Here is a 53,913-nt window from a genome sequence, read left to right as displayed (position 1 = left end):
CCTCGTCGAGGTCGCCTCGCGGCGTCATCAGCGGTCGCCGGGCAGGGTACAGACGTGACCGTCCGCGTCGACGGGGGTGCCGCACCGGGGACAAATCGGTCGGCCGGCCCCCACGACCTCGCGGGTACGCGTTGCGAATGCCTGGGCCGTGCCCACCGGGATGCGCACCAGCAGCATCTCTGCCCGCTGCCTGCTGACCGGATCGGGCGCATCGGGGTCGTTCTCGTCTTCGCTGTCGGCCCCGTCATCGATGAGCGGAAAGGCCTCGATCACGACCTGCGCCGTGCGCGGGTCCCAGCCCAGGGTCATCGTTCCGGTTCGAAACTGCTCATCGACCGGCTGCGCCAGTGGATCGTTGTCGACCAGTTCGATGGGCGTTGTGGCGGGCACGCTGAAGGGGTTGCCCTCCTGCGTCATGAGCTGCTTCAACATTTCGTCGATTTTTTCAGCGAGCAGCGCAGATTGTTGTTTCTCCAGGGCGATGCTGACGATTTGAGCGCCCGAGCGCACCTGTAGGTAGAACGTGCGTGATCCAGGCAGGCCGACCGTGCCGATGACAACACGATCGGGCCAGTCAAATTCGTGGACGATGGTGGGCATACGTATATTTTAGGAGCGCATTGTCTAAGGCGCTTCAGAACCCGCCCCACCGCCCACCGGCGCGTCGGCCGGGATCGTCTTGATGAGGTCACCGTGACTGACCGCCATCCCACGGCGTCAGGCCCATATTCCGATTCCCAGTGAGCGTCGTGGCGGCGAATGGCGCGACCGACCGGGCCGGCATTGTTGCCATCGCCTCGCCGCCGGGAAAAACGACGGCTGAAGGTTTCGTCTGCACGAGCCGGGCAGCACTAAAATTCACTCCACGGACTCCGCTAGCCTCGCACTAAGCCGATGTGCGGCGAAGGTGGGGGCGCATGAAACTCAAGCTGACTCTGGGGCTGCCAGACGGAGAAACCGATGTGATCCTCACTGTGGACGTTCTCGCCTCCATCGGGGAGATCTCACGAAACCTGGTGGTCGGAGTTCCCGGTTCGTCGCAACATCGGGAGGCGGCGAGGAACAACAGCGCAGCGCTGACCCTGCGGGTCCAGTACCCCAATACTTCCACCTATAAAATTCTCGATCCACTTGCCTCCGTCCTCACCTCGGGGCTGTGCTCCGGATGCTGGGTCGAGGTGATCCAGCCGAGCCAGGCCCGTCCGTCGGACGTGATGCTGTACCAGCGTTCTGCGATGGCCACCGTGCTGACGGGACCCCAGTGTGGCCTCGAGTTCGCGCTTGTCCCCGGATCAAACACTGTCGGCCGCGGCCGCGGCTGCCGGATACTGCTGGTGGACGGAGCCGTCTCGCGCCGGCACGCCGTGATCGAAGTCGGCACGAGCATCACAATCACCGACCAAAGCTCCGGAAACGGCGTCTATGTCGATGACCGCCTGGTTGCCGCTGCACAGCTCAGTCCCGACACCATCGTCGCCGTCGGTGACACCACCTTCTCCGTCAGGCCGGTACAGGTTCAAACACCCCCGTCGCCGGCCAGCTCACCGCTTGCAATCGTGGAATTCGCTCGATCGCCCCGCGTCGACCAACGCTACCTCGACCGAAAATTCTCCGCTCCGGTGCCACCCCGCCGTGGCGAACCGCAAAAGTTTCCCTTTCTCGCCGTGATCGCACCGCTCGTGATGGGAGGAGTGCTGTTCGCCGTCACCCGATCCCCATTGAGCCTCGTGTTTGTCGCTCTCTCCCCGCTTATCATGCTGGGCACGTACCTCGATAACATCTTCACGGAGCGCCGCAAGAAGAAGAGCTCAACTGCCGAGTTCGAATCTGCCCTGGACCTACTCCGCGACCGGCTGTCCACCGAACGGGAACGGGAGACCGCGGTGAGAAAGGGTGAATCGCCGAGCACAATGGACGTGTGCACGGCGATGCTGTCACGCACCGCCTTACTCTGGACCCGCAGACCCGAGCACCAGACATTCCTTGAGGTGCGCCTCGGCCTCGGCGGCCAACGGAGCCGCATCGAGATCGAACTCCCAAACCGGAACGAATCGGAGGAGCGATTCTGGACAACTCTCGAGAACCTCAAAGAGGAGAATACGAACGTTCTCGGGGTTCCCGTGCTCGAGAAGTTCGAGCGGGCGGGCAGCATCGGTGTCGCCGGAAGCTCGCTGTGGTCGGAGGGTGTGCTGCGCTCCATTATCGTGCAGCTGTGCGGGCTGCACTCTCCGTCCGACCTCGTTCTGGCGTGTTTCGCGGGCCCCGGCAGCCAGCACGAGTGGCAGTGGCTCAAGTGGCTACCCCACGTGGGGAGCGTCTACAGTCCGATCACGACCAGCCACCTCGCCGCCGATGAGACCACGAGTGGCCACTTACTCGCACAGCTGGAAGAGGTGCTCGCCCAGCGCAAGGCCGAGCACTCTGCCGCGGGCGGCAACATCCGCTCACACCTCGACGAGACTGCGAGTATCGACGAACTGCATGGCCAGGCGGTGCGGGCGCTCCCGATGACGCCCGTTATTGTCGCCGTCGTGCTGAGCGACAGCCAGGCCGATCGCGGCAGGCTCGTCACGCTCGCGGAGGAGGGCCCCGACTACAGCGTGCATCTGCTGTGGCACGCTGCGAGCGTCGCCGACCTGCCGGCGGCGTGCCGCACCTACGTCGATGTTGCCGCTGACGGCACCGGCGTCGTTGGGTTCGTGCGCTCGGCCAGCACGGTCGTCGTGAGCCCGCTCGAGACTGTGGGAGGGGCGGATGCCGCGGTGGCCGCCCGCCTGCTGTCTCCCGTTCAGGACAGCGGAGCCAGGCAACTCGACGAGAGCGACCTGCCCGTCAGCGTGTCGTACCACGATTTGCAGCCGGAAAACGTGATCTCCTCCGCCGCGGCAGTCGCGGCTCTGTGGGAGCGCAGCCACAGTCTGACTGCACAGTGGCGCGAGAATCCCCCGCACGAGGCGGGCACCCTCAGTGGCATCGTCGGTCAGGGCGCGACCGGCGTGCTGCGACTCGACCTGCGCGAGCACGGCCCACACGCGCTCGTCGGGGGTACAACCGGTTCGGGCAAGAGCGAGTTCTTGCAGACCTGGATCATGAGCCTCGCAAGCGAGTACAGCCCCGACCGGCTGACCTTTCTCCTGATCGATTACAAGGGCGGCGCCGCGTTTGCGGAATGTACCCAGCTGCCACACACGGTCGGCCTCGTCACAGACCTCAACACCCACATGGTGCGGCGCGCCCTCACCTCTCTGCGTGCCGAGCTGCACTATCGGGAGACTTTGCTCAACGACAAGGGAGCCAAGGACCTGATCAGCCTGGAGAAGCGGGCCGACCCCGACGCGCCGCCCTCTCTCGTGATCGTCATCGACGAATTCGCAGCCCTCGTTGGAGACGTCCCCGAATTCGTCGACGGGATCGTAGACGTCGCTCAGCGCGGCCGGTCCCTGGGGCTGCACCTCGTGTTGGCGACACAGCGCCCTGCCGGTGTCATCAAGGACAACCTCCGCGCCAACACGAACCTTCGGATCGCACTCCGCGTCGCCGACGAGCACGACAGCCAGGACGTCATCGGTCGAAAGGATGCGGCCGCCTTCGATCCGGCGACCCCCGGCCGCGGTGTGGCTAAACTGGGTCCTGGCAAGCTCATCCACTTCCAGACCGGATACCTCGGCGGGCGCAGCCGCACCGCTGCGAAACTGCCCGACATCGACATTGCCGAGTTTCCCTTCGAGGTGAGGGACAGCTGGCCGCTCGATCTGCCGGCTCCGCCGGTGCGCAGGGACTCCCCCCGAGACATCGAACTGATGTTGCTCTCCATTCAGCACGCTGCGGCGGGGCTAAACCTCAATACTCCGCGCAAACCGTGGCTCTCCCCGCTTGCGGGTGTGCTCGATCTGCAGCCGGCGGAAGCAGACGGCGGGTCGTCGATTACGTTAGGGATCCAGGACGAGCCCCAGCGCCAACGGCAGAGCGCGTTCGGATTCGACCCTGATGCCCAAGGCAACCTGGCGATCCTCGGCACGAGCGGTTCGGGCAAGAGCGCCGCGCTTCGCACCCTCGCGATTTCTGCATCGTGCAGCGCAAAACGGTTGCCCGTCGAGATCTACGCGATCGACTTCGCCGGAGGAGCCCTCGGGCTCCTCGGCGCACTGCCCACAGTCGGTGCGGTGATCCCCGGTGACGACAGTGAGCGCGTCGAACGACTGATCCGCCACCTCGTCGACGTCGCAGCAGAGCGCGGGCTGCGCTACGCGAGGGAGCCCGCGTCGACACTGACCGACTACCGTCAGCTCAGCGGCAAGACCGCAGAGCCGCGCATCCTGATCCTCATCGACGGCATGGCAAACTTCCGCAATACTTACGAGTTCCGAGCAGGAGACGGCACGTTCCAGGCCCTCGCCCAGTTGCTCTCCGTGGGCCGTCAAATCGGCATCCACTTCGCCGTGAGCGCCGACCGCGCGGGGGTAATTCCAACGGTCCTGAGCGCAAACATCCAGCAGAACATAGTGCTGCGGATGGCGTCCGCCGCGGACTACGGGATTCTGGGCGTCCCGGTGGACATTCTTGAGGATGCGCCGCCCGGGCGCGGAGTTTGCGACGGCCAAGAGGTGCAGTTCGCTGTTTTCGGTGGGTCTGGCAGCCTGAGTGACCAGTCCCTCGCGGCCCAAACCCTCGGTGATGAGCTCCGCGCGGTAGCGGTTCACGCGGCCGCACCAATCCAGCGTCTTGCGGAAAGCATCCACCTGGACGAACTCCCGCCGCTCGCAGCCAATCGCCCGGTGATCGGCGTAGCCGACGCAAACCTACTGCCGATCGGGATCAGCCCCGAGGGCCTCGTTGTCGTGACCGGCCCACTCGGCAGCGGCAAAACGGCGGCGCTGAAGACGTTGGTGCGCGCGCTCACTCGTTCCCTTACCGATGTCGACGCGATCCTGATCAGCCCACGCCCGGGCAGCGAAGTCGCCGGCTTCGCGACGTGGGGTCGAAAGTCCCTGGGGCTCTCCGATGCGGAAACGCTGGCCAGGGACCTCATCGCGAGCCTTGCCAGCGGCGCTTGGCCGGTCGCGGGCAAGCCCGGTCTGATCGTCGTCGAAACGGCGGGCGATTTCGAGGGCTCAACCGCCGAGAGCGCCGTTGCGACGCTCATCAAAGCTGCCAGGAAGGCCAACATTCTCATCGTCGTCGAAACAGACCTCGCGACCGGCCCAGCAGCATGGCAGATCCACTCCGAACTCAAGACGGCTAGGGTCGGGCTCGTCTTACAGCCGGAGGAGAGCGACGGGATCGCGCTGTTCCGGGTCGCGTTCCCCCGTGGAAGCCGCGCGGACTTCCCGGCCGGCCGCGGCTACCTCGTCGAGTCTGGCAGGGCGACCAAGGTCCAGGTCGCACTCCCCGAATGAGGTTCGGGGCTGAACCATTGGTGGGAAGTCATTCTCGATAGGCTGTGATCAGCGTGAGGGGGAAATCGCATGGCGACGAGGGACCAAGCGGACAGTGGGCGCCGCGCGCCTCGGTTTCTGTTGACGGCCGATGAGCTGCATCTGGTGCAGGATCACGTGCCTACGCTGCTGCTGCCCGCGCGGTTCCAACAGCGGTGGAACGAAGACCTCGACGCCGGAAAGTTCGCGGAGCGCGCGAGTGCGGCACTCGACCAGCTCGTTCTGAAGGGACTCGTCGCAGCCGATGTCCCGCGCGACCCGATTCCCGACGACCTGAGTGGCTGGCTCCTCGAGTCACTCATGGTCTTCCTCTCCCTGCATATGGCTCCCGCGTGCGTCTTCACGGTGTCCGCGTGGACCCGCGAGTCAACACTCCTGATTGTCGCCTCGGCGCGGGGTGGCTTCGCTTCCGTGCTCGCACGGGCCCAAAGCGTCAGCATCACCGGTGGGCGCGGCACGGCCGCCGACCTGGCCGGTGTCGAATTCGCGGTCGTGCCATTCCTGACCCTCGCCGACGAATTGACGGGCGCGATCCCCTCCGGCGGAGTTGTGGGCGACAACGGGCCGCTCGTGACGATGAGCCTCGCGGACAGCCGGGGCGGCATCGAAGTCCTCCGGGTCAACAACCCCGACCTGCTCGACGAACTCTCTAGCCGTATCGGCGGCAACTCCGCCGTTCTCGCGCTCTCGGGACTCGCTGGCGACCTCGACGCAGGTTTCGAACTTCGTCTTTCGACGGACGACGGCATTCCCGTTCGGGTGATCAGCTACGTGCGCGGGGCATCCGGCTGGCGCAGTGTCGACGTCGGGCTACCGGCCGGCCATGACGACGAACTGCCAACCCCGGAACAGATCGTGGACGCCGGGACCATCACGATCGCCGCAGTGACGCGAGCTGCCATCCAGGCTGAGGTTGCCTCGTTATGTGCTGGTCTGACACTCACGGAGATGGCCCATGGGTGACTTCTCGGTCAGCGGCGGAACCAACGCGTCCCCCCTCGTCGCGACCTTCGAGGACATGCGCACGTTCTCGACGGAGCTCGGGCTCGTGCAGGATGACCTTGCGATCGAGAGCATCCGTACCGCGTCCCTGGCGACGAGCAGCGACCTGCTAGCGTCAGCGATCCTCTCCCCCCTCACGGCGGCGGATGCCGAGGCGAAAATACTCCAGGCTGCGGGCGTCTACTTGGCCCAGACCGCACGGGTCACGGTATTGCACCTCTTCATCGACGGGGCGATCGTCACCTACGAGACGGCGGAGTCCGCTCTCGCCATCGCGGCGGACGGCCTGTACTTCGTCGGTGGATTCGCTGTCGGCATCGTCGCCGTCGCCGGGGCCACGGTCGCGGCCGGGGCGGCCGCGCTCTACGCCGCCGGGGTCGAAGTGGCCCACCAGATCAACGAGGTGGCCGACTCCACCGGCGCGGCCGTCGACGCGATCGGCGACCAGATCCGAAATAACCCGTGGCTCCTCGCCGCTCTGCTGGTCCCCGGCGGCGCGTCACCACTTAGCGCTGCCAGTCTCCTTGACACCGGCGCACGCGCATTTGCGTCGACATATTCGCCCAGTGCTGCCGCGACCGCCGCCAACGATAGGCTCACGCGAGAGTTCGCGAGCCTGCTCACCCTTACCCCTTCCGAGGACGTGCTCCAGGCCTGGGCCCGCGAACACACCGACCTCGTTCAGACGCTCATCCGGTTTGCACCCGGCCTTCTCGCCGGTGCAACCTTCCTCGGAGGCCCGCTTGTGAACGGCGGCCTGTCCGGCCTCACGGGAGCGCCCTGGCCTCCCCTCAACTATGACCAGCTCGTGGAAGGTATCATCGCGGGCGGCGGCCGCTTCGGTGCCTTCAACGATGCCACCGGGCAGCCAACCGTCATTTCCAAAACTTTCCTGAATGTCCAGGGAGGCGTGGTTGACCAGATCGTACCGATCGACCTGAACACCCTGTTCCGAGGCGCCGGCGAGATCGACGCAAACGGTGATCCCAATGAGGACGGCGTCGCCGACTTCTCGAACATCCGAGTCGTCGACCGGGTCGGCGCGGACGGGGTGCATCACTGGATCGTACAGATTCCGAGCACACAGTCCTGGTCGCACGTCCCCAGCGCGGTTTTGAACGACCTCACGAGCGACCTCGCAGCCGAAGCGCAGCACCAGACCGCCCTCATGCAGGCTGTCAAGGATGCCATGGCGCAGGCACACGTGGGCTCGAGTGACCCCGTCATGCTCGCCGGTTTCAGCCTCGGCGGTATCACGGCGGGACTGATGGGCTCCGATCCCTGGATGAACGACCACTACAACATCACCAGCGTCGTCACTGCAGGGGCGTCGATCGGGAACTTTGACGTCCCCTCCAACGTGAACGTCCTGTCGTTTGAGCACAGGGGGGACCTCGTCCCCGCAACAGACGGCACCGACAATCCGGCGACCACCAACCTGATGACGGTCCACGCCGCAGCCCCGGTGATTGGCCGCGATCCCGACCCGGGCGACCCGCACAAAGCCGTCACGTACGCGGTGACGGCCGACGAATTCCAGAAGTCAGAGGACCCCAACGCCGTCGCGTTCACCACATCCACGCAGGGATTCTTCACCGGTGGCACCGCGACCGTTCACGATTATGCAGCAACTCGATGAGGACCACGACATGAGTTTCCAACATCGCGCGATCGGTTTGCTGGCCGCGGCCGTGGCCGCGCTTGTCCTCCTCGGCGGCTGCTCCGCCCTGCCCACGGGTACATCATCCGTCGCACCAACACCATCCGTCGCACCAACACCGTCCGGTGCCACAGGGGGCCTGAGTCGCTCTGCAGCCGAAGCGCTCATCAACGCCGTGCCCGGGTTGAGCCTGGCCAGCGTGGGCACACACATTTCCGGGCTCGGACACGAGGGAGTCATCGAGGTTTACGTTGACGATGATGCGGCAATCACAGCACCCGGGGTCCTGGACTATGTCCTCAGAGTTGGCTGGGCAATGACCACCTACGACGAGCCGGAGGAGCTGAGCCTCACCGTGTACAGTCACGGCAGAAAACTCAACCTACAACCCCAGGCGAACGCCCTCGCTGGAGTCGACTACCCGGACCCAGGCGGCAGCCCCAGCGTCTCGCTGAGTGCCCCCTCTTTCATGGGCCCCTGGCCGGGCGCCGTTCCCGCGCCTCCGGCGGGGGTTTCCGCGCCTCCGGCCGATTAGTTCGGGTGATCCGTGCCACACCATTCCTGTCGGCACCCGACAGGTCTCGCCGGAACCGTCCACGCCTTCGCGGTGACCCGCTGAGGACCACGATATGAAGCGACTCGATGAGGACCGGACATAAATTTCCGCCTCCGATCGATCGTCACGCTGGGAGCGGCCGTGACGCTGCCAGCCCTTCTGACCGCCTGCTCACCAAACGCGGACAACGCCACTTCGACGCCCTCCGGACGGGCTGGGCAACTTCGGTCGCCTGGCAGCCCTCGCCGCTCAGCCTCACCGTCTGGAACGAGGGCACGCGGCTGCACCTGCAGGCGCGGGCGCAGCCGAACGTGATTCCGAGGTCGCCTGGGCGATATTCTCATTGCTCTACAGCGTCCACTTGGACGGTCCGGCATACCTGGGCCCCGGCCGGACGGACTGGCCTAGCGGCGCGCGCCGTTGAGGAAACGCTGCACGTCGAGCCAGTCCGGGGATTGGTCGGCTGGCCGGTTCGGAACCGCCCGCATGATGTCCTGCGCGCGGGCAACAGTCTCCGGGGCGATGTCCATGCCGAAGACCCGGAACACGGAGACTGTGACGTTGTTGATCTGGTCAGGGATGGTCGCGAGTACGGTCATGAAACCGGTGACGGCGTTCTCCGAAATATCGTGAACAACCTTGACTGCATTGGCGGCGATTGAGCGCGCCTCGTCCAGTCGGTCGCCCGCCCACTGCTGGGCCTGGTGGATCAGCGCCTTGACCTCGTCGACGGCCCGCGCGTGGTTCGCGAGGGCATCTGCTGCCGCATCGAGCGCGGCAGCAGAGCGGCCGAGGGCGTCAGCGGTGACGGTGATCTCGGCGCGGAACGCGGTCGCGGCGACTGAATTCCAGTTCATCGCCTCCGCGCGTGCCTTGATCGTCATCGCACGGGCGCGAACATCGTCGCCCTGGGCGCGGAGCCTGGCCGCGTCGGACCTGACGACGGACATGTCTCCGTACATACGTGCCTCCAAACAGAGGCGGCCGCTAAAAAACGGCGACCGCAGACGGCGAGAGGCTAGCGGGACAACCGCGCGGCGAGCTGGGCGTCGACCTCGGACAGCGTGGTCGCCGTGGTTCGTAGGTAGTTGGAGAGGCCGTCGAGACCATTGATCGTGGCACGGGCGCCGTTGGTGAATTGTTCGTAGGACGCGTTGAACGCGCCAGACGACTTGTCGGTGACGAAGCCGGAACTCACGAGAGACCCGATCAGGCTCTGCAACTGGGCAAGCTTGGCGTTGATGTCGTCACGGCCGGCCACGAGGCGATCGGCAGACGAGTTGAGCTCCTGGTACGAAACGTTGATGTTGGCCATGTTGACACTCCCCACATGTGGACTGCATCGTGCAGTCAACGTAACGCTAGCATTCGGAGGGCAGGACGCCATAAATTTTGTCAGAGAGCTCGGTCGAAAATCCCAGATGGACCAGACTTTTTTCTCAGGCTGGAAACGAGCAGCGCCCTCGCTCCGAGTTCAGCCGGCCGGAGTCGGGTGGTAATGACGTTTATAGCCCCGAATCGAGGAATAAAAATGGCCCGGCACCTTTACGAGAGAAGGGAACCGGGCAATTGTGACCCCAGCGGGATTCGAACCCGCGTTACCGCCGTGAGAGGGCGATGTCCTAGGCCGCTAAACGATGGGGCCGTTTGTGCAACTTTTCGAGTATGCCACACGGAGCAGCGCAGTTCCAAACTGAGCGCACGCGGCGCGTCGCATCGGGTGGGCGCAGCCCCGCCGGTGCAGGTAGACACATCGTTCAAGAACAGCGGATGCTGTTGCGCCACGACCCGAATCGGGGTTAGCTCGGGGCATGAAACTGACCAAGCTGGAGCATGCCGCCCTGATCATTGAGCTCTCGGGCAAGAAGCTCTTCATCGATCCGGGTTCGTTCACCACGGCCCTTACCGAAACGGCGGGCGCCGTGGCCGTGGTCATCACCCACGAACACGCCGATCACTGGACTCCCGAACAACTGGGCCGCATCGTCAAAATAAACTCCGACCTGCGCATCTTCGCGCCAGCCGGCGTTGCCCGGGCCATCGCCGCCGTTGACGCCGATCTCGAGGTCACGTCGGTGCAGGCCGGCGACACCGCCCTGGTCGCCCCGTTCACCCTGCGTTTCTTCGGTGCCACGCACGCGGTCATCCACGAATCGATCCCGGTCGTCGACAACGTCGGCGTGCTCGTCAACGACGAGCTGTACTACGCCGGCGACGCTTTCACGATTCCTGAGGGAGTCGATGTGGGCACGCTCGCCGTTCCCGCCGCGGCGCCCTGGATGAAAATCAGTGAGGCGATGGACTACGTTCTGGCCGTCAAGCCGAAACGCAGCTTTCCGACCCACGAGATGCTGCTCTCCCGGGCCGGAAAAGACCTGTCCAACGCTCGAATTCGAAACGTCACCGAACAAGGCGGCGGTGAGTTCTTTCCGCTCGAACCCGGAGACAGCCTCGATTTGTAGACCGGACCGCCCCAAGCATCCGCTCGGAAACGACCAACCCTCAGATAACTTGCAGTAACTGCACCTTAGAGTGCAGTTACTGCATATGTGGCCCGTGTGGGTTACACAGAACCGAGGGAAGCACGATGGACTCCGAGTGGGTAATTGATGCGCAAGGCCTGGAGAAATCCTACGGATCGGGTGCGAGTCGTTTCGACGCGCTGAAAGGCGTGTCCGTGCAGATCGCGCCCGGTGAGACCGTCGCGATCGTCGGCAAGAGCGGGTCGGGCAAGTCCACCCTCATGCATCTGCTCGCGCTGCTCGACGAGCCCGACACAGGAACACTGCACGTCGCCGGTAAAGACGCCAAGTCGCTGTCGAAACGCGCGGTCAACGAGCTGCGCAACAAGGAGTTCGGCTTTGTTTTTCAGCAGTTCTTTCTCACCCCCAACGTGAGCGTGCTCGACAACGTCATTCTGCCGCTGAAGATCGCCGGCATGGGCGGCAAGGAGCGCCGCCGTCGCGGCATGGCGGTTCTCGAACAGCTTGAGCTGGCCGACAAGGCGGGTAACAAGGCCACGACGCTCTCCGGCGGGCAGAAGCAGCGTGTCGTGATCGGTCGTGCCCTCGTCAACGCGCCGCGCGTGATCTTCGCCGACGAGCCCACCGGAAACCTCGACACCGCCACCGGAGCCGTGGTCGAAGACATTTTGTTTGAACTCAACCGCAGCCAGGGCATCACGCTGGTCATCGTCACCCACGACGAAGACCTCGCCGCGCGCTGTGACCGCCAGATATACATTCGCGACGGACTCGTCGTGTCGCAGACCGGTGCGAAACACAACACCGGCGCCCACGCGCTGACCACCGCTGGAGGCGCAGCATGAGAGCCAAAGACCTCATCACCTCAGCGATCAGCAATACCTTTCGCAGCAAGCTCCGCACGACCCTGACCGTTCTGGCCATCTTCGTCGGCGCGTTCACACTGACCCTCACCAACGCCGTCGGCGCGGGCGTCAGCCAGTATGTCGACGCCCAGGTGGGCACACTCGGTTCCCCCGACGTTTTCATTATGACCCAGGCCAACGACCAGACAACGGCCGGCGGCGGTCCGGTCAAGTATGACGCGGGTAGTTCGGCCTCGGTGTCGAGCCAGCAGGGACCTCCCGGCACCACCACCAAGGCACTCACAGAGAAAGACCTCACGACCATCGGCGACACGGCCGGCATTGTCTCGGTCGATCCGATCCGATCCGTGCAGCCTGACTACATCGAATCCGACTCCGGCACTCCCTACGAGTTCAGCATCAACGCCACGTCGGCAGTCACCACGGCCAACCTCACCGCGGGCGCGCAACTCGATGGCGGTGCCACCCAGACACAACTCGTGTTGCCGGACACCTTTGTGGCCCCGCTCGGGTTCGCGTCGGCGAACGACGCGGTGGGGGCATCCGTTTCGATCGGGATCACCGATATTCTCGGCGCGAAACACACCGTGAATGCCACCGTCGTCGGCGTCTCGCTGGAGAGCCTGCTCGCTGCGGGCGCCGGGGCCAACGACGCCCTGATTGCCGAGTTGGCCGACGCGCAGTCCGGCGGCATCGAGACCGCGGTCACCAGCTACGGGGTGGCCGTCGCCCATTTTGATACCGCGCTGTCAACGGATGCCGTCACCGCGCTCAAAGCAAACCTCGCGACCAAGGGCTACACCGCGAGTACTATCGCGGATCAGCTGGGCGCCGTGCAGACGGTGATCAATGGCATCGTCGGCGTACTCAACGCCTTCGCCGTGATTGCCCTGATCGCAGCGGCATTCGGCATCATCAACACCCTGTTGATGAGCGTACAGGAACGCACCCGTGAGATCGGTCTGATGAAGGCCATGGGCATGAGCGGCGGCAAGGTGTACACCCTGTTCAGCCTCGAGGCCATCGTCATCGGGTTTCTTGGCAGCGCCATTGGTGCCGGCGTGGCCATCGGGCTTGGCTCCGCGCTGAGTGCCGTGCTGTCTCAGGGCCTGCTCTCCGGGCTGCCCGGGTTGAATATCCTCTTGTTTGAGCCGGCGTCGGTGGCCTTCGTCATCGGCCTGGTCATGTTGATCGCGTTCCTGTCCGGCACCCTGCCGGCCCAGCGGGCGGCCAAGCAGAACCCGATCGAGTCCCTGCGGTACGAGTAGCGTCCGCACGTCATCGATAAGCGCAGTACGGATGAACCAGGACGAGGCATGATCGCCACTCCCCCGCCACACACGACGCTTCCCATGCGCCCGCAGTCTCGTGAAGACAAGCATCACGAGACGAGCTTGCGCGTGGAGCGGAGTGCTGTCAGCCTCGTTCTGGAACACGGTTTCGACAACGTCACCGTGGACATGATCTGCAGCCGGAGCGGCATCTCGCAGCGCACCTTCTTCAACTATTTCAAGACCAAGAAGGCCGCCATCATTGGCGTCGGCCCGCCAACGATCGATGAAAGCCGCGCCCGGGCCTTCATCACCGCCCCCGGCGACGACCTGCTGCCCGACGTGCTAACCCTGATGAGCGCGATCGGCCCCCGCGACGGCATCGACGAGCACCTGTTCACCGACCGCCTGCGAATGTTTGGGCTGCATCCCCAGCTCATGCAGGAGCAGATGGAGCGGATGACCAGGGTCGCCTCCGAAATCACCGAGCTGGTCTACCTGCGCCTCGGCCGCGGTGCACGCGTACACACCGACACCGGACACACCAACGCCGGGCACGCCGAGAAAGACGCAGACCGTGCGTTCCGGCACGGGCAGGCAGAGCTGCTCACACACGCCATGCTGGGCGTCGTGCGCTTTATGGTCCTGCAGTGGATTCCCGCTCGAGCGTGTCCGACCGATGCCACGCCACATGCCGAACCGAACCAAACCGACCAGGTCTTGGCTCCGACCCTGGCCGCGTCGCTCGATCGAACGGTCGAGCTGCTGCGCCGCACGCTGAGCATTCCGGGCCTGTAGACGCTGGCCGGTTATTGGTCGGAGTCCACGGGCAACCATTTCAGCAGGGCTGCCCGCAACTTTGCCAGGTGCAGCGGGCGCATGAGGTATTCGTTCATGCCGACCATGCGGGTGCGGTCGGTATCGCCGGGCACGACGCTGGCGGTCATGGCCAGAATCGGCATGCGCGTTCCCGGCACCTCGGCCGCCCGAATAGCCGATGCCAGCTCATAGCCGTTCATCTCCGACATCTGCAGGTCGGTGATCACGAGATCGTAATCGCCCGTCTTCCACCTCGCGAACGCCAGCGCGCCGTTGTCCGTGAGGTCGGCCTCGTATCCCAACAGGTTCAGTTGCCACAGGATGAGTTTCTGGTTGGTCGGGTTGTCTTCGGCCACGAGAATGCGGGTCGCACCGGGGGCGCGAGGTGTCAACCGCGCCTGCTGCGCGGGTGAGACATCCGTTCCCGCCCGGAGATGCTCGGCCGCACTGCGGTGCGACGCGATCGGCTCCAGAATCCTGCGGGTCAGCGAAAGCGCCCCGTCAGACTCGACTTTCTCGTCGGCCCGCGGCATGAGCCAGTTGATCGTGTCCTGCAGCTCCTTGTAGTGCAGCGGTTTGGTGATGTAGGCATCGCAACCGGCCGCACGCGCCCGGTCCTGATCGCGCGACATGGCCATCGCGGTCAGGGCAATCACCGGGATATCGGCGGTGATGGGGTCATTCTTCAACTCCGAGGTAGCGGCAAATCCGTCGATCCCCGGCAGCTGGACATCCATAAGAATCACGTCGGGCAATTCGACCCGAGCGAGCAGCAGGCCACTTTCGGCGTCACCGGCCCCCAGCGTTGAGTGGCCGGCCCTCCGAACGAGCAGCGTGGCGAGCTTCATATTGATGGGGTTGTCTTCAATGATCAGAATTCTCGCCATGCCATCACCCGCCCAGCTCGTCGCCGGACTTCAGGGCGCGCTTGACCTCGGCCATGAAGGCCGTTCGATTGAAGCTCTTCGTGCCGAGCACTCGAACCGGTTGACTCGGGTCGCTGTCGACCGCCGCCAGTTCCTGGATGGTGAGCTGCTTACCGGTCACGACGAGCACGGGAATATGCTCGGTTCTCTCGTCGCTCTGCAACGCCAACACGACCTGATAGCCGCTGAACCCTTCCATCATGAGGTTCAGCAGTACGAGATCTGGACGCAATCGCTGCGCCAGCTCGATAGCCTCATTCTTAGTGAAGGCACGTTCTACCGCGTAGTCCGGTCGGGTCAAAAATCGTGCGATGACATCGACGGTTTCGCGATCATCGTCGGCCACCAGAATCCGTCGGGTGCGCAGGGCATCGGGGCTGAGGCCGAGTACGTTCAGCGACTGCTGCAATGCCGCCCGGGTGATTGGCTTCTCCAGCACGGCGGCCGCGCCGTGGGTCAGGGCCAGGCACACGTCGGTGTTTCCCGCAATGATAACGATCGGAACGGCGGCGAGATCCGAGAACTCGTGCAGGCGAATGAGAAAGCCCCAGCCGTCTATTCCGGGCAAGCGAATGTCGAGGGTAATGAGGCTGAGGTGGTGATGCGGGGCAATGGCGAGGCCTCGCTCTCCACTGGTCGCGATGATGACGCGAAAACCTTCAGCTTCGAGCAGCAGTCGAAGCACTTCAGCACCTTTGGCGTCGTCTTCAATGACCAGGGCAACGTGTTTCTCCGACCGCGCCTCGTAGTCCTGTTGCGGTCGAGACTTCGCAGCCACGGCGAGGGATTCTTCAACCCGCTGGCCGGTCGTGGTCGAGTACACCTTCACATCGCGTACCGCTTCCCCCGTTTCCGGTGCGGCCGATGGTGACGGCGTGGCGGCGGCCGCATGGGGTCGAAACGGATGCGGTTTCGGCCGGTCACCAGGAGGCGCCTGAGTGCTGGGTGAACCCACCGGCACAACCAGGTCTCGATCGGTCTGAGCCGAGTTCTCCGAGCCCGGCGCCGACCAGGCGGGAGCGATCTGGTCGGTGATTCCCAAGGGAAGCCAGACAGCAAAACTCGCGCCCTCGCCCTCGGCACTGGCGACAGCGACCGTGCCGCCCTGAATTCCCACCATCTGCTTGACCGTGGCCAGACCGAGGCCGGTGCCTTCGAATCGTCGAGCCAGGGTGCTGTCAATCTGACTGAACGCCAGAAAGAGTTTCGACATGTTCTCCGACGAAATTCCCGGTCCCGTGTCATCGACGCGAATCTCGAGAAAGTCCATGATGGTGCTCTTGGGCAATGGAAAATCGTGCACGGGCCAGGAGCCGGCAATCTTTCCGACGGCGCTGCGCGGTACGCGTTTGGCCATGAGAATGACCCGGCCCTGGTCCGACGTGAATTTCACGGCGTTCGACAGTAGGTTGTACACGATCTGTTTGGTCTTGCGCATGTCGAGCAGCGGCACGCCCAGGTCATCGGCACCTTCAAAACGAAGTTGAATACCGTGTGCCGCGGCGCCATCGCGCACGATCGACAGGCTCTGCTCGAGCAATGAACGCACGTCAACGGCCTCCAGCTCGATGTCCATCATTCCTGCCTCGACCTTGGACAGGTCGAGGATGTCGTTGATGAGTGCGAGCAGGTGGTGTCCACTGGTGAAGATATCGCCGATGTACTCGCGCTGGGATTCGCTCATATCGCCCATGAGACCGTCTTTGAGGGCTTCGGAGAACCCGATGATCGCATTCAAGGGCGTGCGCAATTCGTGCGACATGGTGGCCAGAAACTCGGTCTTCATTCGGCTGGCGTGTTCCAGCTCGATGTTGGTCTCTTTGAGCGCCCGCTCGAACCGCTTGCGTTCGGTGACGTCACGGGCTGACGCGAACACGCCCTGCACGACCCGATCGCGGTCGTAAAAGGTTGCTGCGTTGTAGGAGACATCCGTTTCATCACCGTTGAGCGCTCGCACCGTGAGCTCGTAGTCGCTGACCTTGTTTTCGGTGAGAGCCCGTCGAATTGCGGTATCCGCTCGAACCGGGTCGGTGAAGAAGTTGCGGCATGGAGCGCCGATGAGCTCATCCCGGGATCGCCCCGTGAGCTCGATCATCTGTTGATTGACATCGGAGATGATCCCCGTGGTGTCGGTCGTCATGAGCGCGTCGATATTTGATTCGATCAAGGAGCGCGTGTAGAACTGTTGGTCGCGCAGCCGCTGGTCCAGCACCGATTGAGCGATCTCCACTTGCTTGCGCGAGGTGTTGTCGGTGCCGATCAGCAGGTAGCCGATAATCGCCGCATCGACGTCGCGCAGGGCGGTGACCGACACGATCGCCGCGAATCGGCTGCCATCCTTGCGCACCTTGGTAAGTTCATAGATGTCCTCGATGCCGCGACTGGCCTTGTAAACGAGGGCTTCGAAGCCGGGCTTGATGGTGGTGCCGAACTCCAGGCTGAGTTGGGCGGCGCGCAGAATGATCTCTTCCGGATCATGCATCTCAACCGGCGTGAGCTTGTTCACGACCTCGTCGGCGGAGTAGCCGAGCATCCGCTGCGCCCCGACGTTGAAAATCTGAATGACGCCATGAGCATCGGTGGCGATGCTCGAGAAATTAGCGCTATTGAAGATGGCATCCTGCAGGCTCACGGTCTGCTGCAGAAGGTTCTTCTCCAGTGCAGCGTTCTGCGCGAAGGCACTGTCGCCGCCCGCAAGGCTCGCGTTGACCAGAACCGTTCCATCGTCGGGGGCGGCTGGCTGTGAGCGATTCTTGCGCCTGTGGGGTGTCATGGTCATCACGCCTTCCGAGATCTTTCGATGAGCAGCGTGCGTCACGAGCACGAAACGCTTACGGGAAGGCAGAAGAGGCACGCGGTCGGCAACTTCGCCTCGTTTGAATGCCGCGAGTCGACCGGGGGAAATTTCCCTCACGTAAATCTACATCACGAAACATCCTCCAATGGCCCCCTCTTGGGGGTGGTCAAGATTCCCCAGCGGCCAGGTGGTAGACCTCGGTAAAAAAGCCGTCGTTGACGTCGTACTCCACGTTCAGGACACCATACGTATCAGTGGAGACCGTCAAACCGCCGTCCTCGTCCGAGAGGTCGACGGTGAGCTCGAAGACGGCTTATGACGCGGCGGTATCGCATGCCTCGACGAACGCGGTGACGTCAGTGGCCGACACCTCGGTTCCGGAGTCGGCGACCTTTCGCATGCTGTCGATCAGGTCGGTGGCCAGCCCGGATTCCTCAGCCAGCGCGAGCAGATCGGTCAGCCGCGCCCGGTCTTCGGCGCTGATTGTTCCATCCGTCAGGGGTGCGCAGATACGTTTGGTCAGCTCAGCACTGGCGGTCGCTGCGGCGCTGTCAGCGACGCCCTGGGCACCATCCGACACCGCGGTCTGAATCTGAGAGCAGCCGACGAGAGCGACGATTATCGGTAGAATCAGCAACGCTCGCAGACGTCGTCGGGCGGATGAAGAAGTTTTCACCGTGCGCTCATTTCTTGAATTGTCAGCACTCTGTCGTTGCTTCAATCGCTTATCCGAAGAGCTCGCCGAGCCAGTTTTCTCGCTTCTTCGGGCGGTACCCATCGCGGTTGTCGCGGTCCCGGTTGTCGCGGTCGCGGTTGTCGCGGTCGCGGTCGCGGTTGTCACGGTCGCGGTCGTCGTATCCGCGATCACCGGGCTGGGAAGAGCGCGGTTGTTGAACCGGGTATGGCTGCTGGGGAATAGCGCCGACCACAGGGGCGGCCGGCGCTGCAGCTGCGAATTCTTTCTCCGCACGGTCAATGATCTTGTCCAGCTCACCGCGGTCGAGCCAGACACCGCGACACTCCGGGCAGTAATCGATCTCAACGCCACCGCGTTCGCTCATCACCAGGGTGGCAGAATCAGTTGGACACTTCATGGAGTTCTCCTGCAGGTCGTGGTCTTCCCCAGCATACGGGTACCCACTCAGGCACTTCCTGAGTGGGTCAAGCATCCGAATTGACTGTCGACTTCAATATCGATATTTCACTGAGAGGCGCTGCCAAGTGTCACTGATTCACAGCTACTGCCGCGTTTAGCAGCTCGTGGAGCCAACGATGTTCATCGAGTACACCCCGGTCTCGTCCAGCACGAGGTGTACTTCTCATGCCGCTGCGTGGTTGCCCGCTGGCTCCTCGGCGATCGAGCGCACCTGCCCACAGCCGGTCGCGAGGAGGAAGTTCAGGCCGTAGATCGTGCCTACTTCACGTCGAAGCGGTCGAGTTCCATCACCTTGACCCATGCCGCGACGAAATCCTCCACGAACTTATTCTTCGCGTCATCGCTTGCGTACACCTCCGCAACGGCCCGCAGCTCGGAGTTCGAGCCGAAGAGCAGGTCGACCCGGGTGCCGGTGAGGGTCGGTGCGCCCGTGGTGTAGTCGCTGCCTTGGTACGCATGCTTGCCGGGATCGAGGGCCGTCCACTTTGTGCTCATGTCGAGCAACTTCACGAAGAAGTCGTTGCTCAGCACGCCAGGGTTCTCGGTGAACACGCCATGCTGTGACCCGTCGTAGTTGGTACCGAGCACGCGTAGCCCCCCAATGAGTACCGTCATCTCGGGGGCGCTCAACACGAACAGGTTCGCCTTGTCGAGGAGATGATACTCGGCCGGGAGCGACGCGAGCGGACCGTAGTAATTGCGGAATCCGTCAGCGACTGGTTCAAGCCATCCGAACGATTCTGCATCGGTTTCCTCCTCGAGGGCGTCAACGCGCCCCGGCGTGAACGGAACCTCGATGGCGACGCCGGCGTCCTGCGCCGCTTTCTCGACCGCCGCCGAGCCCGCAAGCACGATAAGGTCGGCAAGAGAGATCGGATTGACCGCTGAGGCGTTGAAGATGGCCCGGATGCGTTCGAGGGCGTTCAGTACCAACGCCAGCTGGTCGGGGTTGTTAACCTCCCAACTCTTCTGGGGTTCGAAGCGGATGCGTGCCCCGTTCGCGCCGCCGCGCTTGTCGCTGCCGCGGAAGGTGGACGCTGCGGCCCATGCGGTCGATACCAACTGAGAGACGGTCAGGCCGGAGGTGAGGATCTGCGCCTTGAGCGCGGTGATCTGCTCGGCATTGACCGGCTCGCCGGACGCCTCGGGCAGCGGGTCCTGCCAGATCAGTGCTTCCATGGGCACATCGGGGCCGAGGTAGCGCGCTTTGGGACCCATATCACGGTGGGTCAGCTTGAACCAGGCCCGGGCGAACGCGTCCGCGAACGCGTCCTGGTCATCCTTGAAGCGGCGCGAGATCGGTCCGTAGATCGGGTCGACGCGCAGAGCAATATCAGAGGTGAGCATGCGCGGCTCACGTCGCTTCGAGGCGTGGTGGGCCAGCGGCACCATGTCGGCGCCGCCACCGTCTACCGGCCGCCACTGGTGGGCGCCCGAGGGGGACTCCATCAGCTCCCATTCGTAGGCGAACAGGATATGGAAGTACTCGTTATCCCAGCGGGTCGGATGATACGTCCACGTCACCTCGAGGCCCGAGGTGATCGTGTCATCGCCCTTACCAGTGCCGAAACTGTTCTCCCAACCCAGACCCAGTTCCGCGAGGTCTGCATCTTCGGGGCTCGGGCCGACGTGGCTGTCGGGGGCCGCGCCGTGGGTTTTGCCGAAGGTGTGGCCGCCGGCGATCAGGGCCACGGTCTCTTCGTCGTTCATCGCCATGCGCTTGAACGTCTCGCGGATATCGACTGCCGAGCCGAGCGGGTCGGGTTTGCCGTTCGGTCCTTCCGGGTTGACATAGATGAGGCCCATTTGTACGGCGGCCAACGACTTCTCCAGCTCATGGTCTCCGTGGTAGCGCTCGTCGCCGAGCCAGGTGGTTTCCGGACCCCAGTAGACATCGTCGTCAGGTTCCCACGCGTCGACCCGGCCGCCACCGAAGCCGAAGGTCTTGAACCCCATCGTCTCGAGGGCGACGTTGCCGGCGAGGACCATCAGGTCGCCCCAGGAGATGTTGCGGCCGTAGGTCTGCTTGACCGGCCACAGCAGCCGGCGAGCCTTGTCGAGGCTCACATTATCGGGCCAGCTGTTCAGCGGCGCGAAGCGCTGTTGGCCAGTGCCGGCGCCCCCGCGACCGTCATGGATACGGTATGTGCCCGCGGCGTGCCACGCCATCCGAACAATGAGAGGCCCATAATGGTTGAAGTCGGCCGGCCACCATTCCTGAGAGGTCGTGAGCACCTTCTCAATACTCTTCTTGACCGCAGTCAGATCCAGGGACTCGAAGGCTTGGGCGTAGTCGAAGTCCCCGCCGAACGGATTCGCCACGGTGGGGTTCTTGGCCAGGATCTTCAGGTTGAGACGGTCCGGCCACCATCCGCTATTCGCTGAACCTCTGGTCGGATGCGGCGAGTTCTGCCCGTGGGGGACGGGGCAGGCGTCTCCGATCGGCTGGGTTGTGTCGTCGTCAGTCGTGACGACCCCGTGTTCTTCGGTCATGGGATTCCTTTCAGGGTTGCTGATCGTTGTGATCAGCAACGTTGTGAGGTCGAGCAGGTGGGGCATAAACCCCAGAAGATGACATCCGCTGTTTCGATCACGAAGCCGTGATCGTCGGACGGAGTCAAGCAGGGTGCCTCGCCGACCACGCAGTCGACGTCGGCGATGAGACCACAGGAGCGGCACACGACATGGTGATGATTGTTCTCGACGCGGGTTTCGTAGCGCGCCCGAGATCCGGCCGGCTGGATGCGCCGCAACAAGCCCACGGCTGTCAGAGTGTGCAGGGAGTCGTACACGGCCTGGTGGGACAGTTCGGGGAGTACAGCGCGCGCGGCACCGATGATCGATTCGGTGTCCGCGTGCGGATGTGTGTGCACAGCGCTCAAAACTGCCATCCTCGGACGCGTCACCCGCAGACTCGCCTCCCGAAGCAACTGTTGAACCTCCGGCGACGTAAGCACCATTCAAGTCTGCCTCGTTTTCTGGAATCAGTCAAAATTGGGTAGCAGGGGGTCTCCATGCAGATGCCGTGGATCGGGCGAGTCGGGTTCTGCTCTTGCCAGGACAGCTGTGGTCATCCCACGTTTAAGCTGGGCGGGGATGGTTGTGCCCGACGCGAAGGTTGCGGTGCTGGTCGGGTCCGTCTGGCCCTCCGGAGGGACTTGTAAGTCACGGGTTGGCCGCCGACCGCTTGGCAGGGATACACCTTCGTCTATCAAGGAGACGTCATGACGCACTATCACGGGTTCGTCTCCCGATGCCGGGTACTGCGCCCAATCGAGGAGTGTCATACGCTCAGAGGCCGTCAAACCAGCCAGAGCCCGTCAAACCATCCGCTCCTGGAATCCACGATCGGCGATCACTGTGAACACGCTGTGAACACACAGTGACCACACAGTGACCACACAGTGGCGCGGTTCCCACATCGCGACGTGCTCGTCGAGGTCGCGACCGGCAGGCAGTGGAGCCATACCGGAGTGAATTCGGTCGTGGACCGGCTAGCCCTGGGGCTCCTCACCGTCGGTATCGATAGCGACGCCGCAAGCGACTTGTTCGCGGTCCTCGCGAACCGCGAACACCGCCTCCCCCCACTGACAAGACCCCCTGGGGGTAGACAGACGCAACCGGTGGTGCTGGCCTCACCCAACCCTGACACGCAGGGCCGCACCGAGCTTGGGAGGCGCCCCTGCAGTGGTCGCCCGGAACCAGCTCGGTATTCAATCGTCAGGACAACGTGATGGCCACGCCGAGCGCCTAAAATGAAGTACCGCGAGACAACGTTCTTCGGTTGCCACCCTCGGCTAACAGCCCGATCTTTTTGTCATGTTTCACCGCCTCAATCCCGTGATCGCCAAACTCTGAGCCGAAACGATCGTCACGGTGAAAGATGCACCCGTCAACCACCGGGCCAATTCGGTGCCACCCCAACCCAAGAGAAGACTTATGCGCCTCCGCTGGCTCGCTGTAGTTGTACTGCTTTTCGCTTCCTTCATGGACCTGCTCGACACGACGATCGTCAACGTGGCTCTCCCCTCGATCGAGAAAGATCTCGGCGCCACCCCAGCACAGCTCGAGTGGATCGTGTCGGGCTACGTGCTCACCTTCGCCGTCCTCCTCACCACGGGCGGTCGACTTGGGGACATCTTCGGCCGGAAGCGACTCTTCCTGATCGGAGTAGCAGGGTTTACCCTTGCGTCGGCGTCCTGCGCGGTTGCGACGAGCGGCGACATGCTCGTGGTTTCCCGCCTGGTGCAGGGTGCCTTCGGGGCGATCATGATTCCCCAAGTGCTCTCGATCATTCAAGTGCTGTTTGCGCCGAAGGAACGCGCCGGGGCATTCGGCGCCCTCGGCGCGATCTCCGGACTCGCGGCCGTCGCTGGACCCCTCATCGGTGGGCTCCTCATCTCACAGAACGCGTTCGAGCTCGGCTGGCGGAGCGTGTTCATGATCAACGTTCCGGTGGGTATCGTCTTGTTCATCACAGCCTCACTCTGCATTCCCGAGTCTCGTGCCACGAGGCGGGTACGACTGGACGTGCTGGGCGTCGTACTGATCTCGGCGGCACTGTTCTTGCTCGTGTATGGATTGATCGAAGGCCGCGCCCTCGAATGGCCGGTCGGCATCTGGATCATGATCGGTGCCAGCCCCCTGCTACTGGCAGTATTCATCTGGTATCAGAACTGGCTTGATAAGAAGTCCGGCTCCGCCCTTGTGCCACCCTCCCTCTTCCACAGCCGCGGCTACTCGGCCGGGGTGCTCACCTCGTTCTCGTTTAGCGCCTCCATCGGAGGTTTCTTTTTGATTCTGGTGCTTTACCTGCAGATCGGGCTCGGCTTCTCCGCGATCGAGGCCGGCCTGACAACTCTGCCCTTCAGCCTCGCCGCTCTCGTCGGTAGCGGCGTCGCCGTACGTCTCGGCCCACGTCTGGGAAAAGGGCTGATCTTTCTCGGGGCAATCGCCCAGATCGGCGGTTACCTCTGGATCCAGAACATTATCGGAGCCCAGGCCAACGCCCTCGTCGGCACCGATCTGATACCGGCGATGGCCCTCGCCGGTCTCGGGCTGACCCTTCTGGTCGTGCCCCTGACAGACGTTGCCCTCGCCCAAACATCGATCGCCAACGCCGGAGCAGCGTCAGGGGTACTCGGCACCTTCCAGCAGGTTGGCGGAGCGATCGGCATAGCTGTAATCGGTGTGGTCTTCTTTGGCATCGTTGGCGTTACCTTTACGCCGACTGTTCTTCGGGATGCTTTCCTCGCGAGCATCTGGGTGCCCATCTTTGCCCTGGCACTGGCTGCACTCTCCAGCACCCTGCTCCCGAGCGTCACCCAGGTCGCAAGCCACAAAGCCGACGCAGAACGCTCCTTGGAAACGCAAGGTATACACCTGAAACAAGACTTATCGACTTCCTGACCGGCGCCCTGGAGCAGCGCCCAAGCGACCGGTCTCACGTACGCCCGCTACGCGCCCTGGAAGAACCCGGAAAACCGCACCGAGAAACAGCAGGCCACGGCCAGTGCTCCCCGGCCGTCTTTGACCCACGGTCACGTCAGGAGAGCCCGTTTCTGCATTCATTTAGTCCCGAGCGCTGCGGGACAGACGGCCTACCGGCGCGCAGCACGCACATGCACAGGACGTCACCGAGAGCCCGAGAAGCCCGGGCGAGAATGAAGCCCGCGCGGGCTTCGACGAGCGTGGTCGCGGTCCGGCGAAAGATGTGCCTGATGAACTCCCCCACCTCGATCCGAGCGTCTCTCAGCGGGTGCTCGTTGTCGTCAACGAACGTGCGGAGCAACCGAACAATATTGCTGACGCTGCCCGGTCTGCCCGTCTTTGTCGCGAAGGGATACGACGGGGCGTCGTGCCCTGTTTGGGCGAATTGACGGCGGATCGCGGCCGCCGTGAAGCTCGGCAGCGCGATGCGCCGCTTCGGGCGCTGGGCGGGGGCACCGGCCCCACGGTACTCTAGAGACCCTTGCCGTTGCCCAACACGAGGACGACGCCCCACCCGAGGAGAACCAGATGTCGGTCGGTTTACTCGCCGTAGTCGATGACATACTTACCGCCGCCCTCAAGGCGAGTGCGAAAACCGCCGGCGTCGTCATCGACGACGCGGCCGTCACCCCGCAGTATGTTCAGGGGCTCTCGCCGGCGCGCGAGCTCCACGTCGTCTGGCGCATCGCGCAGGGCAGCCTGTTCAACAAGTTCGTCATCATCATCCCGCTCGCACTACTCCTGTCCGCGTTCGCGCCGTGGGTGTTGCCGTGGTTGCTCATCCTCGGCGGCACCTATCTGTGCTTCGAAGGTGCGGAGAAAGTCACCGAATGGTTTGGCGCGCATCACAGCAGCGACGAGTCCGAAGCGCGCGATGAGGGCAAGCTCATCTTCGGCGCTATTCGCACCGACCTCATTCTCAGCACCGAGATCATGCTGATCGCGCTGGCCAGCCTCGACCCCGATTTTGGCCTCTGGAACACGCTCGGCGCGTTGGTGGTCATCGGCCTCGGCATGACAGTGCTTGTCTACGGCGCCGTCGCTCTGCTGGTCAAGATCGACGACATCGGACTGTCACTAATGAAGAACTCGGAACGACGGGTACGACGCACCGGCGCACGCATCGTGCGTTCGATGCCCACCGTGTTCCGGGTGATCGGCGTCATCGGCACGGTCGCCATGTTGTGGGTTGGCGGCCACCTCGTGATCGCGAACCTGGCCGAGACTTTCTGGCACGCTCCCTACGATGTGCTGCACGCCGTGACGCAGGCTGTCGAATCTGCCGGACCTGTCGTCGTCTGGGTCACCGACACGGCGATGTCGGCCGTGTTCGGCCTCATTCTTGGTCTGATCATCGTCGGTATCGTTTTCGGAATCTCTCGCCTTCTCGGGAGCAGATCCGAGCGAAGCGTCACGCAGGTCACCGGGTCAAACAACGTTCCATAATGGTCGGTCGCACGGTTTCCGAACGGCCGTGGGATTCTGCCGACGTGACTCGGTGACGTGACCCGCGTTTGCCGAACTCCGCATTTAGAAGGCGACCGTGCGGAAGCGTTGCGCGACCGTGCCCTCCCATACGGATAGTCGGAAACGGCAGGAGAGCTCAGGGCTCCCAGCCGCGTCGCGCCGGTGGGATCGGTGTCGCGTTGGTACTTGCCCGATAACCATCCGCCGCCCAGCGGCGACCAGGGCAAAAGCCCCAGACCCCCATCGAGGGCCGCCGGCACGATCTCGGATTCGATCTTGCGAACGAGCAGGCTGTACTGCGGCTGGAGTGTGACCGGCGCCGTGAAGCCCAAAGCCTTCGCCACGTGCACGGCTTTCGTCAGCTGCCATCCGAGAAAGTTGGAGAAGTGTAGTAGCCGATCTTGCCGCTTCGGATGGCATCGTCGAGAAAGCACAGCGTCTCCTCCAACGGCGTCACCGGTTCCCAGGCGTGCATGTGATACCGGTCGATGTGCTCCGTTCTGAGCCGCCGCAGTGAATCGTCGAGGGCCCGGTGCAGGTGCCGACGACTGGTACCCCGATCGTTGGGGCCGTCGCCCATGGCGAACCGGCCCTTGGTGGCGAGACCGATCTGCTCCCTCTCGGTCGGGTGAGAAGCCAACCACGACCCGGTCATCTCCTCCGAGGTTCCGGAACTGTAGACATCCACTGTGTCGATGAGGGTGCCGCCGGCGCCCACATACGTGTCCAGGAGCGCGTTGGCCATCTCCTCATCGGCTTCCGCCCCAAAGGTCATGGTGCCCAGTGCGTAGGTCGAAACGACTGCGCCGCTGTTGCCGAGTGTGCGATATCGCATCTGCCGGTCCTGTTCTTCTCCGAGGTGGGAGACCCGCAGGGGGACGTTCTGACAGGCACGAACATTGTCCCGCAGTCCATTATCCGCCGGCGACATGACCGCGTTGGGTGCGTGTTGTCCACGCAGAGGATTACATTTGCGGATTATGCATTCTGGCGACGTGGTTTCACGCTCAACGGCCGAGGAAATCGTCTAGCCCTGGGAGGTTAAAGTCGGATCCGAATTCGTTCACCTGCTCGCCAAGGCCCGAAACGGTTTCGCCCGCGCTGGCCGCGAACTCGTCCACTCCCCCGGTTACGCCTTCGAGGTCGATACCGCTAGCCAAGGCGTCGAAATCAACTCCGAAGTTCGCCGCCTGCTCGAGGAGGGGGCCTGCGACAGAGGTGACGACGGCTCCGCCGGCGACGGCGGCGAGAACACCACCTGCTGCGAGGCCGGCTCCCGCGGCGGCGCCGCCCAGCAGCGCTCCACGGCCGATACCCCCGCCCGAGCGTGACTCCTGGCCGTCGGCGCGGGCGAGGAGGCCTCGGAGAAATCCGGGGCGGCTGGACTCCGTTCGGGTGGCCGCCCGGGCGAGGTCATCGGCACCTGAGGTGCGGGGCACTACGTGGGCGGGGAGCTCTGCGCGCATCCGCTGTTGGATCTGATCGCGCTGGGCCGGAGTGAGTCTCTCGAATGCCTCGCGGTGCACCTGCTCGATCTGGTGCGGGTCGGCGGTTTGTAGGAGGTAGTCGTAGCGCGCGATCGCCGCCCGATCGGTGTTGTCGATCGCCCCGGATGAAGCGGATGACACGGCTGAAGCGGATCGAAGAGACTCGGTAGCGGGTCCGCCGTCGGCGCGGCCGGATTCAGCAGTGCGGCCCTCTCCGGTCAACGCATCTGCTGCATTACGAACGATCGCGCGCCAGTCGCTCTGGCCAGCGTTCGCACTCTGGTTCGACGAACCTGACTTGTCGAGAGCCTTCTGAGCGAGGCCGGTGAGTTTGGAGATTATGCTCATTTCGCGTGTTCCTTCCGGGTTGAGGGATCGATCGGCGTGGATGTTTCGATTGTTGAATGGTTTCCGCGGGTCTTGACCAGGCTCAGCACGGTGGCCACGGCGATCGTGGCGCCGATGAAGAGCAGGGAGAACGAGATCGGGATCTCGGGGACCCACAAAAGCGGCTGACCGCCGTTAATGAACGGCAGCTCGTTCACATGCAGGGCGTGGAAGACGAGCTTCACACCAATAAAGGCAAGGATGACGGCGAGGCCCTGCGCGAGGTAGACCAAGCGCTCGAGCAAACCCCCGATGAGAAAGTAGAGCTGCCGCAGCCCCATCAGCGCAAAGACGTTCGCCGTGAACACGATGTACGCCTCGCTGGTGAGCCCGTAGATGGCGGGGATGGAGTCGACCGCGAACACCAGGTCGATGAAGCCGATGGCGACGATGGTGAGGAGCATTGGGGTTACGAACCGCTTGCCGTTTATCTTCACGGTGAGCTTGTCTCCGTGATATTCGTCGGTCACCGCGAGGTGGCGGCGCACGAAGCGCATAAGCCGGTTATTGGCTGGGTCGGTTTCGTGGTTCGAGAATGCCTGCCGGTATGCCAACACGAGGAGCAGGGCGCCGAAGAGGTAGAAGATCCAAGAGAAGTTCTCGATCAGGGTCGCGCCGACGGCGATGAAGACGCCACGCAGGATGAGTGCGATGATGATGCCCACCATCAATACCTTCTGCTGGTACGCCTTCGGCACGGCGAACGCCCCCATGACCAGCAGGAAAACGAAGAGGTTGTCGATCGAGAGCGCCTTCTCGGTGAGGTAGCCGGCGAAGTACTCGCCGCCATACGTCCAGCCCGAGACCATGCCGATGCCGACGCCAAACAGGAGCGCGAGACTGATGTAGAACGCCGACCAACGAGCCGACTCACCGATGGTGGGCTCGTGCGGCTTGCGCACGTGGGCGAAGAACTCGTAGACGAAGAAAGCGATCGTGACAGCGATCGTGATGATCCAGATCAAGAGCGTGACCTGCATGAGGGATCTCCAAAGGGGTTGGCGTGGATATGGCACCAAGGTCTCCTCCGCTCTGATCAAACAGAACCGGCGGCCCGGAATGCAACAATGCATTCGTATTGACGGGCCGACCGCAGACGGGAGTACTCCCCTTGTTATGCGCGAGCTTACAAGACATCCGCCCGATTGCTAATTCCGAACCCGGCAATTTCGGGATTCAGCCCTCATTCTCTCGTTACGTCCCGGTGAGTGGACTTTCTCTCGTTGCTCGGTAGGAACTCCCGCAGGTATGCCCGAAGTGCAGGATCGCAGGCATAGACATACGTGCCTTGGATGCCGCGGGTCAGCAGAACCGCGTAGATATTGCTGACGAAACGGAGAAGGTCGTCGTCGCTGTAGATCTTGCCCAGGCGGGAATTGTTCTCCTTGCCCTTCTTGTCGAAGTACGATCCCCGGTCAACGACTAGCCGGCCCTTGACTGCGTCGTATCGCAGGTCCTCACCGATGATGACTCCGGCATAGTTGAGGTCGTAGCCCTGCACAGTGTGGATTGACCCGACTTCCTCGAGAGACTTCGGCGAGGCAATCCAGTCGGTCGCGACGCTGTTCCACCGAAGCTGACAGCCGTCGATCTCGATGTCATACGCGGTCTTGTCGTTCTTGGTCTTCCACTCCCACGCGTAGCCGGCGACCAAACGTGAGAGCCCACTTTCGGCATCCTTGCGCCGGATCTCATCACGCATCTCGGCGACGCTATCGAACATGCGTAGATCGTAGCTATCGAACCATTCGCGAGTCAGTGGTTGCGGCACCCCGGAGGTGGATGCGGTCCCCAGGACACGTCGGACGTAATCGACGTAGTCCGAACCAGCCTTCACCCGCATTTGCGACAGCAGCGGATAGTGGCGTTTTGCGCGTCGCGCATCGCTTACGAGTGCGGCGAGCAGTTCGGGAGGTACGTCGGCGGGCCGGATGCTCTGCGCCGCGTCGAGCAGAAAGATCTGGTGATCACTCTTCGCGCGGACCCAATCGAGCTGGGTCTTGCCCCCATCGTCCCAGCCGAAGAGTTTCTCGGTGATGTCACGGAATTTCTTGTTCTGCATGCCTGAGGGCTGGTTGGCACGTTGGTTGAGACGGTGGGCTTCGTCAACGATCAGCAGGTCGAAGTGCTCGTCCGAGAGCCCCACCTCGAACGGAGTCAGGACCATCTCGGGGCTCAACCCGGGGGTCTTCCGGAACACCTTTTTGATGGACTCTCGCAACGACTGCTGGGGGATGACGAACCCGATGCGCTTACCAGCGAGCAGTTTCCGATAGCCATCGACGAAGAACTCGGAGAACAGGGAGTCGCTGTCGAGATCCTCTGCGGGTGTCGTCTTCGCGATATCCATCAGCAGCTTGAGCAGGTAGATCGCGACGACGGTCTTGCCCGTTCCCGGGTCACCCTGGATGACGATGGTGCTGCTGGCGCCGGCCTCAAAATCCTGAAAGAGTCCCTCGAGGATGTCCTCAACGGCGACAGCTTGATCCTGGCTCAGCGCCTTGAACGGAGAGAGCTTGAAGAGGTCGCTGTTCTCGATCTCGGGAATGCTTCGTGTGAAGACTCCGTCAAGCCTGAGCTGGTCGAACACCTCACGGAAAGTCTCCTGGTAGAGATCGCGGTCGTAGTAGTCGGCCTCTGTGATTCCGTCGTTCCGATTCAGGACCCGGTACGTGCCGTCACCGGCAAGCATCCGGATGAGGTAGGACTCGAGGTCGAGGCAGACGGATTTATTGAATCTCTCGTCGACAATGACCCGGATTGTGCGGAGGTGTTTCTTCTCGGGGGAATCGAAATGCTGCCGCATTCGTGCTGCTGCGTTCAGCGACTCCCCGACGTAGACGTCGTCGAGACTGACACCACGCGCCGCTTGGCGCCCGGCCTTCGCATTGTCCAAGACGTACACAACCGGCCAGTTCGTGTTGCGATGGTCGCGAGGCGCCCAGGTCGTGACGGCTTCCCTGGTGAAGTCGACCCGTTTGATTTCAGAGGGAGTCATACTTCGTACTTCGCCCCCGCGCTTTGTCGACCGGATACTTCTCCCCCGTTACCGCGAGCTTGTCGCGCACGATCTGGTCGGGGTCCACGCCGATGCGATCAGCCAGCAAGAAGCAGTAGGTGAGCACATCGGCCAGTTCTCCCCGCACTCGATCGGTGTCGGCATCCGCTCCCCACTGGAAACACTCCAGCAACTCCCCCGCTTCAATGGCGATGCTCTTCGAGAGATTCTCGGGGGTATGAAACTGCGCCCAGTCCCGCTCTGCCATGAAAGCCGCAATCTCATCGCGGACAGAAGTATCGCTCATACCGTCAACGTATCAGCGGAGCGTTCCGTGCCCGACACACGAACGAGCGATGAGGGCGCGATGTGCATTTTTTCCCGCCTTGATCTTGCCCATCCCGCGGATGTTCCGGGTACCGTCCATCCTGCTTCGAACTTGCGACCAGCTCGTCAACGGGTGCGGCTGCGGGCGTCCTGGCCGGCGGCCGTTCCGTCAGAGAGTGTTCTCCGAGAGGCCATCTGAGGGTGTTTCTGCCGCCAACCGGGCTGCGAACTCATCCATACCCCTGGCGATGTTTTCTTGGCGCGAATCGTCATCTTCGGGGTCTTGTGGGGCGTCGTACGGCCAGGACAGATACACGTTGGGGTCGATGATGAGGAACGCGGAAAGTGAACTGCGCGGGATCGCTTCATAGTCGCGCACCTGATCTTCGGAGTCGTCCATGCTCATCCACGCGATGCCCGTGTTTTTCGGCAGGACAACCCAGCCTTGACCGCGGAACACATCGGCAAGGTCTGGTGGCACGCTGGCATGCACTTGAGCGAAACCGCGGTTGGTGAGGGCCGGCGTGAGAGTGTTGAGAAGCGCCTTGCACACCTCCTCGGAGCCGCTGGCGATCAGTAGCTCGATGACTGCGGTGCCGTGGTCGCTGACTATCGCATCGTCAATATCGTCGTCGGTGGAGTCTTCGTTGAGCTGATTCTCGTCAACGTAGCTGTCCGGTTCGGTGACGATAGCGCCCAGAAGCGGGCCGTCGTCGGTTTCGGCGACCAAAGCGAAGGCCTCAGACTCGCCTTGCATTTCAATGGTGTCATCGAAATAGACCTCAGGCGCGTCATCGACTGCGGCCTGCGGGAACTCCGTGAGTAACGCGACGAAGGCCGCCCGATGCTTTTTGTTGAGGCGTCGGACTCGGAAGCTCGGTTGCTCGCTCATGCGTGAGCCTCTCGACGATGTACTCCGTGATGTAACGCTCCGAAACCGGAGCACTCGAAACCATTATCCCCGTATGACGCTGGCCCACCGCTCCACGTCACTGCGCTCATCGTCAACGTGGCCGCTACGACTGCGCCGCTGTTGAATCGCACTGGGCAGCCTGGTCAACAAGTTCGTCATCATCATTCCGATCACTCTGCTCCTGACCGCATTCGCGCCCTGGGTTGACAGTGCTCGTGTACGGCGCGGTCGCATTGCTGGTCAAGATCGACGATGTCGGACTGGCGTTGATGAAGAACCCCGCACGACGGATGCGACGCACAGGTGCGCGCATTGTGCGCTCAATGCCGGCCGTGTTCCGGGTAATCGGCATTATCGGAACAGTCGCCATGTTGTGGGTCGGTGGCCACTTGGTGATCATCAACCTGGCCGACACGTTCTGGCACGGCCTTTGCGATGTGCTGAACGCCGTGATGAAGGCGATCGAATCTGCCGGTCCCGTGGTCGTCTGGGTCAGTGACACCGCGCTGTCGGCCGTGTTCGGGCTCATTCTGGGTCTGATCGTTGTCGCGATCATTTCCGGAATCTCCCGCCTTCTCCGGAGCGAATCCGAGCGTAGCGTCAGGGCAGTCCCCGGGCCATACAACCTTCCGTAGCGGTCGGTGCGCGCAGCCAATTTTGGTCCCTAGTCGGTGTCACTCGAGAGCGCTTCACTGAGCGCACAACGTAAGCAGCAACGCCTAGAGGAGGCGCACGATGGACACTCCGACGTACCTCGGAACCGATATCGCAGGGCTGATGCACGCCAGCCGCGCGGAGGCCAGGCGCATCATGGATGCGAACAAGGGCGATGTGGTCAGCAACCACAAAGCGATCCCGAACCGGTTGGAAACGGGCGGCCTGATCACCGATGAAGAACCGCAAACGCTTTTGGAGTTGTACAAAATCGGTTACGAGGCAGGCGAGCCAAAAGCCGATGCCCAGCGGGCGTACTTCCAGTCGCGGGACATATACAGCAAACTGGCCGCAAGCGGCAAAGCCAGCCCTGTCGCGCTGGTCGTGGCGTCCGCAGCAGTCGGATCGTTCGAGATCTCGGAGAATCCCGAAGGATCGACGACGGTCACGATCGCTCGAGTGAACTACGGTTCCAGCCTCGCGGGCATCGGAGCCGGTATCGGATCGCTTCTGGGCATGCCCGCTGGCGGCGTCCTCGGTGGAGCGATTGGCGGCCTCCTCGGCGGAATAGTGGACGACAAGAAAGACAAAAAGTAGCGGGCACCGATTCGTCGCGACGTCGTGACACTCGACGCCTCGCGGATGTCAGCCAATAGTTCTCTGCCATGTGCGCCAGCAGAGCGGTCCTCGTCTTAATCGGAGGCGCCCACTCGCAAGCGATAGCGATTTTTCCGGCGTTGCCCTCGTTTGGTGCGGTTCGGGCCAGCATTAGAACAACTTTGTACCGTTTGATGAAACTACCAGGTTGCTGCCTGCGACAGCGTCAGCCGCGGCCTTCTGAGCGGCCGCGGCTTCGCGTGCCACTGCGGCCGGCTCGAGAGACGTGAAGGATTGTTAGGGCCTGCGCGGTGATCCGCCGATCATCAGGTGTCGCAGCCAATGCCATCCCCATCGCGGTCAAACTTGGTCTGGAAGCCCGGCGATCCCGCGGAGAGCGGTGCCGCTCCCACAGCGCGCACAGCGTCGCAGTTCTCGTAGTAGACCTCGACTGGTGCAGGTGCCGGGGCAGGTGCTGGTGCTGGTGCCGGAGCTGGTTCAGGGGTTACGACGACAGGGGCCGGAGCTGGCGCCGGAGGGGCAACAACAACCGGAGCCGGTGCAGGCGTGAACGAGGAGGTCAGCGCCATTTCACCCGCACAGGAACCGAGGATGCGGGTCATGACGTCGTGCTCAGCCTGAGTGACCCACAGACCATAAGTTGCTTTGACGGACACCTGACGAGCAACATAGCCGCAGCGGATCGCCTTATTCGACGGCAACCAGGTTGCGGTGTCGCCGTCGCCCTTTTGAGCGTTGGACCGACCATCGACGGCGAGGAGGTTGAGGGGATCGTTTGCCAGAGAAATACGTTGAGCTTGAGTGAGCTGCTGAGCACCCGTCTGCCACGCATTCGACAGAGCCACCACGTGGTCGATCTGCACGAGAGCTGACGTAACCTGACCTCGCACGAAGGCGATCGACGTGGCCGTGTACGGCGAGACGAGGTAACCGGTCATCACCCGGCAGGTTCCCGCCTTCGTGATAGGGCTCAGGTCCCGGGCGAGGATGTCGTTGCGGGTGTCGCATCCGTTTCGGTCCACGTCGATCCAGGCGGAGCCGAACATGCCGGTGCGCTCGTAGCCGGTCTTGGCCGCCTTGCCCTTCACGGGGATGGTCGCGAGGAGCGAGAGCGCTGTCGTGTCGGTGGAGCTGGAGTCAGCGGTTACGACTGATGCGGCTTCATTCGGAGCGGAGACTGTCGAGGGGTCAACCGGTGCTTCTTCAGAGAATTCCGTTCCAGGTGTTGTTGTCGGGATGGGGGTTGGGCTTGGGGTTGCACTCGGTGTCGCGCTTGCCGTGGGTTGCTCGGCGACAGCAGTTTTAACTGCACCTGGCGCCGCAGCAGCGACCCCACCGGAGATGAAGAGGGCAAGGCTGGCAGTCAGCGCGATCGCAGTTGTCTTGCGGGCTGATACAGATGCCCACGGTCGGCGACCAGAGATCGCGTACACGCCCGTCACCAGGGCAGCCATTCCGAGAATGACGAGAACTGCGGGGAATCCACCGACGATTGCGTACATCAGAGCGAAGAAGGCGACCATGCCGCCGAGGATCCAGATGCTGAAGGTCGGCTTGGACCACTTCGTTTTGGCGGTGAATGGCGTGCCGATAGGAGCCTTCGTCGGCTCCGGTTTTTGCCTGCCAAATTTCATCATCTGATCCCCCAGTTTCAACGCGCTCAACGAGAGTGCAGACATGCCTATTAGAAACTTACCGGAGGCAAAGATTGGTCGGACACCGGGCGCACACCCCAGAACGGGGAGTCCAGACCAGCTACACAGCGATCGGTATGAAGCCCCGCAGATAGGCCGAAATGCTGGATCGCACACGTATACGTAGGTCCCCCGGAGGCCATGAGTCAGCAGAACCACGTAGATGTTCGTGATACGGCATTGGAGCTCGTCGTCTGTGTATTTCTTGCCGGCGTAATTGACGTCATACCCCTGAACGGTGTGGATCGAGCCCACTTCGTCCACGGATTTCGTTGAGGCAGTCCAGTCGGTCTGCGTGCTTTTCCACCGGAGCCGACAGCCTTCCAGCTCAATGTCAAAGGCGGTCTTGTCGGTCTTGGTTTTCCAGGACCACGAGTATCCGGCGAGCAAGCGGGATAGGCCGACATCGGCATCCCTGCGAGAGCGATCTCCCCCAGCCTCTGGTGCGCGAGCGCCCGCAGCACCAGGATCTCGATGACGCTAGCCGTCCTCTTTCCTTCTTCCGCGGCCAGCAGGAGTCGCTCTAAAAGTCGGCTAGCCGCAGGCAGGGAGCGCTCCGCACTCTCGCCCCGGTGCCGCGCCAAGAGCGCCTTGGCCAGGGTGTCGTGCTCGAACTCCCGCAGGTAGCTGAGCTCGTCACCAACGAACAGGCCCTGCTCATGCGCCCAGGCGAAAGCGTCATCCACCTTCCCCTGCTTGATCCTCGCCCGCGCCCTCAGCGCTGGAACCGGCCGCACATTCGGGAAAGAGTCTCCGACATACGCCCGCTCCGCCTCGTCGAGCAGGCCGAGCGCACCACCCAGATCTCCTTCGGCCTCCTGGATGCGAGACATCGCCACCCGCCAGCGATATCGGTTCTGCGGCAACCCGTGATGTTCGCCCAGCTCCTCGCTTCGCAGCAAGAGCTGCCTGGCGATGGGCAGGTCGTTCCGCTCGCGGTGGATCGCACTCATCCCCACGTACATGTCCGCTGTTCCCCGCGGAACCAGCCCGCCCTGCTCAGGGGCAAGCTGCAGGGCCTGCTCATAGATGCGGATCGCGTCGCCGAGACGTCCCTGAACAATCCGGATGTCCGCCAACGCGACCGCGCAACCAAGGACGTCGGAGATGTGCCCGGCCTTCTGCAGACGTGCCGTGCAATCGGCATACGCCTCATACGCAGCCTCGAGATCCCCGCTCGCCCAGGACGCGAGTCGCATCAGCGCAGCAGCCGCTCCATGCCCGAAAAGATCGTCCTCATCGAGGAGGTTGAGAGCCCGCTGGGCGTAGGTCACTGTCGTGGAGGCATCGCCGAGCGCCATGGCCTGTCCCGCCCGGTAGACGGCGACCCACCCCGGAAGACGGCGAAACTCCTCTTCGTCCACCACGACCGCCTGGGCCGAGCGCACTTCCGGGCCCGCGCGGCTGTCCGCGGCCGCATCCACCCACCGCTCTGCGTCCCGCAGGCGCGCCTCGACACCTTCGATCTCATTGGTGGCCAGAAGCGCCCCAACATAGCTGATGCTGAGCACGGCGCGGTCGTGAAAGAGATCTTCGGGAAGCATCTCGAGCCAGCCACGCAGTGTGGCCTCCCGTCGGTCCCGGCGCATAGTCGGCACCGCCCGCTCGACGAGGCCCGCCGCACGCTCGAAATCCCCTCCGGCCAAAGCGTGATCGATGGCCACAGCCGGTTCGCCGTTGTGCTGATACCACGCGCTGGCCCGTCGGTGCAGGTCCGGCACCTGGTCGGGCTCCTCGTCCAGAAGACGCGCGCGCAGCACGTCGGCAAAGAGATGGTGATAGCGATACCACCGGCGGCGGTCGTCGAGCGGGACCAGGAACAGGTTCCCTCGATCCAGCGCCTCCAGCATGGCCTTGCCTCCACCCTGCCCGGTGACGGCGTCGCACACCGGACCGCTCAACCGGCCCAGGATAGAGGTCTGCAGCAGGAAGGTCCGGACACGGTCAGACTGACGCTGCAGCACCTCCTCGACCAAGTAGTCAACAACGTAACGATCATCCCCCGCGAAGCCGGCAATGAAGCCTTCGATGTCGTCTCGCCCCTGCATCGAGAGCGCCGCCAACTGGAGCGCCGCGATCCAACCCTCGGTGCGCGCCTCGAGCGCGGCCACGTCCCGCGCCGTCAGCTGCAGGCCCATCATCTCGTTGAGGTAGGCCGCGGCCTCATCAGCGGTGAAGCGCAGCTCGGCCGCGCGAGTCTCGACCAACTCGCCGCGCACTCGCAACCGGGCCAGCGGCAACGCGGGATCGGCCCGGCTGGCGATCACGATGTGCAGCCCCGGAGGCAGATGGTCGAGCAGAAACGCCATCCCGTCCTGCACGTCGCGCGCGTCGATGACGTGGGAGTCATCAAGCACCAGCACGATGTCCCTCGAGACAGCGCCCAAGTCCTGGAGCAGCGTGGTGAGCATTGTTTCGATAGGAGGCGCTCGGCGCGCCTGGAGGAGTGCCAGCGCGCTCCCGCCGACCCCGCCTGCCATCTTCTGCAGCGCGGCGATCACATAGATCCAGAAAGTTGCGGGATCGTTGTCGGCCCGGGCGAGCGACAGCCACGCGACCAACCGCTCGTCGGCCGGCGCTGCTGATCCTGCCGCAAGCCATTCGGCCAGCAGCGTCGTCTTGCCGAAGCCAGCCGGTGCCGAGACGAGCATCAGCTTCGACGCGGTTCCGCGGTCCATCCGCTCGATCAGTCGGGGACGGGGCACCAGGCCAAGTCTCGACCTCGGGACGTAGAGCTTCGTCTCCAGCAGGGCGGTTGGCACGAGACCACCTCCAAGTGCGAAAGCATCAGGCGAGGATTCCACCGCATGGCCGCGTCGATCAATACAGGCCCCGTAGCGCCTCGCTGATGCTCCGGAAAACTCGGAACGTATACCCGGCAGAACGGACTCGCGCGGGCACTCCGGGAACTCGGCCGCCTCCAACGCACCAGGTTTGGCTCCAGAGCCCGGATCTGCGCCGTCGCACCACCGCGGGCCTGAACAAAGGCGAAGTCCGCAACGCCCTCGCCCGCGCCGTCTTCTTCAACCGGCTCGGCGAGATCCGCGACCGCTCCTTCGAGCAGGAGCGCTACCGCACCTCTCCCCCGCTCGGCTGGGAACACATCAACGTCACCGGTAACCACAAGAGCACTCTGCACAGCCACCCCGGACACATCTTCGGCAAGCTCGACGTCTACAGCATGCGGCAGCCGCGCGGCGGGCCGAGTCACCTGGCCTGATCTAGAAGCCAGGCCTGGCACAATCACCACATTTATCACCACACAGGGTGATGCCGAGTCACCACCTGCCTCCGTAGATTCGGGTCATCGTCAGGCTTCCGCCTGGGGAACCCAGAAAATCAGGAGCGCAACCATGAGCATCACGACGACCACTCTTACCCGCGCGGCCGGCATCGCCGCCGCACTATCCGGGCTGATCTACATCGGCATCCAGTTCATCCATCCCGCCGACCAGGTCGCCTCCCTCACCACCCAAAACTGGGTGACCGTGCACAGCCTCAGCCTCGGCATGGCCGTGCTCGGCCTGATCGGCCTGACCGGCATCTACCTTCGCCAAGTGAGACAAGTCGGCCTCCTCGGTCTGATCGCCTACGCGATGTTCGGGCTCTTCTTCATCCTCCAATCGGCTTTCGTCTTCGCCGAAGCGTTCATCGCGCCCCTGGTCGCGGCAGACGCACCGAAGTTCGCCGTGTCCTTCGTCGGCCTATTCGGCCGAAGCGCGGCCGTGACCGATCTCGGCCCCCTCGCCGCGCTGCCCCTGGTCGGCGGCCTGCTCTACATCGGCGGCGCCCTGCTGTTCGGTATTGCCATCGTCCGCGCCCGCGTTCTATCGCGCGGAGCCGGCATCCTGCTGATCGTCGCGGCCGCGGTGACGCCGGTTGCGGGAGCGCTCCTTCCGCACACGCTCGAACGGATGGCCGCCATCCCCATGGGCCTCGCCCTGATCTGGCTCGGCTACTCCCTCTGGTCAGACCAGCGCACAGTGGGAGCACAGACACTGTCAGACGGGCACGGCTCTCGCCTCGACCGCACGACGGCGGTCTGAGCCAACGAGTCCCGTGCAACAAGAAAGGAAGAACGATGAGTGAACTCAAGCGGTACGAGATCCGCCTCCTGGGGCAGCTGGACGAAAGGTGGAGCGACTGGTTCGAGGGCTTCACCCTGACCTGCGAGCGGGATGGAACGACCACCCTTACCGGCCAGATCATCGATCAGGCGGCGCTGCACGGGCTGTTGAGACGTGTCGGCAACCTGGGCGTGACGCTGATCGCGGTCAACGTGCTCACCGGCAGCCTGAGTCCCACGCTTCCAGGCAAACCCGAACTTTGAAAAGAACGCCACCATGCAAACAGGCACTAAAGGACCACTCGGCACGCGAACGAGCGGCAGTCGAGGGAGGGGCCCAGGGGCGAGGGTCCCAGGGGCGCAGTGGCTCGCGCCCACCGGGCTCATCCTCCTCAGTCTCATTCCGGTACTAGCGGGGGCGGCGCGACTCACCGAGCTGACCGGCGGAGCCATCGCCACCCCGGAGAACTCCCGGTTCCTCGACTCCCCCGTGCCGGTCGTGACGCACATCCTGACCGTGACCCTGTTCAGCCTGCTCGGGGCGTTCCAGTTCGTTCCCGCGCTACGTCGCCGCACGGGCGGCTGGCATCGCATCGTCGGACAGATACTCATTCCCGCGGGCCTGGTCGCCGCCCTGTCCGGAATGTGGATGGCGGTCTTCTACCCGCACCCGCCCGGGGACGGTCCGATCCTCGTGGTGCTCCGGCTGGTCTTCGGGACCGCCATGGTGGTGAGTATCCTTCTCGGTGTCCGCGAAATTGTGCGACGGGACTTCGCCCGACACGGCGAGTGGATGACCCGCGCCTACGCGATCGGAGTCGGCGCCGGCACCCAGGCCATCGTTCTCATCCCCGGTTCGATCATCTTCGGCTCCACCAGCGAGCTCTCCCGAGCCGTGTTCATGGGCGCCGCCTGGGTGATCAACCTCGCGGTTGCCGAATACGTCATCCGTCGTCGGCGCGCCAGGCCTGCCAGCCGGCGACCCCGCTTGTCGGTTAGCGCAAACGTGCTCCGAGTCACGGAGCCGGAATGACACTCCTCACGGAGGCCCACACGCACGCGCAAGACCTCCAATGCGAGCCGCGGGTGGCCCTGATAACTCCACACCCCCAAAAAAAGGAACGAAATGACAACGACGACAGCACATCCCACCGCTCCCGTTCGTCTGAGCGGCGAGCTCGATCCAGAACTCTCACGCTGGCTCTGGCTGGTGAAGATGTTCCTGGCCATTCCGCACTTCGTGGTGCTGGCCTTCCTCGGGTTGGCATTCCTACTCACCACAGTGGTCGCCGGCCTTGCCATCCTGTTTACCGGCCGTTACCCGCGGCCCCTCTTCGATTTCAACGTTGGCGTGCTGCGCTGGAATTGGCGCGTCGGCTTCTACGTCTATGCCGCCATGGGCACCGACCGCTACCCACCGTTCACCCTGGCTCGCACCGACTATCCGGCCGATTTCGATGTCGACTATCCAGAACGCCTCTCCCGCAGTCTGGTGCTGATCAAGTGGGCGTTGGCCGCCCCCCACCTGGTCATCGTCGCGCTCGTAATGGCCAACATCCTGTACTACCCGTGGACCGCCGGCAGCGGCCAGGGGGCCGGTCTTCAGCCCGCCGGCGGATACTCGGTGCTCAACCTGCTTGCCGTGGTCGCCGGCATTTTCCTGTTGGTAACGGCGCAGTACCCCCGGGTTCTCTTTGACCTGCTCATGGGCATCAACCGCTGGATCTACCGCGTGCTTGCCTACGTCGCGCTTCTGCGCGACGAATACCCGCCCTTCCGGCTCGATCCGGGTGCGCAAACGTCGGAGGAAGCTTCCACTCAGAAACGGATGAACCCCCTCGCCTTCCCGTGAGAACAGGGAATCGGGAGGGTCACTCGTGGCGGAACCGGGGAGGAGGTCTGAGCCTTGCGGCCACGTCCGAGGTCGACATAATGCGCGGTCCGACGCGATCTGTTTTCGCCCTTCCGTCGGTCGGGGCGTCTCGCGACCGCTTGTGGCCCTGGACCCGGCTAGTTCGCATCCGTGAGGCCTGCTGCTGCCTCCCGGCCGACTAGCCAGGCACGCACGGAGTCGTTGAACAGCTCGACATTCTCGATGTTCCACTGGTGATGCAGCGCCGGGGCCGTCTTGACGATACTGCCCCGGATACCCGCGGCCACTCGGTCGAGCGAGGCGCGCACGATCGCGGCGGAGTCGGCGCCTCCTGCCACTGAGATCGTTGGGGCGGTCACGCTTTCGAGGAGGACGGAGGGAATACCGAGCGCGACTTCGTCCAGAATTGCGCGAGCCGTTTCCCGCTTTATCCCGAGACCGGTCGTGACGAACAGTTCCGCGTCGTCGCCGGTCAAACCATAGCCTCGAGCCTGGGTCGTCCAGAAGCCGCGCTGATTCCAGAGCAGAAGCATCAGGCGCCCAATCATGACGTCGCGTCTGGCGGGCGGTGCGACCTGGGCGCTGGCGAGGAAGAGGCTCGCGACTTTTCGAGGGTGTCTGGCCGCAAGGTGCAGGGCAATGCTCGCGCCCAGTGAGAGCCCCACGATGTGCGCTTCGTCAGGCAGCAGAGTGGCGATCTCATCGGCTGTCGCCTCGATCGATCTCCACTCCACATGGTTGCTCGCACCGAAACCGGGTAGGTCGGGCACGAGGATGCGGTATTCGGGGAATGCTGGGACTTGTTGTCCCCACATCCAGCCGGCCACGTTCCCGCCGTGGAGGAAGACGATGGTTTCGGTGGAGCCGGTTTCCCCGGCTGTGCGGGGAGCGAACGTGAGCATTTTCATAATGCGAGGATCCTGATTCCGTTTAAAATGATGCCTGCCGAGTTGGCTGACGTTTGAAACCTACGGAGCATGATGATGATCGAGCAATCCCCACGTGTGGTGATCTCTTAGCTGAGAGCCTTGGGGCTGGCCAACGTCACCCCGACGTCACTGTCCGTGCAGACGCGTCGGACACAGGCACGGAGCCATCGATGCGCCGGGTCGACCTCCAGCCTCGGGTGCCAGAGCATCGAGACTGTGATCTCCGGTGTCGGGAACGGGAGGGGGAACGTGTGCATATCGGCGCGCAGATTACTGGTGTGCCGTTCGGGAACAGTCGCGATCAGATCTGACGTCCGAGCCAGTGCCAGTGCAGCTGCAAAACCGCCGACAATCACGGCGATCTGTCGTTCCATTCCATACGGCCTGAGCGCGTCGTCGATGGCCCCTCTCTCGACACCGCGCCGCGAGACGCGGATGTGACTGCCCGACGCATACCGCACGGGGGTGATCCTGGCACGGGTCAGGGGATGCCCCATCCGAATGACGCCGACAAAATGGTCCGTGAACAGCGGCTCAGTGCGCACCTCATTCGTCTTGTCGACGACGCCGATTTCGAGGTCAGTCGTGCCGTCGCGGAGGGAAGCAACATCCGTGTTCACCTTCTGCATGAAGCGCAGCCGAACACCGGGGGCTTTCTCACAGACCCGGCTGACGAGGTCGGGTCCAAAGCTCTCGACGAACCCATCGCTGGTGCGCAGGGTGAACGTTTTGACTAGTCCGGCGAGGTCGACCGTTTCGGGCGGCCCCAGTGCGGCCTCAGCCTCCTGCACAAGCTGACCGACGCGCTCGCGCAGCTCGAGCGCGTGCGGCGTAGGAACAAGCCCACGGCCGGCCCTGACCAACAGCGGATCGCCCGTCGTCATGCGCAAACGGGCAAGCGCCCTGCTCATCGCAGAGGGGCTGAGGTTCAACCGTTCCCCCGCCCGAGTGACATTGCCTTCCTGGAGCAGGACGTCCAGTGTAACCAGCAGGTTCAGGTCGGGTCTTGTCATGAAATCACCAATCGCACATTAGTCCGGACTATGGCGTGAGCCGCAACAATAGATTGTAAATGTTGCGTCTTTCGCCAGCTTCGGTGCAACCATACGCTGAAAAAAACAATCAAGAAAATCGCACGGAAGCAGGATCCAAAATGAGAACGACCACCGTGGAACATGGCACTGAGAACGGGGCGAAGACGTACCGATGGGCGCTGCTCACCCTCTCGCTGACCATGTTGCTGCCCTCCCTCAGCACCAGCATCGTCAATGTCGCCCTACCCACGATGGCGGAGGTATTCTCGGCCTCCTTCCAGGAAGTCCAGTGGATTGTCCTCGCCTACCTCCTCGCCATCTCCACCCTGATCGTCGGCATCGGACACCTCGGCGACATCACAGGGCGCCGACGGCTGTTGCTGGCCGGAATCGCCCTCTTCACCGCGGCTACGTTCCTCAGCGGCGTTGCGCCGACACTCGGGCTGCTCATAGCCGCCCGAGCGGCCCAGGGCCTCGGCGCTGCCAGCATGATGGCGCTCAGTATGGCATTCGTCGCAGAGACAGTTCCGTCAACACGGACCGGCACCGCCATGGGCCTGCTGGGGACGATGTCCGCGATCGGCACCGCCCTCGGGCCATCGCTGGGCGGCGTCCTGATCACCGGGTTCGGATGGAGGGCGATCTTCCTCGTCACCGCACCCCTGGGCATCCTGACCCTCGTTCTCGCTTATCGTCACCTGCCCGCCGCCAGTCCGACACCTAAGGCCGGACGAGTCGGTTTCGACTACCTGGGGACGCTGCTGCTCGCCCTGACGCTGGGGGCCTACGCACTCGCCATGACCATCCAACACAGTGGTTTCGGTGTGCTCAGCCTGGCCCTGCTCCTGGCCGCCGTCGTCGGCTTGGGACTGTTCGTGCTCGCCGAGAGGAGAGCGACATCACCTCTGATCCACCTGAAGAACTTACGAGACCCAGTGCTCAGCTCTGGTCTTCTGATGAGCGCGCTCGTCTCAACGGTGATGATGGCGACACTGGTGGTCGGTCCGTTCCACCTGTCCCTCGCGCTCGGAATCCAACCGGCCCTCATCGGGCTCGTCATGTCGGTTGGTCCCGTCGTTGCCGCACTTACCGGCGTGCCCGCCGGACGCATCGCCGACCGCCTGGGCACCCAACGCATGGTTATCGTCGGGCTCATCGGCATGGCCATCGGGTCCATCGCCCTCTCTCTGGTCCCGGTATCTCTCGGCATTTCGGGCTACATCGTCACCCTCGTCATCATCACCGCCAGCTACGCCTTGTTTCAGACGGCCAACAACACCATGGTCATGACCGACGTCCGCGCAGACCAGCGCGGTGTAATCTCCGGCATGCTCAACCTGTCGCGCAACCTCGGGCTCCTCACCGGCGCATCGGTCATGGGCGCTATCTTCGCGTTCGCCTCCGGGGCGAGCGACATCACCACCGCGGGGCCCGGTGACGTCGCCACCGGTACAAGGTGGACATTCGCGGTCGCCGCAGCACTCATCACCGTCGCGCTCGCGATCGCCGTCGGAAGCAGAATTCGCGCAACGCCCAGCTCGTCGCCCACGGCAATACCACTTTTGAGGGCCCGAACACTTCTTCACGGTTGGTGAACTCGGTGACCCGGGAGCCGATCACGACGGCACTACCAGAGTCATTGCCATCGCCGCAGTTCCGATGGGAGGGGATAGAAGCGATGGAGCGTGCTGTTCCGAGCATCGAGCTAGCCAACCTCGGCGCATCGATCGATCACCTCACTGCGGCGAGCAATACTGCAGCGCTAATCGAAACAGTGGCCGGCTCACCTGGCGCACGGATACTGAACAGTGCTGACCCGGACACACCCACGGCCGGGCAGATCGTGAGGGCAATTGTTGATCGCATCGACTGGCGCGGCCGGATCGAACTCGTCGACGTCGCGCAGGAACCGGACCGTAAACACCACCCTGGCGAACAGCGCACCCAATCATCCTCGACACGACCGCTGGGCGGCAGCTCGGCTACGCACCAGTCGGCACCAGCCTTGAGCTTCTTGCCGAGGAAATCGACTGGCTCCGCACTCGACTATGAGAGGCGTCGGCGGCAGGTAATTCCATTCCTCCACGACCCCAACTGCGCCTACCCGGTCAAATTCCCAGCCGTCATTGACTCATATCCCTAACGATCTGCGGTTGCGCCGTTCGCTGCCGTGCTTGTCCACGTGCGACTCCCGCACTCTGACTGCATGACCGAAACACCAGATCCGCTCACACCACAATTATGTGAACATTCATCATGATTTTTACTGACGACACGCCATATATTCTGTCTACAGAATTACGGCCAAACGACCCCGCAACCGGCGCCACGGCAACGAACCGGCCTCAAACCCCGTCGTAACTTCGGGTTAATAGAACCTTTGCCTGACACGGTGGAAGCAAACCTGCGATGGCCCGTCTTGGAAGACGGGCCATCGCTGTTTGTGCCCGGGAAAAGACTCCTGGGTGTGCTTCTTATTTCAAGACGCCGCAGGCGGCCGGGTCCGTCGCTTCTGACGGCAGGGTCGGGTCGAGTTCACTCTTACCCTGGCTGAAGTCGTACTCGCCGTTGCCGTTGAAGTCGACCCCGTGGATCACGACGACGCCTTCGCCCTTGCGGATGGCATGCGCGATTTCCTTGGCCGTTCCGGTTCCCGCTACCTTGGTTATGCGGATGTTGTCGCGACTGTAGTCATAACTGCCGTCCTCAGAAACGGGGAAACGGGTGACGGCCACGACACTGGCCGGACTCGTGTCGCCTGTCGTGGTTAACGATACGACGACCGGTCCGTATGCCGGAATGCCTTCCACGGTGTTCAGGCGGCCATTACCGCTTGTGTCCTGTGCCAGGGTGGGGCACTCGTGCAGCGCTTTCTTGCCGAAGTGGATGTGTTGGGCGTGCGGAGCGTCTGGTGTGAGCCCGGAAGCATGCACTTCTACGTGCTTGATCTTCTGGTTGCGCACTACCACGGTAGCGGTTCCGAATGCCTTGGAGCCGTTGAGCTCCGTAAGATCTGCGTGCAGCGAAACCGTCTTGTTGGCGCCTCTAGTTTCAGGACTCTGCGCTTGAGCCGCGGTGGATCCGAGTGCAGCCGCGGCGAGTAACGCAACGGTCGAGGCTCCGAGGATCCCCATGCGATATCGTTTCACGATCTTCTCCTTGATCATCAGCCAACGAGGAGGTCCCGTTGGTCATACGTGGTCAAAACGGACACTACCCCGGTTCGATCAAGGATGTAATTTTTTCTCTGTTACCGTGTCTGAGCATTGCTCGTTGACGTCTCCGTCCTGTGCGCCGATCGCCGAGCTGTTCTCTGTGATGTCAACGGCCAGACGGTCTGGTGAAAGAGTTCTGGCGTTTCCTGCTGGATTCCTCAGAACGCGAGGTTGAGCTTGCCGACTCCGCCGTGCCGGCATCCGTCCGGTGAATGGATGCCGGCGGGCGCAACACGTCGAGGTGAACTTTGTAATAACTACTTGACATTGTTTGGGCACGTGGACAGGCTCCAAAACGGGGGTTGAGCACTGCCTGACCTCGCCTCGCACAGACGAAGGAGACACTTATGTTTTTCAAAGCCGCGACTTCGGCCCTCATCGCCGTTCTTGCCGTCGCAACCGTCACGGGCGCCGCAGCCGCTTCCGATGCTTCCGGCCCGCCGCGCGGGAACCCGGGTGGGCACGGCACTACCATGGTGCTCGGCGGACCGCTCGAGGGCACTCACGCCCACAACGACTACGAGCACGAGCGCCCGCTCTTCGACGCTCTCGAACATGGTTTCACAAGCGTCGAAGTCGACGTCTGGCTCGTCGATGGCGAACTTCTCGTCGCCCACAGCCTCGCCGACGTGCGGCCAGGGGTCACCCTCGAAAGCCTCTACCTCGACCCGCTGACCGATCTCGTGCACGGCAAGAGTGTCTACCCCGGGTGGGACGGCAGCCTCCAGCTGTTGATCGACATCAAGAGCGAGGCCGAGACCACCTACGCAGCGATCGAAACGGAATTGGCCGCCCACCGGGGCATCATGAGTCGCTTCGACAACGGCACGACGAAGACGGGAGCGGTCACTGCGGTCGTCAGCGGCAACCGTCCGCTTGCAACCATGCAGGCGCAGCAGGAGCGCTTCAGTTTCTACGACGGCCGCTCCGGCGACCTTTCGATGGGTATACCGGCCAGTCTCATGCCGCTCGTGAGCGACAACTGGACCAAGCTCTACACCTGGAACGGCGAAGGTGAGATGCCGGATGCCGAGCGGGCCAAGTTGACCGCGTACGTTGAGGCGGCGCATACCCAGGGGTACCGAGTGCGGTTCTGGGCCACTCCCGACGCGGCTGGCCCAGCCAGGGACGCACTGTGGACCGAGCTCCACGCGGCCGGCGTCGACAACATCAACACGGATGACCTCGCCGGGCTTCAAGAGTTCCTCACGAACATAAATTTGAGCGCAACTTCAACAGACTGATCGAGCCGCGCGACCCAGGCGTCTAACGAACACACGTCTGGGTCGTCGGCAGCGGGGCAGCAACGAGACGATGACGCAATTTCGTGGCCCTCAACTGCCTCAGCCTGTTTCGATCTATCGACGTGAAGTCACTCGTGCGACGGTGTTGCCCTGTACTCGGGCGACGATTCCCTTCCAATGGGCCAGGTGCCGGGTCACAGCCGCGTTTTCTCCCGTTCGCACTTCGCCTCAACGAACTGAGCGGCGGGTCCGTGTGGGTGGTCCTCGAACCTTTGCGGTGTCTCCCCTGTTCAGACCACTGCGCCCGATCGATCTGCGTCAGCGTACGGTTTATTCCGTTCTCTGAGGTGACCCCCGTCTGAACCACCGCCTCATGCAACGCACCGAACGCCGTCTCAAATGCCACGTCACCCGTTCGCTGGGATCGCAACCATCGGTCATGTTTGCCCGTGCAAGCGGCGCCGTCGGAATACACGAAACCGTGGCGTAGCAACGGCATCGACATACGATGCCGGGCACTCATCACATCCTGCCGGGTATCTTCTCGGGACCGCACCAAGTGCCGCGCGGCCTCTTCCTCGGTGCTGCTCGTGCGCTCTACCGAGTCCGGCTAAAACGGGCCTAATTTAGGGATGCGGGCCGAGTTTCTAGACTGAGCCCACGTCCTTAGTCCGGGCCTGACTCAACCCGGTCCGACCTCGGGTAGCGGTGGTACCGGCCAGCGGATGGGCCAGTTTTGGCGGAATCGGCCAGGATCATGGCCATAACCGCTGAATCGGATGCTTTGACGCGCCCACGCTCATTATCTGGCCTGCCGGAAACCAGACTTCTACCCACCGGCAATGCGCCGGTCTATCGACCAAGCCGCAGGGACGAACCGTGACCGACCAGATTACCGAGCTATCAGCATCCGCCCTCGCGCTGGCCATTCGCAAGCGCGAGGTGTCGGCGAACGAAGCCCTTGACGCGCACTTCGCCCAGATCGACCGGGTGAACCCCCACATCAACGCCATCGTCACCCTGGACCGCGATGTGGCCCGGCACCTCGCCGTTGCTGCCGACATCCTCACCGCCAGCGGCGCGGACCTGCCATCCCTGCATGGTGTGCCCATGACCCACAAGGACACCCACTCGACCGCGGGTATGCGCACCACCTTCGGCTCGCCGCTGTTCGCCGATCATGTACCCAGGCACGATGACCTGATCATCGAACGGTTCAAAGCAGCCGGCGTGGTCACCACCGGCAAATCCAACGTGCCGGAATTCGCCGCCGGGTCGCACACCTTCAACGAGGTGTTCGGAACCACAACCAATCCATACGACCCGCGCCTCAGCGCTGGCGGCAGCAGCGGCGGGGCCGCCGCGGCGCTGGCCGCGCGCATCCAGTCCATCAGCGACGGGAGCGACATGGGTGGCTCGCTGCGCATTCCGGCATCATTCTGCAACGTGGTGGGGTTCCGCCCATCCCTCGGCGTGATTCCCCTGCAGCCGAGCCGCGACGCGTGGAGCTGGCTGGCCCGCAGCGGGCCGATGGCGCGGGAAGTGACCGATATTGCGCTGGTTATGTCGGTGCTTGCCGGGCCAGACGTGGCAGCTCCGTACCCCTGCCCGGTGCCGGCCAGCCGGTTCCGCGAACCGCTGCAGCGCGACCTCACCGGGCTCGTCATCGGCTGGTCCGACGACTTCGGGCTGGACATCCCGGTGCAAAAAGACGTGCTACGGGTGCTGCATCAGCAGTTGCGCGTATTCGAGGACCTCGGCGCGACCGTGGAGCAGGCCGCCCCCGATCTACAGGACGCCGACGAGGTGTTCAGCACCGTGCGCGCATTCGATTTCGCCCTGGCATATAGCGAGCTCGTCGCTCAGCACGGCGACCGGATCAAGCCCGAGGTGCGCTGGAATGTGGAGCAAGGCCTCGCCCTGACCGGCGCCGACGTCGTCTCCTTGGCGCTGGCCCGCACCCGCCTGGCCGAGAAAACCCGTACCTTTTTCTCTCGCTACGACGTGTTTGCGAGTCCGGCCACCCAGCTGCTGCCCTTCGACGCGGCCTTGCGCTACCCGACCGAGATCGACGGAATGGCATTCGAAACCTACCTCGAGTGGATGCGCTCGGCCTGCGTCGTCTCGGCGACCGGGCTCCCCGCGCTCTGCGTACCGGCCGGCTTCAGCGAGTCCGGGTTGCCGGTCGGCATGCAACTGGTCATGAACCACGGGCAGGACTTCGAGCTGCTGCAGGTCGGCTACGGCCTTGAACAGGCCAGCCGGCATGCCTGGCGGGCGCCGGAACTCCACCGCCTGGACACCCGCCCCGACATCCGCTCCGACATCCCGGCCGGGCAGCTGAAATGAACCGTCACCGGTTAAGTTCGCGGGAGCTGCAGCATCCGTCCGCCGCGTTTGAAGGCTTCGAGCAGCATGCTGACGTCGATGGATTTGGTGTGTGCGACCCAGGGCGCCGCCGTGACACAGCCGTAGAGGGCCGCCTGATCCCTCGCGGTGACGTTCGCCACGATCTGGTAGTCGCCCGCGACCGCAACCGCGTAGCGCACCAGCGGCGAGGCGGCGAGCTCGCGACCGACCGCTTCGACGTTCTTCGGGTCGCAGCGGATCCAGAGGAAGGCCTCGACCGGCAGGCCGACGCTCGCCGGCTCGACGACTGCCCGAATGTAGACGTGATCGTTCTGCAGCAACCAGTCGGTCCGGCGACGGGCGGTTGCGTTGGACACCCCGGTCAGTCGGGCCAGTCGTTCACAGGACACCCGCCCGTCTTGGCACAGGGCCTCCACGATCTCGTTGTCGACCCGGCTCAGCCGTTGTGGTACCTGCAGGCTCCAGGTATCCATCGTGACACCGACGCGCAGAGCGTCCGCCTCGACCTCAGTCAGCAGGTCGGGCTGCCAGCCACGGATGGTACGGAAGTAACGCAAGATCGGGTAGCTGACGGCGCGAACCAGACCCACCGTGCCCGGGATTTCGTCCGTGAGCAGCGCCGGCATGCGCTCAGCCTCGGTCAGCACCTCGACGACACAGTCCACGCCGCCGGTCATTGTGTACGCGAAGGTCGAGTCCCGGCGCTGGGCCAGCGCGTTCGCGGTCGCGCGGGTGGTTCCCGGTGTGGTTTGCACCCGGATGATTACCGACGTCGACTGCGGCCGGAGTGCAGCCACCTGCACCAGCTTCGCCTCGAGCAGTTCGCTCCCCCGGCGGGCGACGGTACGCTCCGGCTCGCCCAGCACATCGGCGATCCGACTCCAGGGGCTACGTCCATCGAATTGCAGGGCGGCCGCGATCCGCCGTTCCAGCGGGTCCAATAGTCGCATTGTCCACCCCTGCCTGATCCCGATCCTGTGGGACCACGAGGATTCACGTACCGCCGAACTTATCATCACGCCCTGCCCCACCCGCATTCCAGCACTGGAGCACCCATGATCACCTCTCTTCCCGGCGACCCCGGCTCAACCGAGATCCTCGCGATTGCGAACCTGCCCGTTCTATGGATCTTCGCCGTCGGCGTGTTCGCCGCCATCATCCTGCAAACGATCATCTACGTGCGCGCGGCTCGGATCGCCGCGCCAGCAGCGGGCATCAGCCCGACCGAACTGAAGACCTCGTTCCGCGCGGGGGCCGTGGCCGCAATCGGCCCCTCGCTGGCCGTCGTCCTGGTCAGCGTGGCCCTACTCAGCCTGTTTGGCACCCCCGCGGTACTGGTGCGGGTCGGCTTGGTCGGGTCCGCTGCGACGGAGACAGCCTCGGCCAGCATCGCCGCTACGACCATGGGGGCAGCCCTCGGCGACGCGAGCTACACCCAGAGCGTGTTCGCGGTCGCGTTCATGGCCATGAGTCTTTCCGGAGCGATGTGGATGATTGCCACCCTCGTGCTCACCCCGCTGCTGAAACGCGGTGACTCACGGCTGCGCAGCGTGAACCCGGCACTGATGGCCATCATTCCCGCTGCGGCGCTGCTCGGGGCGTTCGCCAGTCTCGGCATTGGCGAGTTCGGCAAGACGCCCGTGCACATCCTCACCGTCCTCGCCTCGGCGGCAGTGATGGGGGCCTGCCTGCTGGTGGCGCGACGCTTTGACCAGGGCTGGCTGCGGGAGTGGGGACTCGGCTTCTCTATCGTGATCGGCCTGATCGTCGCCTACTCGGCCCACACCACCGGCCTTGCGCCGGTCGCCTGACCACCGCCACAAGACTCTGAGAGAGGCCAGCATGTCTTCCACCACAGTGATCACCACCTCGTCCGCCGACCTGGCAGCATTCGACCGCACCACGTCCCGCTGGGGTCGGATCACCATGATCGCCGCACTGGTCCTGTCCCTCGCCGCGCCGCTCTACTTGGTGCTGTTCGCCGACCTTGGCATTACGCAGACGCAGGTCTGGATCGCGTTTTTGGCTGTCGCCGCCGTGTTCTCCGTGCTGTGGGTGGTCGAACCGATCACCTACTATCCGATCCTCGGCCCCGCGGCGATGTACCAGGCCTTCATGATCGGCAACATCGCGAACAAGCTCCTCCCCTCCGCACTGGTCGCCCAGGCCGCCATTGGCGCCAAAGCGGGCACCAAACGCGGAGAGTTCTCGGCCCTGATGGCCATCTGCGGCGCCGCCATGGTGCACGTCTTCTTCATGCTGGTGTTCGTGGGCCTGCTCGGCTCCACGCTGGTGAGCATCGTGCCGACCGAGGTTATTGACGTGGCGCGCCTATACATCTTCCCCAGCATCATCGGCGCGGTGATCGTGCAGCTCATCGTGTCGCTGAAGCAACCACGGGTTACCATGATCGCCGTCGGCACAGCAGTAGTCGTCTTCTTCGTTCTCGTACCCGCCGTCCCCGCCATCGCAAACCTCGCAACCGGCATCACGGTTGTGACCACCGCTGTGCTGTCCTGGTTTTTGCGAAGCAAGCGCCGTTCCGACTCGACGAAAGAGAACTCATGACCGTGACCCTGCCCTCGACCCACGCCAGCACTACCCGCTCGATGCAGAAGCTGTACCGACATCTGCACGCCCATCCGGAGCTGTCGATGCAGGAATCTGAGACCTGCAAGTTCCTCACCCGGCGACTCGACGAGCTCGGGCTTGAGACATTCACCTGCGGAGGTACCGGGGTCGTCGGCATCCTGCGTAACGGCGAGGGTCCCACCGTGGCCTATCGGGCGGACACCGACGGTCTACCGATCGAGGAAGAAACTGGACTCGACTATGCGAGCGTGGCCCGCGGTACTCTGGCCGACGGAACTGACGTTCCGACCATGCACGGCTGTGGACACGACACTCACATGACGGTCGCCCTCACGGTGGCCGAGTACCTGGTCACTAACCGTTCTGCCTGGGCGGGAACCGTGGTCTTCATCTTCCAGCCCGGCGAAGAAACCGGGGCCGGGGCCCTCGCCATGCTCGCAGACGGCCTGTGGGACCGGGCGCCGCGACCCGAGATCGTATACGGCCAACACGTGTGGCCCGGTCTGGCCGGCACCATCGATATCAGCAGCGGAGTCGCTATGGCGATGGCCGACTCCTGGAGGGTGACCGTTCACGGTCGCCAGGCCCACGGATCGCAGCCCGACCAGTCGATCGACCCGATCGTGCTCGGCGCGCACATCGTGGTGCGCCTTCAGACGGTCGTGTCCCGGGAGGTACACCCGATGAAGGCCGCCGTGGTCACAGTCGGCACCTTCCATGGCGGTCTGAAAGAGAACATCATCCCCGCTACCGCCGAGTTCACCGTGAATGTGCGTACCTTCGACCTGGAGGTGCGCACCCGCGTGCTGGACTCGGTGCGCCGCATGATCACGGCCGAGGCACAGGCATCCGGTGCCCCCGAACCCGTGATCGAGGTGCTCTCCACCTTCCCCCGCTGCTACAACGACCCGGCGGCGACCAGGCAGTTGATCACCGAGCTCGGCGGCACGCTCGGTGCAGACGCCGTGATCGAGGTGCCGCCGGTGATGGGCAGTGAGGATTTCGGGCTGCTGGCCGAGGCCATCGGAGTGCCCTCGGTGTACTGGATGTTCGGTGGTTACTCACAGCAGACCATCGATGCCAGCGAGACGGTTGCTGGCAATCATTCCCCGCATTTCGCCCCGGACTCCGAGCCTGCCCTCGCGGCCGGGCTCACCGCCGCCCTCACCGCCATCCTGTCCCAGGTCGGGACGCTGGCGGGTACGTCGGGCAGCCCCCTGGGTGGCACCAAATGACCGGTGCGCCGGCCCGGATATCGGTGAACGCCCCCCGGCTGATCGCAGACCTGGAGGCCCTCGGACGGATCGGGCGCGGGCCGGGCGGTGGACTGGACCGCACCTCATTCTCCGCTGCGGATAGCGAGGCCAGAGCCTGGTTGCTCGGGCTCTGCAACGAGGCTGGACTCACTGTCCACACGGACGGCATCGGTAATTTCGTCATGTCGCCCGACTACGACGAGCCCACCCCGGGCCCGCCCGCGGGCGGGGGGGGGGCGCGCCCAGACACCCGGCCCCAAGGGGGGGGGGGGGCCCGGGCGCGCGGGCGGGGGGCGCCGCGGGGGGGGTTTGGGCGCCCACAGGGGGG

41 protein-coding genes, 1 tRNA gene and 5 pseudogenes are annotated in these 53,913 nt (G+C 63.6%); 23 read left to right on the top strand and 24 right to left on the bottom strand.

The features are described 5' to 3' along the window. Nucleotides 1–27 precede the first annotated feature (27 nt). Both LH475_RS00565 and LH475_RS00560 read right to left on the bottom strand, forming a co-directional pair. Complete coding sequence (locus LH475_RS00565) at nucleotides 28–600, bottom strand: DUF3090 domain-containing protein (protein ID WP_196842626.1); 573 nt, start codon at nucleotides 598–600, stop codon at nucleotides 28–30. A 72-nt stretch (nucleotides 601–672) separates the two neighbouring features. Further along, nucleotides 673–838: pseudogene (locus tag LH475_RS00560) on the bottom strand (histidine phosphatase); the annotation flags it as partial. 79 nt (nucleotides 839–917) lie between these two features. Between LH475_RS00560 and LH475_RS00555 the strand changes: the two are divergent. The 4 genes from LH475_RS00555 to LH475_RS00540 all read left to right on the top strand — a co-directional run bounded on the left by LH475_RS00555 (nucleotide 918) and on the right by LH475_RS00540 (nucleotide 8,632). Next, on the top strand, nucleotides 918–5,396 hold the full coding sequence (locus LH475_RS00555) for an FtsK/SpoIIIE domain-containing protein (RefSeq protein WP_297412617.1): 4,479 nt from the start codon (nucleotides 918–920) through the stop codon (nucleotides 5,394–5,396). Between the two features lie 69 nt (nucleotides 5,397–5,465). After that, nucleotides 5,466–6,398 carry a hypothetical protein gene (locus LH475_RS00550; RefSeq protein WP_196842623.1) on the top strand — a complete coding sequence of 311 codons (933 nt, stop codon included), beginning with the start codon at nucleotides 5,466–5,468 and terminating at the stop codon, nucleotides 6,396–6,398. Continuing rightward, nucleotides 6,391–8,076, top strand: coding sequence for a hypothetical protein (locus tag LH475_RS00545; RefSeq protein WP_297412616.1), 1,686 nt, complete (start codon nucleotides 6,391–6,393; stop codon nucleotides 8,074–8,076). The genes LH475_RS00550 and LH475_RS00545 overlap by 8 nt, the downstream gene beginning before the upstream one ends. Before the next feature lie 10 nt (nucleotides 8,077–8,086). Next, entirely contained in the window at nucleotides 8,087–8,632 is a 546-nt protein-coding gene (locus LH475_RS00540; protein ID WP_196842621.1) for a hypothetical protein, read from the top strand. A gap of 425 nt (nucleotides 8,633–9,057) precedes the next feature. Here the strand turns inward: LH475_RS00540 and LH475_RS00535 are convergent, their stop codons facing one another. The 3 genes from LH475_RS00535 to LH475_RS00525 form a co-directional block, all read right to left on the bottom strand. Beyond that, entirely contained in the window at nucleotides 9,058–9,603 is a 546-nt protein-coding gene (locus LH475_RS00535; RefSeq protein WP_196842620.1) for a hypothetical protein, read from the bottom strand. Between the two features lie 68 nt (nucleotides 9,604–9,671). Continuing rightward, nucleotides 9,672–9,968, bottom strand: coding sequence for a WXG100 family type VII secretion target (locus LH475_RS00530; protein ID WP_196842619.1), 297 nt, complete (start codon nucleotides 9,966–9,968; stop codon nucleotides 9,672–9,674). 257 nt (nucleotides 9,969–10,225) lie between these two features. Continuing rightward, nucleotides 10,226–10,298: transfer RNA gene (locus LH475_RS00525), tRNA-Glu, on the bottom strand. A 166-nt stretch (nucleotides 10,299–10,464) separates the two neighbouring features. Here LH475_RS00525 and LH475_RS00520 point away from each other — a divergent pair. The 4 genes from LH475_RS00520 (at nucleotide 10,465) to LH475_RS00505 (ending at nucleotide 14,071) form a co-directional block, all read left to right on the top strand. Continuing rightward, nucleotides 10,465–11,115 carry an MBL fold metallo-hydrolase gene (locus LH475_RS00520; RefSeq protein ID WP_196842618.1) on the top strand — a complete coding sequence of 217 codons (651 nt, stop codon included), beginning with the start codon at nucleotides 10,465–10,467 and terminating at the stop codon, nucleotides 11,113–11,115. Nucleotides 11,116–11,240: 125 nt separating this feature from the next. Further along, nucleotides 11,241–11,981 carry an ABC transporter ATP-binding protein gene (locus LH475_RS00515; RefSeq protein WP_196842617.1) on the top strand — a complete coding sequence of 247 codons (741 nt, stop codon included), beginning with the start codon at nucleotides 11,241–11,243 and terminating at the stop codon, nucleotides 11,979–11,981. Next, nucleotides 11,978–13,270 carry an ABC transporter permease gene (locus LH475_RS00510; RefSeq protein ID WP_196842616.1) on the top strand — a complete coding sequence of 431 codons (1,293 nt, stop codon included), beginning with the start codon at nucleotides 11,978–11,980 and terminating at the stop codon, nucleotides 13,268–13,270. Before LH475_RS00515 ends, LH475_RS00510 begins: the two co-directional genes overlap by 4 nt. A 48-nt stretch (nucleotides 13,271–13,318) precedes the next feature. Continuing rightward, entirely contained in the window at nucleotides 13,319–14,071 is a 753-nt protein-coding gene (locus LH475_RS00505; RefSeq protein WP_297412615.1) for a TetR/AcrR family transcriptional regulator, read from the top strand. Between the two features lie 11 nt (nucleotides 14,072–14,082). On the opposite strand, the gene LH475_RS00500 is transcribed toward LH475_RS00505, so the two are convergent. The 6 genes from LH475_RS00500 to LH475_RS00475 all read right to left on the bottom strand — a co-directional run bounded on the left by LH475_RS00500 (nucleotide 14,083) and on the right by LH475_RS00475 (nucleotide 21,931). Further along, nucleotides 14,083–14,979, bottom strand: coding sequence for a response regulator (locus tag LH475_RS00500; protein WP_297412614.1), 897 nt, complete (start codon nucleotides 14,977–14,979; stop codon nucleotides 14,083–14,085). 4 nt (nucleotides 14,980–14,983) lie between these two features. After that, nucleotides 14,984–17,791, bottom strand: a complete 2,808-nt coding sequence (locus LH475_RS00495; protein WP_297412613.1) for a response regulator — start codon at nucleotides 17,789–17,791, stop codon at nucleotides 14,984–14,986. A gap of 337 nt (nucleotides 17,792–18,128) precedes the next feature. Continuing rightward, complete coding sequence (locus LH475_RS00490) at nucleotides 18,129–18,491, bottom strand: hypothetical protein (protein ID WP_196842613.1); 363 nt, start codon at nucleotides 18,489–18,491, stop codon at nucleotides 18,129–18,131. Between the two features lie 49 nt (nucleotides 18,492–18,540). Next, nucleotides 18,541–18,909, bottom strand: coding sequence for a zf-TFIIB domain-containing protein (locus tag LH475_RS00485; RefSeq protein ID WP_196842612.1), 369 nt, complete (start codon nucleotides 18,907–18,909; stop codon nucleotides 18,541–18,543). A gap of 320 nt (nucleotides 18,910–19,229) precedes the next feature. Continuing rightward, complete coding sequence (katG, locus tag LH475_RS00480) at nucleotides 19,230–21,464, bottom strand: catalase/peroxidase HPI (protein ID WP_196842611.1); 2,235 nt, start codon at nucleotides 21,462–21,464, stop codon at nucleotides 19,230–19,232. A 32-nt stretch (nucleotides 21,465–21,496) separates the two neighbouring features. Beyond that, nucleotides 21,497–21,931, bottom strand: a complete 435-nt coding sequence (locus tag LH475_RS00475) for a Fur family transcriptional regulator (protein WP_196842610.1) — start codon at nucleotides 21,929–21,931, stop codon at nucleotides 21,497–21,499. A 979-nt stretch (nucleotides 21,932–22,910) separates the two neighbouring features. On the opposite strand from LH475_RS00475, the gene LH475_RS00470 reads away from it, so the two are divergent. Continuing rightward, nucleotides 22,911–24,380, top strand: coding sequence for an MFS transporter (locus tag LH475_RS00470; RefSeq protein WP_196842609.1), 1,470 nt, complete (start codon nucleotides 22,911–22,913; stop codon nucleotides 24,378–24,380). A gap of 609 nt (nucleotides 24,381–24,989) precedes the next feature. Further along, nucleotides 24,990–25,907, top strand: coding sequence for a DUF808 domain-containing protein (locus LH475_RS00465; protein ID WP_297412612.1), 918 nt, complete (start codon nucleotides 24,990–24,992; stop codon nucleotides 25,905–25,907). Between the two features lie 164 nt (nucleotides 25,908–26,071). Here LH475_RS00465 and LH475_RS00460 read toward each other — a convergent pair. The 6 genes and pseudogenes from LH475_RS00460 to LH475_RS00435 all read right to left on the bottom strand — a co-directional run. Next, nucleotides 26,072–26,763, bottom strand: a pseudogene (locus LH475_RS00460) (aldo/keto reductase); the annotation flags it as partial. 172 nt (nucleotides 26,764–26,935) lie between these two features. Next, nucleotides 26,936–27,763: a hypothetical protein gene (locus tag LH475_RS00455; RefSeq protein WP_196842607.1), complete on the bottom strand. Its 828-nt coding sequence runs from the start codon at nucleotides 27,761–27,763 to the stop codon at nucleotides 26,936–26,938. Further along, a complete protein-coding gene (locus LH475_RS00450; protein WP_196842606.1) occupies nucleotides 27,760–28,782 on the bottom strand; it encodes a TerC family protein in 1,023 nt (340 codons plus the stop codon). Before LH475_RS00450 ends, LH475_RS00455 begins: the two co-directional genes overlap by 4 nt. Nucleotides 28,783–28,985: 203 nt before the next feature. Then, nucleotides 28,986–30,800 (bottom strand): DNA/RNA helicase domain-containing protein, encoded by a 1,815-nt coding sequence (locus LH475_RS00445; protein ID WP_196842605.1) that lies wholly within the window; start codon nucleotides 30,798–30,800, stop codon nucleotides 28,986–28,988. After that, the gene (locus tag LH475_RS00440; protein ID WP_196842604.1) at nucleotides 30,787–31,107 is read right to left on the bottom strand and encodes a nucleotide pyrophosphohydrolase; all 321 of its coding nucleotides are present in this window, start codon (nucleotides 31,105–31,107) and stop codon (nucleotides 30,787–30,789) included. Before LH475_RS00440 ends, LH475_RS00445 begins: the two co-directional genes overlap by 14 nt. Before the next feature lie 189 nt (nucleotides 31,108–31,296). Next, nucleotides 31,297–32,019 (bottom strand): hypothetical protein, encoded by a 723-nt coding sequence (locus tag LH475_RS00435; RefSeq protein WP_297412610.1) that lies wholly within the window; start codon nucleotides 32,017–32,019, stop codon nucleotides 31,297–31,299. A gap of 230 nt (nucleotides 32,020–32,249) precedes the next feature. On the opposite strand from LH475_RS00435, the gene LH475_RS00430 reads away from it, so the two are divergent. Together LH475_RS00430 and LH475_RS00425 are read left to right on the top strand one after the other, a co-directional pair. Beyond that, a complete protein-coding gene (locus LH475_RS00430) occupies nucleotides 32,250–32,675 on the top strand; it encodes a DUF808 family protein (RefSeq protein ID WP_297412620.1) in 426 nt (141 codons plus the stop codon). A 100-nt stretch (nucleotides 32,676–32,775) separates the two neighbouring features. Then, nucleotides 32,776–33,291 carry a hypothetical protein gene (locus LH475_RS00425; RefSeq protein WP_196842602.1) on the top strand — a complete coding sequence of 172 codons (516 nt, stop codon included), beginning with the start codon at nucleotides 32,776–32,778 and terminating at the stop codon, nucleotides 33,289–33,291. A 326-nt stretch (nucleotides 33,292–33,617) separates the two neighbouring features. On the opposite strand, the gene LH475_RS00420 is transcribed toward LH475_RS00425, so the two are convergent. From LH475_RS00420 to LH475_RS14450, 3 genes and pseudogenes are all read right to left on the bottom strand, one after another. Beyond that, a complete protein-coding gene (locus LH475_RS00420; RefSeq protein ID WP_297412609.1) occupies nucleotides 33,618–35,270 on the bottom strand; it encodes a DUF1524 domain-containing protein in 1,653 nt (550 codons plus the stop codon). A gap of 3 nt (nucleotides 35,271–35,273) precedes the next feature. Then, a pseudogene (locus tag LH475_RS14455) lies at nucleotides 35,274–35,396 on the bottom strand (hypothetical protein); the annotation flags it as partial. 47 nt (nucleotides 35,397–35,443) lie between these two features. Next, nucleotides 35,444–36,550: pseudogene (locus tag LH475_RS14450) on the bottom strand (helix-turn-helix transcriptional regulator); the annotation flags it as partial. A gap of 1,314 nt (nucleotides 36,551–37,864) precedes the next feature. Between LH475_RS14450 and LH475_RS00410 the strand changes: the two are divergent. The 5 genes and pseudogenes from LH475_RS00410 to LH475_RS00390 form a co-directional block, all read left to right on the top strand. Next, nucleotides 37,865–38,088 (top strand): annotated as a pseudogene (locus LH475_RS00410) (Tn3 family transposase); the annotation flags it as partial. Between the two features lie 271 nt (nucleotides 38,089–38,359). Further along, entirely contained in the window at nucleotides 38,360–39,052 is a 693-nt protein-coding gene (locus tag LH475_RS00405) for a hypothetical protein (protein ID WP_196842600.1), read from the top strand. Nucleotides 39,053–39,087: 35 nt separating this feature from the next. After that, nucleotides 39,088–39,336, top strand: a complete 249-nt coding sequence (locus LH475_RS00400; protein WP_196842599.1) for a hypothetical protein — start codon at nucleotides 39,088–39,090, stop codon at nucleotides 39,334–39,336. Between the two features lie 13 nt (nucleotides 39,337–39,349). Further along, nucleotides 39,350–40,105: a DUF2306 domain-containing protein gene (locus LH475_RS00395; protein ID WP_297412608.1), complete on the top strand. Its 756-nt coding sequence runs from the start codon at nucleotides 39,350–39,352 to the stop codon at nucleotides 40,103–40,105. A gap of 93 nt (nucleotides 40,106–40,198) precedes the next feature. After that, entirely contained in the window at nucleotides 40,199–40,924 is a 726-nt protein-coding gene (locus LH475_RS00390; RefSeq protein WP_196842597.1) for a DUF4389 domain-containing protein, read from the top strand. Between the two features lie 158 nt (nucleotides 40,925–41,082). Here LH475_RS00390 and LH475_RS00385 read toward each other — a convergent pair whose 3' ends face one another. Beyond that, nucleotides 41,083–41,853, bottom strand: coding sequence for an alpha/beta hydrolase (locus LH475_RS00385; RefSeq protein ID WP_196842596.1), 771 nt, complete (start codon nucleotides 41,851–41,853; stop codon nucleotides 41,083–41,085). Between the two features lie 107 nt (nucleotides 41,854–41,960). Then, the gene (locus LH475_RS00380) at nucleotides 41,961–42,887 is read right to left on the bottom strand and encodes a LysR family transcriptional regulator (RefSeq protein WP_196842595.1); all 927 of its coding nucleotides are present in this window, start codon (nucleotides 42,885–42,887) and stop codon (nucleotides 41,961–41,963) included. Between the two features lie 140 nt (nucleotides 42,888–43,027). On the opposite strand from LH475_RS00380, the gene LH475_RS00375 reads away from it, so the two are divergent. Then, complete coding sequence (locus LH475_RS00375) at nucleotides 43,028–44,503, top strand: MFS transporter (RefSeq protein ID WP_196842594.1); 1,476 nt, start codon at nucleotides 43,028–43,030, stop codon at nucleotides 44,501–44,503. A gap of 879 nt (nucleotides 44,504–45,382) precedes the next feature. Here LH475_RS00375 and LH475_RS00370 read toward each other — a convergent pair. Next, on the bottom strand, nucleotides 45,383–46,057 hold the full coding sequence (locus LH475_RS00370) for a CHRD domain-containing protein (RefSeq protein WP_196842592.1): 675 nt from the start codon (nucleotides 46,055–46,057) through the stop codon (nucleotides 45,383–45,385). Between the two features lie 413 nt (nucleotides 46,058–46,470). Between LH475_RS00370 and LH475_RS00365 the strand changes: the two genes are divergently transcribed. Beyond that, nucleotides 46,471–47,367 (top strand): phosphatidylinositol-specific phospholipase C/glycerophosphodiester phosphodiesterase family protein, encoded by an 897-nt coding sequence (locus LH475_RS00365; protein ID WP_196842591.1) that lies wholly within the window; start codon nucleotides 46,471–46,473, stop codon nucleotides 47,365–47,367. Between the two features lie 879 nt (nucleotides 47,368–48,246). Next, on the top strand, nucleotides 48,247–49,716 hold the full coding sequence (locus LH475_RS00360; protein ID WP_196842590.1) for an amidase: 1,470 nt from the start codon (nucleotides 48,247–48,249) through the stop codon (nucleotides 49,714–49,716). An 11-nt stretch (nucleotides 49,717–49,727) separates the two neighbouring features. Here the strand turns inward: LH475_RS00360 and LH475_RS00355 are convergent, their stop codons facing one another. Continuing rightward, nucleotides 49,728–50,687: an AsnC family transcriptional regulator gene (locus LH475_RS00355; protein WP_196842589.1), complete on the bottom strand. Its 960-nt coding sequence runs from the start codon at nucleotides 50,685–50,687 to the stop codon at nucleotides 49,728–49,730. Between the two features lie 105 nt (nucleotides 50,688–50,792). Here LH475_RS00355 and LH475_RS00350 point away from each other — a divergent pair, with 105 nt between their 5' ends. The 3 genes from LH475_RS00350 to LH475_RS00340 are packed head-to-tail and all read left to right on the top strand — an operon-like array spanning nucleotide 50,793 to nucleotide 53,564. Then, nucleotides 50,793–51,548: a DUF5058 family protein gene (locus tag LH475_RS00350; protein ID WP_297412606.1), complete on the top strand. Its 756-nt coding sequence runs from the start codon at nucleotides 50,793–50,795 to the stop codon at nucleotides 51,546–51,548. Nucleotides 51,549–51,579: 31 nt separating this feature from the next. Beyond that, nucleotides 51,580–52,305 carry a hypothetical protein gene (locus LH475_RS00345; protein WP_297412605.1) on the top strand — a complete coding sequence of 242 codons (726 nt, stop codon included), beginning with the start codon at nucleotides 51,580–51,582 and terminating at the stop codon, nucleotides 52,303–52,305. After that, nucleotides 52,302–53,564, top strand: a complete 1,263-nt coding sequence (locus LH475_RS00340) for an amidohydrolase (protein ID WP_196842586.1) — start codon at nucleotides 52,302–52,304, stop codon at nucleotides 53,562–53,564. The genes LH475_RS00345 and LH475_RS00340 overlap by 4 nt, the downstream gene beginning before the upstream one ends. Nucleotides 53,565–53,913: the final 349 nt, after the last annotated feature.

The organism is Cryobacterium sp. (assembly GCF_026786305.1).
In the GTDB taxonomy this organism is placed as follows: domain Bacteria; phylum Actinomycetota; class Actinomycetes; order Actinomycetales; family Microbacteriaceae; genus Cryobacterium.
This window is presented reverse-complemented; position numbering and strand designations above follow the sequence as displayed.

What these genes read in the sequence shown, in the direction of transcription:
- LH475_RS00565 (WP_196842626.1), bottom strand. Translation starts at nt 600, where the DNA reads ATGCCCACCATCGTCCACGAATTTGACTGGCCCGATCGTGTTGTCATC.
- LH475_RS00555 (WP_297412617.1), top strand. Translation starts at nt 918, where the DNA reads ATGAAACTCAAGCTGACTCTGGGGCTGCCAGACGGAGAAACCGATGTG.
- LH475_RS00550 (WP_196842623.1), top strand. Translation starts at nt 5,466, where the DNA reads ATGGCGACGAGGGACCAAGCGGACAGTGGGCGCCGCGCGCCTCGGTTT.
- LH475_RS00545 (WP_297412616.1), top strand. Translation starts at nt 6,391, where the DNA reads ATGGGTGACTTCTCGGTCAGCGGCGGAACCAACGCGTCCCCCCTCGTC.
- LH475_RS00540 (WP_196842621.1), top strand. Translation starts at nt 8,087, where the DNA reads ATGAGTTTCCAACATCGCGCGATCGGTTTGCTGGCCGCGGCCGTGGCC.
- LH475_RS00535 (WP_196842620.1), bottom strand. Translation starts at nt 9,603, where the DNA reads ATGTCCGTCGTCAGGTCCGACGCGGCCAGGCTCCGCGCCCAGGGCGAC.
- LH475_RS00530 (WP_196842619.1), bottom strand. Translation starts at nt 9,968, where the DNA reads ATGGCCAACATCAACGTTTCGTACCAGGAGCTCAACTCGTCTGCCGAT.
- LH475_RS00520 (WP_196842618.1), top strand. Translation starts at nt 10,465, where the DNA reads ATGAAACTGACCAAGCTGGAGCATGCCGCCCTGATCATTGAGCTCTCG.
- LH475_RS00515 (WP_196842617.1), top strand. Translation starts at nt 11,241, where the DNA reads ATGGACTCCGAGTGGGTAATTGATGCGCAAGGCCTGGAGAAATCCTAC.
- LH475_RS00510 (WP_196842616.1), top strand. Translation starts at nt 11,978, where the DNA reads ATGAGAGCCAAAGACCTCATCACCTCAGCGATCAGCAATACCTTTCGC.
- LH475_RS00505 (WP_297412615.1), top strand. Translation starts at nt 13,319, where the DNA reads ATGATCGCCACTCCCCCGCCACACACGACGCTTCCCATGCGCCCGCAG.
- LH475_RS00500 (WP_297412614.1), bottom strand. Translation starts at nt 14,979, where the DNA reads ATGGCGAGAATTCTGATCATTGAAGACAACCCCATCAATATGAAGCTC.
- LH475_RS00495 (WP_297412613.1), bottom strand. Translation starts at nt 17,791, where the DNA reads ATGACACCCCACAGGCGCAAGAATCGCTCACAGCCAGCCGCCCCCGAC.
- LH475_RS00485 (WP_196842612.1), bottom strand. Translation starts at nt 18,909, where the DNA reads ATGAAGTGTCCAACTGATTCTGCCACCCTGGTGATGAGCGAACGCGGT.
- katG (WP_196842611.1), bottom strand. Translation starts at nt 21,464, where the DNA reads ATGACCGAAGAACACGGGGTCGTCACGACTGACGACGACACAACCCAG.
- LH475_RS00475 (WP_196842610.1), bottom strand. Translation starts at nt 21,931, where the DNA reads ATGGTGCTTACGTCGCCGGAGGTTCAACAGTTGCTTCGGGAGGCGAGT.
- LH475_RS00470 (WP_196842609.1), top strand. Translation starts at nt 22,911, where the DNA reads ATGCGCCTCCGCTGGCTCGCTGTAGTTGTACTGCTTTTCGCTTCCTTC.
- LH475_RS00465 (WP_297412612.1), top strand. Translation starts at nt 24,990, where the DNA reads ATGTCGGTCGGTTTACTCGCCGTAGTCGATGACATACTTACCGCCGCC.
- LH475_RS00455 (WP_196842607.1), bottom strand. Translation starts at nt 27,763, where the DNA reads ATGAGCATAATCTCCAAACTCACCGGCCTCGCTCAGAAGGCTCTCGAC.
- LH475_RS00450 (WP_196842606.1), bottom strand. Translation starts at nt 28,782, where the DNA reads ATGCAGGTCACGCTCTTGATCTGGATCATCACGATCGCTGTCACGATC.
- LH475_RS00445 (WP_196842605.1), bottom strand. Translation starts at nt 30,800, where the DNA reads ATGACTCCCTCTGAAATCAAACGGGTCGACTTCACCAGGGAAGCCGTC.
- LH475_RS00440 (WP_196842604.1), bottom strand. Translation starts at nt 31,107, where the DNA reads ATGAGCGATACTTCTGTCCGCGATGAGATTGCGGCTTTCATGGCAGAG.
- LH475_RS00435 (WP_297412610.1), bottom strand. Translation starts at nt 32,019, where the DNA reads ATGAGCGAGCAACCGAGCTTCCGAGTCCGACGCCTCAACAAAAAGCAT.
- LH475_RS00425 (WP_196842602.1), top strand. Translation starts at nt 32,776, where the DNA reads ATGGACACTCCGACGTACCTCGGAACCGATATCGCAGGGCTGATGCAC.
- LH475_RS00405 (WP_196842600.1), top strand. Translation starts at nt 38,360, where the DNA reads ATGAGCATCACGACGACCACTCTTACCCGCGCGGCCGGCATCGCCGCC.
- LH475_RS00400 (WP_196842599.1), top strand. Translation starts at nt 39,088, where the DNA reads ATGAGTGAACTCAAGCGGTACGAGATCCGCCTCCTGGGGCAGCTGGAC.
- LH475_RS00395 (WP_297412608.1), top strand. Translation starts at nt 39,350, where the DNA reads ATGCAAACAGGCACTAAAGGACCACTCGGCACGCGAACGAGCGGCAGT.
- LH475_RS00390 (WP_196842597.1), top strand. Translation starts at nt 40,199, where the DNA reads ATGACAACGACGACAGCACATCCCACCGCTCCCGTTCGTCTGAGCGGC.
- LH475_RS00385 (WP_196842596.1), bottom strand. Translation starts at nt 41,853, where the DNA reads ATGAAAATGCTCACGTTCGCTCCCCGCACAGCCGGGGAAACCGGCTCC.
- LH475_RS00380 (WP_196842595.1), bottom strand. Translation starts at nt 42,887, where the DNA reads ATGACAAGACCCGACCTGAACCTGCTGGTTACACTGGACGTCCTGCTC.
- LH475_RS00375 (WP_196842594.1), top strand. Translation starts at nt 43,028, where the DNA reads ATGAGAACGACCACCGTGGAACATGGCACTGAGAACGGGGCGAAGACG.
- LH475_RS00365 (WP_196842591.1), top strand. Translation starts at nt 46,471, where the DNA reads ATGTTTTTCAAAGCCGCGACTTCGGCCCTCATCGCCGTTCTTGCCGTC.
- LH475_RS00355 (WP_196842589.1), bottom strand. Translation starts at nt 50,687, where the DNA reads ATGCGACTATTGGACCCGCTGGAACGGCGGATCGCGGCCGCCCTGCAA.
- LH475_RS00350 (WP_297412606.1), top strand. Translation starts at nt 50,793, where the DNA reads ATGATCACCTCTCTTCCCGGCGACCCCGGCTCAACCGAGATCCTCGCG.
- LH475_RS00345 (WP_297412605.1), top strand. Translation starts at nt 51,580, where the DNA reads ATGTCTTCCACCACAGTGATCACCACCTCGTCCGCCGACCTGGCAGCA.
- LH475_RS00340 (WP_196842586.1), top strand. Translation starts at nt 52,302, where the DNA reads ATGACCGTGACCCTGCCCTCGACCCACGCCAGCACTACCCGCTCGATG.